Consider the following 53,770-nt stretch of genomic DNA (forward strand, 5'->3'; position numbering starts at 1 on the left):
CACAGCGAAGGCGTCACCGCCCTCGTCGCCACCCACGACCCCCAGCTCCTCGCCCTCGCCGACCGCGTCCTGGAACTCCGCGACGGCCACATCACCCCCACCGACTGACCCACGCCTTCCACGGGGCGGGGCGCGACCGACGAGTTGGCCGCCTGGTACTGCGCCGCCGCCCATCGCGGCGAACCGGCCTGGTACATCGCAGCGTTCAGGCACAGGATCACCGTGAGCCGTTGGACGCGGCGCCGCCGTCCGACTCGGGTTCACGGTTGGTCAGCCGCGGACGCTCCCCCAACGAACCGGGCCACCATCTCGGTGCGTTCACCGAAGAACGGTCCGTGCACCGCCGCCTCTTTCACCGCCCGGCTTCAGTCGATGCCCTGCTCGAGCGTCCCGGCCTCGGGGACACGCTCCGGGTCCTCACTCCGTACAGGTGGCAGATCACGCTAGGCGGGGAATGCGAAGAGGCGGTACTGCGATACCTCGACGAAACCGAATCGCCGGTACAGCGGCTCGCCGGCCGGGCTCGCGGCGAGTGCGGCCAGCCCCATACCGCGATCTCGGCCCACACGGAGCGCCGCCGCCGTCAAGGCTGTGCCGATGCCGTGTCGTCGGTGCGTGTCCGCGACATGGACGAGGAAGATCCCGGCCACGTCGTGGGCTGCGATCACCACGGTCGTCCCGACGACACGGTCATGGAGAACCGCCGCCAGGCGGACGATGTCCGCGTCGTCCCGACGCTGCGACTCGATCCGCACGATGTCGGGTTCGAGGCTCGGTGCGACGCCCATGGAAGCGCTGTAGGTGCGTACCAGCTCTGCCAGCTGACCGTGATCGGTCGCTTCTTCGATCCGCAGGCCTGCCGGTGGCTCCATCGGATCGACCGACTGGTCGAGCGGTCTGACCATCACGGGGATTGTCGTGAACTCCTTCGCCCCACGCTCGGCGAGGGCGGACGACGTGCCTGCGGGGCTGTCCGGGCCGACCCACCACCACCAGGGCACTCCCGCGAGCCGGTCCCGCGCGATGGCGGTGGACTGCTCCACCGCATCCAGGGAGCGGACACGGACCACTCCGTTGAACTGTGGCTGAGCCAGCCCACTGCGGAAGTACTCGAGATCACCGTCAGTGCGGTCCGCCATGCCCCATCCGGTCAGGTATTGCCGGAAGTTGGCGGTCACGCAGGCCATGCTCCCGGGGTGCCACAGGTCTTGCGGGACCCTGCCCGGAGATGTGCCCGCCGCAAGCGGTTCGTCAGCTCTGCTTGATACGTCCGTCATGGGTGTTACCTCTGTCCGAAAGCCTCGGACCTGAACGGCCCGAGGGTATCTCGTGGCTTGTCCGCCCGGCTTCACATCAGTGCGTTGCCGACCGCGTGATCCAGCCGTGGGGTCGTTGTCTCGCGCCCGGCGTTGCCGGTAGCCATCGACGGTGCCGGCGGCTGCGCCGAGTGATTCGTGACCGCCAACACCGCTCAGGCTCCGGCAGTGCGGTGCGCAACCTGTCCGGCACAGCCATTCATCGATCTTGCATGTCAGGGCACCACGATTCGGTAGTCCGAGACGGGCCGGTATCCGATGCGCTGGTAGACGCTGTTGCTCGTCGGGTTGGCGAGGTCGGTGAAGAGAAGTACGTGTTCCGCACCGGCGTCGCGTGCTGCTTGGGAAACGGCTGCGGTGACGGCGGAGCCGTAGCCCCGGCCGCGCTGTTCGGGCGGGGTGTAGACGGGGGTGAGGCGAGCCGTGCCGGCCAGTACCGACGTCATGGCGGCCATGGCCACTGGTTCGTCCCCGACCGTCCACAACCGCCAGCCGCCCCGGCTCATCCGCTCGTCGATGAATGCGTCGAGATCCGTTCCGAGCGAGCCGGCTTCCGTGACGAAACGAGTGCACCACTCGCGGAGAAGAGCCAGGTCACCGCTGGTCGCCGTCCGCGGTGCCCCCGGCGGTGCGACGCCAGGGCGCACAAGCCGGCCAAGACGATAGAGGCGAAGATGCGGTCCGCTCTTCGGTGCGGAGCCGGTGGTCGTCCGCCACGCTTCGGAGAAGGCACGGACCGATGAGTCGTCGGCCAGGAGCTGTGCAAACGGCTGGGTTTGGGTGGACAGGAGTCCGGCCAGGTGCGTTGCCGCGGCCTGGGAGAGACGGCTCGCGGTCAGCATGTGCGGTGGCATCCACACGAACGCGGCCGTCGTCGCTGTTTCATCCGCTTCCCGCCACCAGCCCAGCACCGTGGACGGCTGTTTGCCCCCGGACCGTAGCTGCTCGATCGTGTCGAGTCCGGACAGCAGCATGGTGTGCAGGTCGGGGCGTGCGGCGAGGAATGCTCCCGCCTCGGAACGAAACACTTCGGGCTTGTCCGTGATGAACCAGGTCACGAGATCGCACCTCCTGCTTGCCCGGCCTGCGGCAATGCGCGGAGCCGTGGGGAAACGGTTGGGGCCCGCCGGCCGCAGCAGACGCGACTGGCGGGCGGTAAGGGCGGCCGGCTCAGGGCAGGCTGAGTTCGTGCCTGATGAGCTCGGCGAGCGCGGAGGGCTGCGACAGGAAGGGCGAGTGCGAACTGTTCAGCCGCAGAGTCCTGTCGGCGCGCTTCGCGAAGAGTTCCTGGACGAAGGGCGGGATGGCGCCGTCTGCTTCGCAGATGATGTAGGTGCTCGGAATCGTCCGCCAGGCGACCGCGGTCAGCTTCTGGGTGGTGGCGGCGTAGGACTGGTAACCCAGGGCTGCCGCCGCCTTCTCGGCAACGCTCCTGTCAACGTCGCCGTAGAACACGTCGACCGGGTTCGCAACGGTCAGGAAGTCGCCGACGCCCTCCTGCCGGTGGACCTCCCACCAGAGCGCCGGGTCGCCGCCCGCGCTCGACAGCAGGGAGTCCCCGGCGTCGAGCTGGAACGCGGCGAGGTAGACGATGCTCTTGACGTTGGGCGCATCGGCGAGCGCCTGGGTGGCGGGGACGCCGCCGTAGGAGTGCGCGACGACGACCACGGGCCCGCCGATCGCCTCGACCGCGGCCCTGATGGCTGCCGCGTCGGAGTACATGTCGCCCAGTGCCCTGGGATCGTCGCCACACGAGGTGAGGGCCACGGTGCGGACATCGATGCCGGGCAGGGCATCGACGAGGAATTGCAGATGCTCGGGCTTGTGCCACGCTCCGGGCACCAGCAACAGCGACGGCAGGGTCATTCGAACCTCATAGGGCAGGTGATGCGTTGGGCATGATGTGCGGGCCCATCATGTAGGCCCTCACTGCGCAGCGTCCACGTGATAGATGTCACTAATGATCTATAAGTCTGGATCCAGGTCCGAGGTCTGCCCACCACCCGCACACGAGGCCAGGACCGACCCACCGGAAGAACCGGCGGCCCGTCACAAAAGCCCGCGGCGAGGCTGTTGGGCTTCATGCAGGGCCCGCCCGGGCCGGGCTTGAGGGGCGCACTACACGGTCCAGCGTCCGGAGCCCTTTTGCTCGGCGGCGTCGGCAACGCGGGGGGCCCTCACCAACCGGCAGCTACAGACGGCCGGATTCTGGGCACTCCTGCACGCTTTAGATTAAGCTCACCATCTAACATGTGACATCTACTGAAGAAGGAGGACGACCATGTCCACACAGAAGCCCGGGACAGCGCTCGTTACCGGCGCGACCGCAGGTCTGGGTGCCGCCTACGCCGAGGAGCTGGCGGCGCGGGGGCACGACCTGCTCCTCGTCGCTCGTGACCAGGCGCGGTTGGAGTCTTCCGCGGCGAACCTTGCGGAGCGTTTCGGCATCGGGGTTTCGGTGCTGAGCGCCGACCTGGCCACACCGAAGGGCATGCGGAGCGTGGAGGACCGCCTGGCGGCCGACCTCTCGATCGACATGCTGGTGAACAACGCCGGCAGCGCCCTGTTCGGCCCCCTGTCTGCGGCGGACCCGGACCGGTTGGAGTGGCTGATCACGCTCAACCTGACCTCCGCCACCAGGCTTGCGGCTGCCGCCGCGCGGGCGTTCTCCAGCCGGGGCTCGGGCACGATCGTCAATGTGTCGTCCGCCCTCGCCCTCAACATCCTGCCGGTGGGTGCGGCGTACAGCGGGACCAAGGCATATGTGATCGCGTTCAGCCAGGCCCTGGCGCAGGAGTTCGCCGGTTCCGGTGTCCGGGTGCAGGTGGTGGTGCCGGGAGCACTGGAGACGGCGATCTGGGACGGCTCGGGCATCGAACTGGACCAGTTGCCCAAGGAGGCCGTCATGGCACCCCGCGACGCCGCGCGGGCCGCGCTCGCCGGTCTCGACGCCGGCGAGCTGGTCACGATCCCCTCGCTGCCGGAGTACGCCAGGTGGGAGGAGTACGAGAACGCCCGCCGGGAACTCATCCCGGGCCTGTCCCTCACGCGCCCCGCCGGACGCTACGCCGGCTGACACCCGGAGCAAGCACGCTCTTCGCCAGGGCCGGGGGCCAACCGCCCCCGGCCCGCTGCCTCTTCGCCCCCTGCGCCTTGGGGTGGGAGCCGACATGACGGCCGGCTGTTCGCCGTACAGCACCTCGGCGAAGAGTTCCTTCCGCTTCCCGACCCGGCGCGGTGGGACCCGGTCAACGAACTGCCACCACGCCCCCGTGGGGCCCGGTCTCGCCCCTCCGAGCGGGCAGCGTCGTGCGGAGGTCCGTGGGGTCCGGTGGCGGAGCCGGCGCTGTGGATGTCAGTGGTCCCTTGGAGACTGTCGTCCGTGATCCACCCAGATGATGTCGATTGGACGACCGGCCACCTGCCCGGCCAGGTATGTGGGGTCCCGGGCCATCTCGGGAACATGCTCTCACCGGACCCCGCGGTACGGACCAAGGCGTTTGAGGAGTTCTGTGCGGAGGCCCATGACCAAGGAGCCGTCGACCCGTGCACCGCAGCGAGCTTGCCGTTCCTGTTCGACATGGCCGATGACCCGGCCAGCCCCGAGCGGGCAAGGATCGTCGGGCTGCTCCTCAGCATTGGGCACGAAGCTCAGGGCCGTGACCCTGAGGGCAGCTACTTCACGGTGAACGGAGTCGAGTCGACTGCTCACGTCGACATCACTGCCGAGATGGCCGAGCGGGCGGATGCCTTCGTCCGTTACGCGGCGGACCCGGATCCGTTGGTGCGCCGCTCGGCTATCGAAGCCGTCGGTCTCTTCCTCGCCGACGGCGGGCGTGCCGCCCGCATCCTGGTCGAGCGTCTGCCGGCCGAGGACGGGATCGTGGAGCGGTTGCTGGTCGTCCGCACGCTCGCGCGTCTGGCCGTCCGGCTGCCGGAGACGAGGACGACCGTGGCAACCTGGCTGGACGAGCTGATCGACGGCCCCGAACGGCCCCCCACCGACGCCCCTGTCCGGCTCTCAGCCCTCACCCACCGGGCCCTGATCGACTCGGACCGGGACACCGCCGACCTCGCCCCTCGCGCGATCACCCTTCTGCGGGAAAGCACGGTGGCCTCGACCGCCCTGAAGCTGTGCGACGGATGCCGGGACTGCCAAGCGTCGTCGCACGTCCGCGGCCGCGATGTCGCCCCCACGGTGCGCCCCGCTCATCTGGCCGCCGACTGGTTCGATCCCGACCACCTCTGGGAGGAACACTCACCGGTCAGCAGCGTCCTGCGCACCCTGCACACCGCCTTGGGCGACCGGGTCGCGGATCGTACGGCCCTCCTCGTCGCACAGTTGACCAGTCCCGACGCCGCCACCCGATACGACGCCATCGACATGGCGAAGGACCTCCCAGGACCCCTGCCCCGTCTGGTGCTGACATCTCTGCTCGACCTGCTCCCGGACGACTGGGCCGCGGCCCGCATCATCCAAGGCGGATTCAGCAAGAGGTGGGGTGGCCGCCTCAGGATCGCCCCCGAGGACACCGAACTCCTCCTCGACACCCTCTACGACCACATGGCCACCCTGCGCACCGCCTACGGTCCGGACGTCTGGGCAACCGACAACGCCCTCATCCGCAAGGCCTACCAAGAGGCGGTCATGACCCTGGCCGACCATCGCGACCCCCGTGCCATCCCCGATCTGATCCGCTCCCTCGAAACCCGTGTCGACGACTGGCGGGTCCTCTACGGCGTCGGCGGCTACCCACAGGCCGCGGACCGGCTCGTCCCTCTCCTCGCCAACGGCCTGCGATTCATCGATCCCGACCACCCGCACGCGCCCATCCCCGCCGGCCTGTACCTGTCGCGCCTGGCCGAGTTGAAGGACCCCATCGCCATACCCGTGATCACGGACACCCTCAAGTGGGCCGTCCAGCACCAAAGCTGGGCCGTGGTGACCAGCGCCCTCGACGCCCTCGCCACCTTCGGACGCGACGCGCAACCCGCCCACACCCTCATCCGCCCCTTGACCAACGCCCCTGACGACGCGGTGCGCGCCGCGGCCCGAGCCACGCTCGACGCGCTGACCGACCGACAAGCACCCCGCCCCGCCCGGTCGAAGCCCCCGCAGGAACCGCCCTACTGAACCCGCTCGACGCGACTCGCAGTGAACTTGAGGTCGTAGGCGTGGAGTCGTCGGGGTGAGGCCGGTTTCGGTGAGGCCGCCGTCGATGAGGTCGCTGCGGTACTGGATCTTGCGGAGGCCGTGGCGGAGTGCTCGGATGAGGTGGTCGGGGTCGGTGGAAGCGGTGTTGGCCTGGCCGCTGCGTCGCGACAGTGACCAGATGCCCTCGACCGGGTTCAGGTCGGGTGCGCAGGGCGGCAGGTAGTGCGCGGTGAGCCAGTCCTGGCTGTCGATGAAGGCGCGCCTCCAGGCGTCGTTGTGCACGTTCAGGTGTCACCACGTCAGCCGTCCACTGGGCTGCACGCACTGCCGGCCGCGGGGCCGCCAGGCCGGCGGCGACGGAACCACGTCACGGCCGGGAACAGCCGGGGAGGGGGTCATCCACTCGCCACCAGTGGCGATGACGGCCAAGCGCGGGCCCGCCGGGTCAGGGGCGGCGGGACAGGCCACGAGCTCAGGACGCCGTGCCGCGGGGCGTCAAGCGGTTCAGGACACTGGGATGGCGTGCACGTCAGCCGGTGGCCGGCTCGCCACTGTCGGCGGCCCTCGCCACCGCTGCATGTGCCGCCTGCAGGATCTGCTCCGACAAGGGCGTGCCTGCGGTGGCACGGGCAAGAAGTATGCCGCCGACGAGCGTGGCATAGGCGGCCAGGCCGGCGTCACCAGGCGCGATCCACCCCGCGAGCTCCTGGACGCCCCTGGCGTAGGTGTCCCTGTGCTCGGGCTCGCGCGCGATGTCGCCCGCGAAACCAGCTGCGGGGCAACCGGTGCCAGGGTTGTCGCGATGCTCGACAGAGAAGTAGGACTCGAGCAGCGACTGCCACGCCGCCTGATGCCCCCCAGCCTCGTGGTCCAGAGTCACAAGGTCTTGCAGGTTGTCGGCGAACGCCTTGGCGGTCGCCTCGTCGACCAGCGCGGCTTTGGAGGCGAACTGCTTGTAGAAGCCGCCTTGAGTGAGCCCGATCGTCTTCATCACATCCGCGATGCCGACCTTGGCGACACCGTCCTCACGGAACAGCCGAGAAGCCGCGGCCACCGTTCGCTCCCGGTTGGCCTTCGCTTCCGCTTGCGATACGCGACTCATGTACCACCCTCCGTAATACCGACTGGTCATCTGCCCCGCCGCAGGCTGCTACGACGACCAGCGGGCTGACACCCCGACTCTAAGATTATGCCTGCTGTCTATCGCCTGCCACAGTCGCCCGTCGGCCACAATCCCGCCGGACGGCGGCATGCATGTAAGATGGTGACTACCATCTAACATCTGCGTTGCCGCCCTGGGCGACCGAGGTGGGCACCCACCCGCTCAAGCACCCTTGCGTCACGGCAACCGGAAGGCGAGGAAGACGGCGACAAACGCGGAGCCCCGGAGGCCTCCCGCGGCCACTACGGCGAACAGCCCTCACCCGCGGGTCGTTCCGTCATCGTGCCCACGGCGACGGGAACTTCGTCACCGGAGGCACGGAAACGACGTTCTCACCGTAGCCGCCGGGGGGCGGTCTCCCGCGCCATGCGTTCCGGCCCGCACGACACCGAAGGCTGTGGCCCGCAGGTGCCGTCGAGGGTCCTTCCCGTCGCCGTCAGCGGCCGGCCAACCCGAGTCGCATGCGGAACCGCCATGGCCACATCGACCCTCAAGGCCGCGCGACCCAACCCGTCACCCAAACCGCTTCAAACTCCCGACAGTGAAGCGTGAAGGGGTGCCACGTCGCACCTGCTGCGCCGGGCCGGACGAGAGAGAACCAGCTCGCTTGACGCGCCGAACCGCACGTCGCACAGTTGAATCGCATATCGGTAAACCACTTCCATCATACGGAAAAGCAAAGGACGGCGGAACTGTGATCCAGCCAGAGCCGCACGTATACCGAAGGCGTCACAGCACCGGCGCGGCCGGACGATCACCGGTCTAACCGCAGCCCCGCCAAAAAGGACCGTGCGCCGGGGGCGCACCGCCGGCCGACTCATTGGGCCACAACTCACCCCTCCACGCCGCGATGGCACGAAAGCCGCGCCATGTTGATACGACGCAGCCCTTCCTGGAAAATCAGGTCACTCCCCCGACTCGTGATGCACATCTCCCCGCGCGTTCCCGTCACCAAGCGCGCGGCCGACGACGGGACCCGCTCGCTCCCGGCATCCGGCCCCGAAGTCCCCCAGCGGCCGAAAGCCCATGGCCGGGGCACCGGGCCCTTGGGCATGCGCGGCCACGCAGTGCCTCCGCTCCTGCTGATCGCGGCCATCACCTCGGGTGCGTCGTTCGCCCCCCTTGCGGTTCACCTGTCCCCACTGCTCGTGGCGGCCCCCACGTGCACGGGAACCTTCGCACGAACACGCTTCACGGCCGTCGTCGCGCTCATGGCGGCCGCGGCAGTGCTCCTCGTGGACCGCCACGACGGCCTGCTCCACTCACCACTGCTGCCCATTCACATCGGGGCGGTGCTCATAGTCTCCGCGTTCGTCATCGCCTCCCGGGCCCTGCATGACCGCGACTTGCGGGAACTGGCCCAGGTACGTGCCGTCTCCGAAGCAGCGCAACGAGTGCTGCTACGGCCGATCCCCCCGGAGCTGGGCCCCTTCCACGTCGCCTCGATGTACCGCGCCGCAACGGCACACGCGCTGGTGGGCGGTGATCTGTACGCCGCCGCCCGCACCGGCCACACCACACGCGTCCTCATCGGAGACGTCCGCGGAAAAGGCCTTCCGGCCATCGACGACGCCTCCGCCGTCCTGGGCGCATTCCGTGAGGCAGCCCAGCAGCACCGCACACTCCCGGAACTTGCGGCCTCCTTGGAACGCAGCGTCCGCAGGCACCTGGGCGAGCTGACCCGTATCGCCCCCGACAGCAGCGAGCGGTTCATCACCGCGCTGCTGATCGAGCTCCCCGACGACGAAGACGTTGCCAGAGTGGTCAGCTGCGGGCACCCGCCGCCTCTGCTGCGCCAGGGCGACCAGGTCACCTTGCTGCCCGTGACCCGGCCCGCCCCGCCGCTGGGGCTTGCAGCAGACACGCCCAACGCCTTCTGCCTCGACACTGTCGCCTTCGGTCCCGGAGACACCCTGCTTCTCTACACCGACGGCCTGGCCGAGGCCCGCGACTCCGGCGGAGAGTTCTTCCCCGTCCTCGACCGTGCCGATACCTGGACGTGGGACTGCCCCAGCCGCCTCGTACAGCACGTCAGCCTCGATGTGGACCGACACGCGGGCAGGAACCTCCAGGACGACCTGGCCCTTGTCGCTGTGCATCATCCAACGCATCCCGTCCACGCCGGACAGGCGCCACCGTGAACGTCGACAGCCCGAAGACCCGTACGCCGCGCAAAGACCCCGACCCTCGCGCCACAAGCATGCGCACCGTCTCGCAGGCACTGCGCACCACATCAGAAGGGACGGTGACGAGGATGGCCGCGCCCAGACTCCTCCTGCTCCGGCACCCGAGCGCACTGCTCGCCGTCTATCTCGCCGCGACCTGCGCACTGCAACTGGATTCCTCTGCAGTGGGCTTGGTCCGCTGGTCGGACTACTCGGTCCTGGCACCGCTGATGGCGGCAGCCCTGCTACCCCTCAGGCACACCTTGATCGTCGGAGCTTCCACGCTGGCAGCCAGTGTGGCCATCTACGGTTTCGCGATTCCAGGCGTGTCGGAGGGAGGCCGGACGGTTGTCATCTCCGCAGCCCTCCTGTCCCTGGGCATGAGCCTGATCATCTGCCGAGTCCGGCTCCGCGAGAAGGCCGGGTGCGTCTTCACTGTGCGCCCCGGGGGCGGTGTGGAGACGGGCTGCGTCGTCTCCGCACCACGTCAGGTCGCCGGCGATCCATGCGCCTCCCTGCCGGCGGGTGGACTGCCGCCCGGGCACTTGCCGCAACCCGCCGCAGTGGAACTCGCATACTGTCGGGCTGATGACAGAAGGCCACCGCAGGCTCATTGGCTGGACGCGATCCCACTGTCCGGAGCCCGGGTGGCGCTGGTCGCCGGCAGCGTGGCCGAGGACGGAGACCCAGCCCCCACCCTGGTCCCCGAACTTCGCGCCGCGGTACGGACGCTGGCGGACATCGACGTGCAACCGGACGAGGTGCTCACCCATCTCCACGACGTCATACGTCGGTTGCGGCCGGACGAGGGTGCTCGTGACGTCACGGCGAGCTGCCTGTACGCCGTCTACGACCCCGTCACCGCAGAGTGCACCCTCGCTTGCGCCGGGCATCCTGCGCCCTCCGTCATCGCCCCCGATGGTGTGATCACTGCCGTCGACCTTCCTGCTGGAGTACCGCTTGGTCGCACCCGAGCGAAGGTCGGGACCGCCGAAATCCGGCTCCGGAAAGGCAGCGTGCTCCTGCTGCACACGCACTCCGTCGAGCCACCCGACTCCGAGACGAAGACCGATGGGCTCAAGGTGCCCGAACGCATCGTCGAGCCGGAGTCCTCGCTCACAGACACCTGTCGTACTGCTTTGGAGGCCCTTGTGGCAGCGGGAGCGCCACGCCAGTTGCGCGTGCTCGCCGCCCGTACCCGCACGCTCGACGGCACCACCGTGGCAACCTGGAACCTCCCGGCCGACCCGGCGGCCGTCTCTGCCGCACGAAAACATGTCACGGCCAAAATGAGGACATGGGGCTTGGACGGTGCCACCCCCACCACTGTCCTCATCGCCAGCGAGCTGGTCACCAACGCCATCCGCCATGCCCAGCCACCGGTACGTCTCCGGCTGATCCGCTGCGCCACAGGCCTGACCTGCGAGGTCACCGACGGCAGCACCACATCCCCGCACCTTCGACGCGCCCGCACCTTCGACGAAAGCGGCCGGGGACTGTTCATCGTTGCCCAGCTCACCCAGCGCTGGGGAACCCGCCATCACCCGCAAGGCAAGACCATCTGGGCCGAGCATTCCTACCAGGCTGACGAACCCGTAGGGGAGGAAGAGCAGGCCCTGCAGGCCGGGCTCGCGTGATGACCCCCACCCACGCAGCACCCTCGTCGGGCCCGCCGGGACCTCGGGGACCGGACAGACGGGTCCGGCCCCTGGCCCCGACACCGTTCCGGTCCTGAGGGGCGACCTCGTCAGCCGGGCACGATGTTGTGGTTGACCCGGAACATGTTGGCCGGGTCGTATGCCTTCTTCGCAGCCGTCAGACGCCGGTAGCGCTCCGCCCCGTAGACCTCGCTCAACCGCTCGGGGTCGGTGGCCTCTTCGACGGAGAGGAAGTTGACCATCCTGCGCATGTCCGCCCAGGGCTCCATCGCGTTCATCACCTCTTCGAGTTTGCCGCTCAGGAACTCGGCCCGGTCCGGGGCGCCCACGCCGAATCCGAAAAGGACGAAGGGAAGCCCTCGGCTGGAGACGGCGTTGGGTACCGCGGGCTCACGGTCGAGCGCACCGCCGAGCATGCGGATCTCCACGCTCACCAGCGGGGAGTCCGACCCGGGGCCGAGCAGTTCGACCAGCTTGTCGGCCGCTTCGGCGGGGAACGCGCGCAACATCGTCGTGCGGTCGTAGTAGGGCATCGGCGCCGGCGGGTCCATGTGGATGGCGCCCATGGCGGTGTAGGGCATCTCCCCCACCGTGTCGATGAGCGCCGGGGCGGCCGCGCGCAGGGGTGCGACCAACCGCTCGCCCTCGGACACCGGACCGAGGTGGGCGATGCGTACGTGCACCACGAACGCCCCCCGGAGGGGTTCCGGCAACTCGGGAAGCGGAGGGAGTCGTTGCACGGCCACTGAGGAGGACATCTCCTCCGGCATGTCCGACTGCCAGGTGCGCCAGCTGTGCAGCACATCGGCGAGTCGTTCGCCGGGGAAGTAGATGCCGCCGCCGTAGAAATGGGTCAGCGGGAACAGGTCGAACTCCAAGGCGGTCACGACGCCGAAATTGCCCTTGCCTCCGAGCAGGGACCAGAAGAGTTCGGGATCACTGTGCGCCGTGACATGCCGCAACTCGCCGTCGGCGGTCACCACCTCCAGCGAGCGGACGTGGTCCGCCGCGTATCCCCGGCTCCGGCCGAAGACCGGACTGAGTCCACCCCCGAGGGTGTAGCCGGCCACGCCCACCAGCGGAGCCGAGCCGCTCATCGGGGCCAGGCCGACGGCGGCGGCCTGGTCGATGACCTCCTGCCAGATCACTCCGGCCTCGACCCGTGCGCTTCGCCGGCCGGCGTCGACGGCGATGCCCTTCATGCGCCGGGTACTGATCAGAACCCCGCCCCGGGCAGGGTGGACCTGTTGGTGCCCCGTGGTCTTCACCGTCACAGGCCGGCCCTCGCGGGCAGCGAAGCGGATCGCCGCCTGTACGTCGGCCGCGTTGGCGGCACCGACCACGAGCGCGGGCTCCAGGGGGACGTTCAGGTTGTAGATCTGGCACTCGGCGTCGTAACCCTCGTCGCCGGGCAGCAGAACCGGACCGCTCACCAGCGATGCGAGTTCGGCCGCCTCCGCGGACGAGACCCGCGCGAACGGAGCGTCAAAAGTCATGGGATCCCTTGTGAAATGGTGCCGCAAGGTGAGCGGGCAACTGCCCGCGGGGTCATCCCGCGCGTGCGGACCGGAGCTGCACGGGGGCGAGGAAGGGACCATGTTCCTGGCGGCGGACAACACTTTTACATTATATATAGCATCTAAGTTGCTTGATGCAGGCACCGAGGACCCGGCCCTCCGCACCTGGCCCGACCGGCCCGTCGGCCGGGCCCCGTCTCGCCGGGTGTGCGCGCGACGCCCGTCCACCACTTCAGCAGGGCGGACCGGAGACGGGGCACTCGGACAGCGGCTGATCAGGCGTCGGCGCGCAGCGGCTGCAGGGCCTTCGACCAGCTGACGACCTGGTCGAGCATGGCCTCCACGGTCGGCTGGTGGTGCGGGCCCGGCTTGAAGACGCTGTAGTTCTCGAAGTCGGCCAGGAGGGACAGCGCGACCTGCGCACGCACCGTGGCGATCTGCAGCTCACTCGCGATGAGGCGGAGGTGCTCCACCGCGCGGGTGCCACCGCCGGAGCCGTAGCCCACAAAGCCCGCGGCCTTGTTGTTCCACTCCGCGTACAGGTAGTCGAGCGCGTTCTTCAGGGCGCCCGTGATGGAGTGGTTGTACTCGGGGGTGATGAACACGAAGCCGTCGAACTCGGCGATCCTCGACGCCCACGCCTTGGTGTGGTCGTTCTGGTACTGCCCGAACGACGGGGGCAGCGCCTCGTCGAGGAGCGGCAGCGGATGGTCCGCCAGGTCCACGAGCTCGAACTCCGCATCGGAACGCTGCTTGGCGATACCGAGAACCCAGTCCGCCACGGCGGCTCCGTTGCGCCCCGGGCGGGTACTTCCGAGAATGATCGCGATCTTGGTCATGTCGTGCCTTTCGTCGGTACGGCGCACGTCAGGCACGGAAGTTGTGCCCGGCACCGGGATGTGACGCGCGTCGCAAGCCCCGGCGCGGTTCCGGTGTGGAGTCCACCGAGAGGTGACCGGGAGCCGGGTGAACCTGCTCCCCACCGAGGAAAGCGCACGCGATGTGACCCTCACGGGGCATCCCCCTCGTCGCGTAGCTCGCAGGCTCGGCGCCAACGACGTCGTCGGCGGGGACAGTAGGGCGAAGCAAACGAGAAGGGCAACCGGGATGAAATGCCCGATGTATCCAGCGATGGGCGCAAGTTGCGGGCCGGCGCACTGCGAGAGTCAGGCGCTGGTGAGCCGCCCGCCGGTCGCCTTCATCCGCCGTATTCGCCCTCCGACGGGGGTACGTGGTGTCAGCAGCACGTCATACGGCTGGGGCGCCGGCACTCAGGCGGCCGACTCCTCGAGGCCAGGCCTCGGACCCGAATCCTTGCAGGACAAGGCAAGCCGGCAGACGGATCCGTGCACAACAAGGCAAGACGATGACCAGTGTGCCGCTTACCTTGGCAACACCGAAGAACGTGCGCTCTGGTCACCCGACGGCAATTCCGAAACGCTTTGTCTTCGCGCACGAGATGGCAGGCGGGTGGCCGGGACGCGCTGGGTCGTCATCGACGCCCCACCGCTCGACCGGCGCGTTCAGCGCCTCGTCTCGTACCTGGTCAGGACCACGCCGCCGGGAAACGTCCGTGTCTCCACCAGGTTCAGGTTCGCCCAGCTGTCCAGCGCGGTGAAGAACGGTGTGCCGCTGCCCACCAGGACCGGATGCGTGACGATCGCGTACTCGTCGATCAGCCCGGCCCGCATCGCCGCCCCCGCGAGCGCTGCGCCACCGACCCTCATCGGCCCACCGTCCTCGGTCTTGAGCCGAGTGATCTCCGCGACCGCGTCGCCGGTGACCAGGTGAGTGTTCCAGTCGACCTTGTCGACCGTCGAGGAGAGCACCACCTTCGGCGTGTCCCGCCAGTTCCGCGCGAACTCGATCTGCGCTGGGGTTGCGCCCGGCTGCTGGTCGCCGGTCGGCCAGTAGCCGCTCATGGTCTCCCACAGCCTGCGCCCGTACAGCAACAGGCTGATCGCCCGCTCCTGGTCGAGCCACCACTGGAACAGCTCGTCGCTCGGCGCGCTCCAACTGAGGTCGTCGCCGGGCGCGGCGACATAGCCGTCCAGGGACAGGTTCATGCCGTAGAGCAGTCTCCGCATGGCGCCAGCCTTCCGTCAGTCGGTCTCGGAAGTCTAGACGCGCCTTGACCCCGAATCCTGGACACGGGTCATGCGGCCTGTGTGAGCGTAGTTGGTGCCTTGCACACCCCGATGTAGGCCGTGGGCCCCGGCGACGGTCAGGGCGATCCGGGCTTCAAGCGGGGCCGTGCTGTTGCCGGGGGAAGTCCGTTCAGTCTGCCGCTTGTCCCGATCGCCACTCGCGGGGGCTCATGCCGTACGCCGCTTTGAATACGCGACTGAAATGGGGTGCGCTGGCGAACCCCCACCGGTGAGCGATCGCCTCGACCGTCATGAATCGATGCACGGGCGATGCCAGTTCCCTCTTGCACTCTTCGAGGCGCTGGGTCCTTATCCAGTCGCCCAGTACGATTCCCGCCCGGGACAGGGTCAGGTAGAGCTGACGTACGGAAACGTGATGCTCGGCGGCGATACGTGCGGCAGTCAGGTCGGATTCCGCCAGATGGAGACGGACGTATTCCTTGACGCGCTGAAGAAGTGTGTTGTGCAGGGGCCCTCTGGCCAGGTCGTCACGGTCGAGGCTCGTAGTGGCCACCGCCCTGATCAGGTCGACGCAGGGCTGCGCGAGCAAGGCGGCCTCAGCCTCGCCGACAGCGACCTGGTCACGGGCCAACCGAGCGAAGAACGCTGCTGCGGCACCTACGAGCGGGCGCTCCGAGCCGATTCGCGCACCTGCGACCTGACCGAGCAGGGACGATCGGAGCCCCAGGATGTGCGTGGGAACGCGAACGACGACCGCACGCACGGTGCCGCCGAAGAATATCTCATAGGGCTTCGCATTCTCGATCACCGTGAGCTCGCCCGCCCGGATCACTCCCTGCTTGCCTCCCTGCTCCAAGCGGGTGACCCCCGTTTGCTGTAGAACGACGAAGACATGCGGCACCATGTCCTCTTTCACAGAAATGGTTGCCCGCCGGAGGCCGGCCACGTTCCAGTCGATTCCCGAGACTTCCACCGCACCGACCGTGTTGATGTTCGCAACTGCCCTCAGGCGCATCGGGTCCGAAGGAAGGTCCACCTCTATTCTGCCGTTCACCGACCGCGAGAGTTCACGGATGGCATCCACGCGATCACCGGGAGCCAGCGAATTCACGTCAAACCGGATTGCCATGCGAGCTCTCTCCCAAACCGACCGCGGACAGGCGTTGCCAGGTAGGTCTCCCACGGTACAGCGGCCAGTGGCCTACGCCGCGATGTGCGTCATATTGTGCACGATTGAATTCGCGTGGCCTTGCTGTATGCCTGCGGACAGGGAGGACCGGATGGGCCCCAGCGATGAGTGCCGCGGATCGGCGGTCAGAAGGGAGGTTGCCAGTCACCCCCAATGCGTCTTGTAGCCGGGCGGGGCCAAAATTGCGCTTGCCCTGGAGAGGGCCATTGGCGGCCCACCCATTCACACTCCGGGATCGCGCCTTCCCAGTCGTCGGTGCACCGCTCGGCCCAGGTCCGGCCCACCATGACCGGCCGGGTCACCGTGCCCCGGGCACGTCCTGTACCCGCACCACCAGACCGAGCCCGTTGACTCCCGGGTTCCCCCGCGGACCGTAGGACAGATCCAGAACCCGGCACCGGTCGGCGTGCAGGAGGAACCGTTCCACATCGGCGGGGGCGCAGGCGGTCAACTCCCGGCCCCAGAGCGTCACCTGGAGCCCGCGGACCGCGTCGACCGACGCAGAACAACCGGCCGTCGACCGCGACGGACGGATTCGCCAGTGGCGGGGCTCCGGTCCCGTCGACTGTGGTCCTGGCACCGGAGCCCCTCGCGTCATGGGTACTGCTCCCGAATCAGATGCTGTACCCGCCGTCGACGGTCAACCGTGCGCCCGTGATGTAGGCGGCGTTCTCACTGGCGAGGAAGACGGCCGCCTTGGCGATGTCCTCGGTGGTGCCCATGCGCCCCAGGGGTGTCATGGCCACCTGCGGGGCGGCGTTCGGCCCGTCCGCGGGGTTCATGTCCGTGTCGGTCGCTCCGGGCTGTATGACGTTGACGGTGATGCCGCGCGGGCCGAAGTCGCGCGCCCACCCGCGGCCGAGCTGGTCGATCGCTGCCTTGCTTGCCGCGTATTCGGCGACGCCAGGGACAGGAACGCGGTGGGCGACGATACTTCCCACCAGGATGACGCGCCCGCCGTCGGGCAGATAGCGCGATGCGGAATGCGTGGTGACGACGGTGCCCATCACATTGGTGGCCATCATCTGCTGGACCCCTTCGAGGAGGTCCAGGTCCAACTGGTCGACGGTGCCCATGACGGCTACTCCGGCAGAGTTCACCAGCACGTCGATCTGGCCGCCCAGGAACTCCGCAGCCTGTTCGACAGCGGTCGACGCCTCGTGAGGAACGGACTGGTCCGCCTGCACGGCAAGCGCCTTCGCCCCAAGAGCGGCCAGCTCGGCGACGACCTCTTCCGCCTGCTCGCGCGACTTCCGGTAGGTGATGACGACGTTCGCACCCTCGCGCGCCAGTTCACGAGCGATCCCCGCACCGATTCCTCGCGACCCTCCGGTCACGAGCGCAGTCCGTCCTGTCAGAGCCTTGGGCATGGCGATGTCTCCTTGCGCCGTTCAGTTGGCTTTCAGCTACTGAACCGACGCTAAAGGTTGACATTAGTGTGAACGTCAAGCCGAGGCGCCGTGACGCCCGCCACTCGTGCTTGCGCCCATGAGGTGCGCATCCGCACTGATGGCAGCGCTGTCGCGCGACGCGACTGCTCGAGCCTGACCGCGCGGACGGGGCCGTTCAGTGGTCTCGGTTCGACGCTGCGCCTGCCGGCGATCACCGGGACATTCGGATTCGACACTGCCCCAGATTTCAAGTTGTCCAATTCTTTGATCCTCGCCGCTCGGGCCGTAATTGTTGCACGGGGATGCCCCGTCGAGAGAATCCGAAGCGGGGCATCTTTTCCAAATTCGGCTCGATTGAATGAATTAATTTTATCCTGCCCCGCAACGATTTCTCGACGTTGAGAGCTCGTTCCGGATTCACTCCAAGGTGTATCAACATGGAGCCCGGGAAATCGCGCACAGCGGGACGACATGGGGCCTGAGCTCGGGAAACGCCAAGGTTGCGGCCTCCCGAGCGCCGTCGCCCATTTCTCGGTGATGCCCTGTTTGGCCGACCTTCACCGCGACGCGTGAATGACTTCCGGGTGGGCATCGGCTAGCTTCGGTTTCGCATCGGAAAATTCCTATCTCCAAGGGAGGAATGCAGTGAAAGGTCTTGCTCGAGCCGCGGCTACGGTGGCATTGGCGGTATCGGCTATGGGGGTTCCCCTGGCCGGTACGGCGCTGGCCACTTCCGCGACCTGTTCGGGGAATAGCTGGGACAACGGCTACGGTGGCCGGGGCCACGACCGCGGAGACCACGGCCGTGGAGGCTACGGCCACGGAGGGTACGACCGCGGGAACTACGACCGCGGGAACTACGGCCGCGGAGGGTACGGCCGTGGAAACTACGGCCGCGGAGGGTACGGCCATGGAGGCTACGACCGCGGAGGGTACGGCGGTTGGGGCGAGGACTTCGGCTCCTTCAGGTTCACCAACAAGTCGCTCAAGTCGGCGCACGTGAAGGCCCGTAACGAATCGCTGTCGGCCAACGTCGCCTCCCCGGCGGCAGTCGCGCAGTCCGAGGCGGTCCAGGCCATCAACATCCGTCAGTAGCGCCCGAAGCCGACCGTCGCCCTGGACAAACCTGCCATGTCAGGGCCCGGTCACATTCGAAGGGGGCGACGGGCGAAGGCCTGACCGCGACCGTTCCTGGCGGGTCGGTCGCGGTCAGGCTCGCCTCGTCATGGCCGGCCATGCTGTGCGTTGATGCACCCGGCCAACGGTATCGGTGAGCCGGACCGGTCGGCGTGCGTCCAGGGGCCCACGACCAGGGCGGCCGGGTGCCCCGTGGCCCGTGCCGCGAGGTGGTTGTCGAGACTGCCCTGCAGGAACGCGTCGTACCACCCGGTCGCGGTGAACGTAGGGACGTCCACGGGGATGACCCCCGCAGCATGGGCCCGCCCGGCCGGCCGGGGACGGGGAGCCGGCGCAGGACGGGCGGGTGCCAGTCGGCGGCCCCGGATGTGTCCGGGGCGGCGAGCGCGGCACCCGCTTCGGCCGCGGCCGGCCCGCGCGTACCCCCTTCGCGCCTGCGGAGCACCTCGGCCCCGGACCCGGGCGTCCACTGCGTGAGCAGGCCGGTCTTGCGGACACCGCCCAGAGCGACCGGACGACGGCACACGCGTCATCCTGCTGTCCCCGGACCGCGTTGCGCGCCGCGTGATGGGCCGCAACATGACGGACGACACGCGTCGGCCGGCTGCCGCCCGCACAGGCCACGCCCAGGCCAGCGCCCTGGCCCCTTCGGTGGCGGACGTCTGGCAGGGGTGACGCGGGACAAGGGCGCACGCTGCCCAACTTCTTTGGCCGCCTGAGTTGCGTCAGATCCCCTACCGGCGCGCCTTGTTGTCACACATCGGCGGGCTGTCCGGTCTCAGTAGGCGCAGGCCGCATGACAGGGCAGCCTGCGCCAGCACGGGTTGATCAACGTGCTGTGCGGTGGCCATCGGCCCGGCGTGAAACGGGCCCGGCGCACCCGAAGCGCCCGTCCCAGCGGTGGAGGCGGGCGCTTTGCGCGAAGCGACGGCCGGCCAAACGGCCTTCGGGGCGCCGACGCCGGTGCGCCCAACAAGGCACGGATCCCTGCACGTGTTGCCCTCACCTGACCCTTCCAGCATGTCGAGACCTGCCGAAGGGAAGGCGCCCGAGACGCCTGCACACGGCCAGGTCCCCCGTGAACATCGTGGGGGACCTGGCATCGCGCGGAAGGTTTTCCGGAAGGCAGCTGTGCTGTGGCCGTGTGGCCACCGCCAAGCCCTCACCAGGGTCGAGCTCTGCGGCACGGCCGAGCCGTGGCGGCGCCGGCCTCCGGATCCCCAGCCTCCCGGCGTCCTACGTCAGCCGGTGATCTCCACCCGACCATTGGGCGCCTCAGGGTGTACAGGCTCCGCGGATCCGCGCTTGGTGATGCCCTTGAGCAGTTCGGCGAGGTCGACTCCCGTGGTGGAGCTGAGCAGTTCCATGCCCTGCGCCACGTTGTCCGCGACCGTACGGGACAGCTGGCTGGCGCCGTCGGTCGAGATCACGGTCATCTTGTCCACCGCAGACAGCGGCTCGGACGCCTTGGCGACGACCTGAGGCAGCACCTCGACCAGCATCTGCAGCACCGCCGCCTCGCCGTACTGGGCGAACGCGTCGGCCTTCTTCCGCATGGCCTCCGCCTCGGCCGACCCCTTCGCCGCGATGGCCGCGGCCTGCGCCTCGCCCTCGATCCGTACGGCATCGGCGAGTGCGGCGCGGTGTGCCTTCTCGCCCTCACCGGTCAGCCGGGAACGCTGGGCGTCCGCCTCCGCCTCCTTGACCAGGGCGATGCGGCGGGCCTCGGCCTCCTGCTCGGCCTGGTACCGCGCGGCGTCGGCGGGCTTGCGGACCTTGGTGTCCAGTTCACGGTCGGTCAGTGCGGCCTGCCGGGCGGCGACCTTCTCCTGCTCGGCGAGGACTTCCTGACTGCGGGCGGCCTCGGCGAGCGGGCCCGCGGCAGCGGCGCGGGCAGCGGCCTCGTCCGTCTCGGCCTTGATCTCGGCCTGCTTGAGCGCGAACGTCCGCTGCGCGATCGCGATCTCCTCCTCGGCCTTGAGCCGGGCCTGCTCCGACGCCTGCCGCGCCACCGCCTCGGCGATGTCCGCCTCCTGCTTGGCGCGGGCGGCCTCCGGGCGACCCAGGTCCTCCAGGTAGGAGCCCTCGGTGGTGATGTCCTGGATCTGGAAGGCGTCCAGCACCAGGCCCTGCCCGGACAGACTGGCCTCCGCCTCCTCCGCCACCTGACCGGCGAACGCCGCACGGTCGCGGATGATGTCCTCCACGGACATCCGCCCGACGATCGAGCGAAGAGCGCCGGACAGGACTTCCTGGGTGAAGCCCACGATGCCGTCCTGCTGCATCAAGAAGCGCTGGGCCGCCGCCCGGATGGAGTCCTCGGTGCCGCCGACCTTGACGATCGCGACACCCTCCAGGTGGGCCTTCACCCCTCGCAGCGTGACCGCGCCGCGCACGGCGACGGGGATGTGCCGGCTGGACAGGTCCAGGGTGAACTTCTGCTGGACGAAGGGCACGACGAACACGCCACCGCCGACCACGACCTTCTGACCGCTGTTGTCGGTGAAGATCCGGCCGGTCTCCGGGTCGGTGGACTTCTTGCCCCGCCGGCCGGTGACGATGAACGCCTCGCTGGGACCCGCGACCTTGTAGCGGGTGATGACGACGAGGGCGAGCAGTACGACGAGTACGACGATGCCCACCACAGCGGTGAGTACAGGGCTCATGCCGGAATCCCTTGATCAGAACAGCAATGACAAAGACGAGGTGCCGAACGCCTCGGGCGTTCAGTGATCGACGGGACGCACCGCGACCGACGTGGTGGACAGGGCCTCCTCGACCCACACCCTGGTGCCCCGCGGCAGCGCGACCGTGCTCCTGGCGGCGAGCTTCACCGGTTGGCCGGCCAGGTACGTCAGCACCTCGCCGTAGCCGTCCGCCGGAATCGCGGTGACCACCGTGCCCGAGCCGCCGATGAGGTCGTCGCCACGCGGCGCCGACGAAGTCCCCCCGCGCATCAAGGCCTGGCTGAACCTCCACGTCAGCCATCCCGCCACGCCGCCGGCAGCCACCCCCGCCCCGGCGGCGAACACCGTGCCGAGCCCGGTGGTGCCCACGACGATCGCGCCGGTGAAGCCGAGCATCGACACGAATCCCGCGATCACGGGCAGGGACAGCAAGCCGTCCAGGCCGCCGAGCCCGTCAAAGAGCCCATCCAGCACGCCGTCGAAGACGAGCGCCAGCGCCAGCACCACCAGACCGGCGATGCCGAGACCGAGAAACCACCCCATCCTGCCCCCACCCCCCCCCAGCACGCCGATCGCCCGAAGGCATCGCGATGGTGTCATGAAGCACAGCGCCGTGACATTGCCGGATCCCGGCAATCTTTACGCGTTCTTTACGCCCCGCTGACGGCGCAGTTACTGCCAGCGGGTGCGGTGCTCAGCGGTGCCGTAGGCGCGGACCACGCTCGCGACGGCGTCGGTGACCGCTCTGCCATGGAACGGAAGTTCATCCGCCGGGCGTTCGGCGACGGCATGACGGTACGGCCGCCGGCCGGACTTTTCCGGCGGCGCACCCGCGGCACCCCCGGTTGGTCGGTCAAAACACAGCGATATTTAATTTCCCGGCATCTTCTCCTTACCGGAAGCCGGGACATGTCGGGAATGCCGATCCAGAAATGTGTTCTTGCGCCACCGGATCAGCCTCGGATAACTTGTCGTCCCATCAACAGGCGGAGGCACAGCCGGAGATGAGCCTCCGGCCTTCCGGAATGCCGGGCACTTCGTCGCGCAGAGCGTCAGCCTCGGGCAGGGGATTCTCAAACCGAACCCTTGCCCCCTTTCGTGTCGAGGAGTTCTCGTGCGCAGCATTAGGTCGGCGAGAAAGATTCCCGCTGGAACGTCCGCCAGTACTCGGCCTCCCAACCGTCTCCGTCTCGGCGCCGTCGCGACCGCGCTCGGCGCGACGCTGGTCTTGGCCTTCCCTGCTGAGGCGAACGCCGCGGTCCTGCAGCTGCTGCCCCAGAACGCCGATGGCCTGGAGCAGTCCTTCTCCCCGGCTTACGACTACGACAAGGACGGCTGCTACACCACGGCCGCCATCGGCGCCGACGGCACGCTCAATCCCGGCTTGAAGCTGGGTGGGGACGTCAACGGGCACTGCCACGACTACGCCCAGCTGGCCAACGCCAACACGTACTCGCGCGAGAAGTGCAACAACGACTGGTGCGCCGTCGTCTACGCCAGTTACTTCGAAAAGGACCAGGCCACGCTCGGCCCCGCGGCCATCGGCCACACCCACGACTGGGAGCACGTCGTGGTCTGGATCCACAACAACCAGGTCGAGTACGTCTCGGCGTCCCAGCACTCCGGCTACCAGATCGCCGCCCGCTCCGCGATCCGTTTCGACGGCACCCACCCCAAGATCGTGTACCACAAGGACGGTGCCTCGACACACTGCTTCCGCTTCGCCAACACCAACGACGAGCCGCCGGAGAACGCCACCGGAGGCTGGTTCTACCCCCGCCTCGTCGGCTGGGAGGGCTACCCGGCGGGCTACCGGGACAAGCTCATGAACGCGGACTTCGGCTCGGCCACCATCAAGATCAACGACGCCCGCTTCAACTCCACCCTCGCCAACTCCAAGCCCTCCGGCATCCCCTTCGATCCCAACGCCTGAGCCGTGCGCGGACGGCGATCCGTCGGATTGCCGTCCGCGCGGGGCGTGTTCTCGGCGCCGCGGCCGCCTTTGCCAGGTGGGCTCAGCCGTCTCCTGGCTCCGTGCCGGGTTACTCGGACCGCGGCCGTGCCGGGCCCTTGACCCTCACGTGGCGTCAGGCTGCATAGTCGGGTGCCGTGGAGGACCACTGGACCGTGGGACGCGTGGCCGATCTGGCCGGCGTGAGCGTCCGCACGCTGCATCACTATGACGAGATCGGCCTCGTCCAGCCGTCGGGGCGGACCGCAGCCGGATACCGGGCCTATTCGGCGGGCGACGTGGAGCGGCTACGGGAAGTGCTGGCCTACCGGCGGTTGGGCTTCGGGTTGCGGGAGGTCGCGGAACTCGTCGGCGACCCGTCCACCGACGCGGTCGCGCACCTGCGCCGACTGCGCGGCCTGCTGCTGGAGCGGCGTGATCGCGCTGCCGCCATGGTGACGGCCATCGACAGGGAACTCGAGGCACGGGCGAAGGGCCTGAAGGTGACGCCGGAGGAACAACTCGAGATGCTCGGCGCACGGCTGTACGACGCGATCGGCGGCGCCTACACCGCGACACGGCGTACCGAGCCGCGGATCGCCGCGCAGATCCGGGACGCGCTCGGGGACGCGCAGACGGTGCTGAACGTCGGGGCCGGCACCGGCTCCTACGAGCCTGCTGATCGCGACGTGACCGCGGTGGAGCCGTCGGCGGTGATGCGGGGGCAGCGGCCTGCCGGCGCGGCGCCTTGCGTGGCCGCTGCCGCGGAGAGCCTGCCGTTCGGGGACCGGTCCTTCGACGCCGCGATGGCCGTCTCCACCGTTCACCACTGGGGGGATCCGATAGCGGGGCTGCGCGAGATGCGGCGCGTGGCGCGCCGCGTGGTGGTGCTCACGTTCGACACCGACGAGCCCGGGTGGCAGGACCGGTTCTGGCTCACCCGCGACTACCTGCCCGAGTTCGCCGCAGTCCTCGCGGATTTTCCCTCGCTGGCCGCGATGGCCGACGCGATCGGCGCCCGCGCTGAGCCGGTGCCCATCCCGTGGGACTGCGCTGACGGCCTGTTCGAGGCGTACTGGCGCCGGCCGGAGGCGTATCTGGAGGACCGCGTGCGCCGTGCGATGTCGGTGTGGACGAGGGTCGGACCGGAGGCCGAGCAGCGGGCGGTGCGAAGCCTCAGCGACGACCTGGGCTCCGGCCGGTGGGCTGAGCGCAACGGCGACCTCGCCGGCCTCGACGCGGCAGATCTCGGCCTCCGCCTGCTCATCGCGTGAGCTGGTCGCAGCGTCGGCGTCGGCTCCCGGGCGGCCCGCCGGTCTTGTGCGGCGGTGAGCGGGCACAACGCTGTCCGGACCCCGTGGTGATTGCCGCGGGGCACGACGCGGGTCCGGCCACGGCGGGCGGCACCGCGCTCGGGCGGCTCGGCGCGGCTCAGCCAACTGCGTGTCACAACGATGTGATGCTACGTCAGTGCGTGGAGCCGGTGGACGCAGGCCGTCTACCGGCGGCTCGACAAGCCGTTCCGGTACGGACTCACGCGGGGCGGTTGGGGCGGCTGCTCACCTCGCAGCTGCCGGGCTGCCCCGTAACCCCCACGGCATCGGCGGCGGACAACCCGGGGCGGTCATCTCGACGACCCGCGACGACGAGGAGGAACCGGCCCCATGACTGGAGCAAGCGGCAGGGTGGTGTTGGTGACGGGCGCCAGCAGCGGGATCGGTGCGGCCACCGCGCGCCTCCTCGGCGCACGCGGGATGCGCGTGGTGGTCAACTACCTCCGCAGCGGCAAGGCGGCTGAGGAGGTCGTGGCGGACATCGCCGCCGCAGGCGGCCAGGCCATGGCCGTGCAGGCAGACGTGCGCGAGGTCGCGGCCGTCGAGGGCATGGTGGAGCAGGTCCGGACGGCATGGGGCGGCATCGACGTGCTCGTGCACAACGCGCTCATCCCGTACGTGGTCACGTCGTTCCAGGACATGACCTGGGAGGAGCTGGGCGGCAAGCTCGACGCCGAGATGCACGCCGCCTTCACGGTCACGAAGGCGGTCCTGCCCAGCATGACCGAGCAGGGCTGGGGACGCATCGTATACCTCGGCACCGGCCTCAGCCGCCGGCCCCGGGCGGGCATGATCGCGCTCGGCACGGCCAAGGCCGCGCTGGAACAGTTCGCCCGCTACCTCGCCCAGGAACTCGGACCGCAGGGCATCACGGTCAACGTCGTCGCGCCCGGCCCCGTGGAGGACACCCGCGTGTCGGCGGACGTACTCGACGACGCGGTCAAGGAACGGCAGGTGGCCGCCACCCCTCTCGGCCGCCTCGCACGCCCGGCCGACGTCGCCCGGGCGGTCGCCTTCTACGCCGCCGAGGACAACGCCTTCATGACCGGCACCACCGCCGCGGTCAACGGCGGGCTGTCCATGGACTGACGCGCCGCCGGCGGCCGCACGACCTGAGGAAGGGCGCTCGCGCACACGTCGGAACCGGACGGCTATGCGACCGTGCCGAGATCGGCGGTGAGCCAGCGTTCCGGCCGCATACGGACCACGATGTGATCGGCGAGTTCCACCTCCGCCATGGCCACGAATCTGTCGAGTGCCTCACCCGAGAGATAACGGCGGGCCATCTCGCGATGGAGCGCGCTCGTCCCCGTGGTCACTTCGGCAACCGGCCCCTCGACCGAGACGTACCGGGGCGTCGGCTCCGTGCGCTGGACCAGCAGGCTGAAGCGGCCCGCCGCCCTGATCAGCGTCATCTTCCGAGAGCCCGCGCCGGTGAGGATCCAGGGCAGGCCGCCGGGCTCGTAGGCGTACCAAATCGGAACCATCAACGGTCCGCGGTCGTCGCCGGCGGCGACGCCCAGCGCGGCTACATGCGACTCAGCCAGAAAGCTTTCACGTGCCTCGCGGGAAAGTTCCATGCCTCGACTGTAGGCCCCGCCACTGACGGCGCCTCCGCGCGACCGGGCAGGCAGAGGGCCCCGGGATCGGAAACACGCGCTGCGTTCGCGATGCTCCGGGATGGCGCCTTCCACGAACCGCGGCCTGTCCGGGCGGTCGCTCGGCAGACCTAGACCATGCAGGAGGTGATCCGCGGGGCCGTAGTAGATCTTCCAGTCGGCATGGACCCCCACGGCGCCGTCCTTCTGGCACCGCAGCCCAACCGTCACCCAGCGGACGGACCCGTCGTCGGCGAGCGAGAACGCGACTGCCGTCTCGAACTCCTCGCTGTCCGCAACGAACGCGCGCCCGCCGCACCCACCGCAGACGGAAGAAGCGATCTTCACCGGACGGTCGTCGGCAGCGTTCCGGACAAGCACCGCGAGGTCCGCGGAGACACCCTCGGCGACCTGATCATCAGCATGCGCAGGAGCATCGTTCTTCACCTTCACCCATGGCATGGGGCCCCCGCTGCGGCCGTCAGGACCGCTCCGACCCGCACACAGCGCTCCCCCGGCCCTGAACAGCCGCCCGGGCAACCGCTGTCGATAACCTGACCGGGTGACGACCGACCTGACTCTCCTGTCGCGCGTGGCCTACCGCGGCCAGGAGATCACCGCGCCCCGGCTGCGCGGGCTGCTCGCGCTGCTCGCAAGCGAGCTGCGCTCCGGTTGCAGCACCAGCCGGCTGGTGGACGGGCTGTGGCAGGACGAGCTGCCGGCCAACCCCGCCAACGCGCTGCGGATCCTGGTCTCCCGGGCCCGCTCCCTGCTCGGCGCCGGCGTCGTCGTCAGCACCCCCACCGGCTACCGGCTGGCGCTGACCGAGGAGCAGGTCGACGCTTCGGCGGCGGTCCGGTGTGCAGAGGCCAGCGCCCGCCACACCCGGGCCGGGGATCACGCCGCCGCCCTGGCCAGTGCCGAGGAGGGCCTCGCCTTCTGGGACTCCGCCCCGGACCCCGACGCCGCGCCCGTTGACCCCGTCGAGGAGCTGCGCGCCGAGCGGGCGCCGCTCTACGACTCCCTCGTACGCTCCCGCGCGCTCGCCCTCGCCCGGCTGGGACGACGGGCCGAGGCCCTGGCGCCGCTCACCGAGGTCTTCGCCCGGACCCCGCGCGACGAGGAGGTACTGGCCGAACTGCTGCGCGCCGAGGCGGACACGGCCGGGCCGTCGGCGGCGCTCACCCGCTACGACACGTACCGGCGCGAACTCCGCGACGGCCTCGGCAGCGACCCGGGCCCCGGCCTCAAGGCCGTGCACCAGCAGCTGCTGCAGGTGGAGGCACCCACGGTCCGGTACGGGGTGCCGCACGATCCGAATCCGCTCCTGGGTCGGGACGAGGATCTCGCCGCCGTGGCCGGGCTGCTGCACTCCTCGCGGCTGGCCTCGATCGTCGGCCCCGGCGGGCTGGGCAAGACACGCCTCGCGCACGCCGTCAGCCGCCAGGCGGAACAGCGGACGGTGCACTTCATCTCGCTCGCCGGAGTCAGCACGGACCACGACGTGGCCGGCGAGGTGGCGTCGGCGCTCGGTGGCGGGTCGGACGCGCCCGCCAAAATCGTCGCCGCACTGGGCACCGACCCCACGCTGCTCGTGCTGGACAACTGCGAGCAGGTCGTCCAGGGCACCGCCGACCTGGTGCGCGAGCTGGTGGCCTTGTCCAAGGACCTGCGGGTGCTGGTCACCAGCAGGGCACCGCTCGGGCTGAGCTCCGAAGCGGTGTACCAGCTGCCGCAACTGAGCCTGGCAACCTCCATCGAGCTCTTCGAACAGCGGGCCCGGGCCGCACGCCACCACGTCGAACTCCCGCCCTCCGCCGTGGCGGAACTGTGCCGCCACCTGGACGGGCTGCCGCTCGCCGTAGAGCTGGCCGCGGCACGGGTGCGGGTATTGACCGTCCCCGAAATAGCCCGCCGCCTCGGCGACCGGTTCGCGCTGCTGCGCGGCGGGAGCCGGGACGCACCCGAACGGCACCGCACCCTGCACGCCGTCGTCGAGTGGAGCTGGAACCTCCTGGAGGAAGACGCCCGGGCGGCACTGCGGGCACTGTCCGTCTTCCCCGGCGGCTTCACCGAAGAAGCGGCGGAACACCTGCTCGGTGACGACGGCGACGCGCCGTACCTGCTGGAGCAACTGGTCGACCAGTCGCTGCTGAAAGCCGCTGACACCGCGGCCGGAATCCGCTTCCACATGCTGGAGACGGTGCGGGAGTTCAGCGCCGCCCGACGCGCGACGGCCGGGGAGGAACAGGCGGTCACCGGCCGGTTCCTGGACTGGGCACGGAACTTCGGACTCACCAACCACGAGGCCTTGTTCAGCCTCGAGCCGCTACGGCACTGGGCACGGCTGCGCACCGAACAGGACAACCTCGTGCTCGCCCTGCGCCTCGCCCTCGCCCGCGAGGACCACGCCACCACCGCGGCGGCCGGTGCCGTACTGGCCGGCGTCTGGCTCACCGACTCCGCGAGCTTCCACCGGGTCCTCACCCTGGCCACCGACACCGCGGCGCCCCTGTCGCACTACCGCCCCGACGCCCGGCACACCGACGTCACCCGCACCCTCTGCGCCATCTGCACCGCCGCCCCCTTCATCGGATACGGCCCGCCCAGGACACGCCACCTCGTCACCCTGCGCCGACTGCCGCCCGCGAAGCCCGACACCCTGCTGCGCGCACTCGCCGTCGTGCTGAGCGCCGTCCCGGACATGAAGCCGCCCGGCTACGAGGCCCTGCAGGAACTGTGCGCGAGCGACGCACCCCTGCTCGCGGGCATCGCCGAATGCGTGGCCAGCTACCTCTGGGAGCACGAACACGAGCCGGAACGCGCGCTGTCCTCGGCCCGCCGCATGCTCGCCATGGTCGACGCCGTACCCAACCCGACCCTCAAACTGCTCGGCCACTCCCGCAGCAGCGAACTGTGCGCCGACGCCGGCCTCGGCGACGAGGCCTACCGGCACCTCCTCGCCGCGCTGGACACCCTGACCCACCTCAGCGACCAATCCCCCACCACGGGCCTGCGCCGCGGTCTCGTCCTCGCCTGTCTGCAACGCGGCAAGCCGGACGAAGCCGAGCAGTGGCTACGGCGCGTCGAGCAGAGCCAGCCGGACGAGCACACCTCGGACTTCACCACCGACCAGGCCGCCTGGGCCGAGATCGCGCTCGCCCGCGGCCTCACCGAACTCGGCCTCAAGCAATGGCGGACAGCCGTCGAGCGGATGCGCGCAAGCGATTCACCCCCCGCCGACCCCTCCGTGGACGCCTGGGCACAGGCGATCGAAGCCCATGCGGTGGCCGCCCACGCGTACGCCGGACGGCTGGAACCAGTCGCCGGCCTCGTGGCCGAACTGGAGAACCGGCTGCTCACGCTGCTCGCCGACGGCTCCCGCCCGCCCGGGGAGGTCCTGACCTACGGCACCCGCGTCCTGGCCCTCGGCCTGGCCCGGCTCACCAAGGGCGACCCGTCCGCGGTACGCCTGCTGGCCCTGGCGGAACGACTGCACGTCTCACAGGTCTTCCAGCCCACGATGTCCCTCGACCGCGCCCGGCAGGCCGCCGAAGACGCCGACGGGGCGGCGTACGCCGACGCGGTGTCGGAGTACGCCGCCCTGAAGCGGGACGGGCTGCGGGAGGCGGCCCGCACACTCATTTCGGATCGCGGTTGAACTGCGCCATCGACCAGCGGTAGCCCAGTACCGTCAGACCGACGCACCACGCGACCGCGATCCACCCGTTGCTGCCGATCTCCGTGCCGAGCAGCAGGCCGCGCAGGGTCTCGATCGCCGGGGTGAACGGCTGGCACTCGGCGATCGGCTGGAACCAGCCCGGCATCGTGTCCGCCGGGATGAACGCGCTCGAGATGAGCGGGAGGAGGATCAACGGCTGCGCACTGTTGGCGGCCGCCTCGGCGTTCGGGCTCGCCATGCCGATACCGACCGCGATCCACGTGAACGCCAGCGAGAACATCACCAGCAGCCCGACCGCCGCCAGCCATTCCAAGGCCGAGGCGTCCGTGGACCGGAAGCCGATGGCCACGGCGATGACGCCGACCAGGACCACGCTGGCGATGCACTGCAGCACGCTGCCCACCACGTGCCCGATGATCACGGAGCCGCGGTGGATCGCCATCGTACGGAAGCGGGCGATGAGGCCCTCGCTCATGTCCATGGAGATGTACACCGCCGCCCCGATGACGGTGCTGCCGATCGTCATCATCACGATGCCCGGCACGATGTAGGCGATGTACTCGGAGCGATCGGCGCCGCCGCCACCGATGCCCGCGCTCATCACGTCGCCGAAGATGTACACGAACAACAGCAGCAGCATGATCGGCGCGAGCAGCAGGTTCAGGGTGGCGGACGGGTAGCGCCGCGCGTGCAGCAGATTGCGGCGCAGCATCGTGTTCGAGTCGCGGACCGCGAGGGAAAAGGCGCTCATCGGACGTTCTCCTTGGACTGGTTGGGGACGGTGGCCGGGGCGGTGAGGGCGAAGAACACGTCGTCGAGGTCCGGGGTGTGCACGGTCAGCTCGTCCGCCTCGACGCCGGCCGTGTCCAGCCAGTCGAGGATGGAGCGCAGCTCGCGCTGGCTGCCGCCGCTGGCGATCTGCAGGGTCAGCGCCTCGTCGTCCCGGGTGACCTCGCGCAGCTGGCCGGCGGCGGACCGGTACGCGTCCGGGTCGGTGAAGCGGAGCCGCACGTGCCCGCCCGGGATGAGCCGCTTCAGCTCCTCCGCGGTGCCCTCGGCGGCGATCTTCCCGTCGTTCAGCACCGCGATCCGGTCGGCGAGCTCGTCGGCCTCCTCCAGGTACTGGGTGGTGAGGAGGACGGTGACGCCGCTGGAGACCAGTTCGCGGATGATCTGCCACATGGTGTGGCGGCTGCGTGGGTCGAGGCCGGTCGTCGGCTCGTCGAGGAAGATGATCCGCGGGTTCCCGACCAGGGTCATGGCGATGTCCAGGCGCCGCTTCATGCCACCGGAGTAGGTGGCGGCGGGCTTCTTCGCGGCCTCGACCAGGTCGAACCGCTCCAGCAACTCGGCTGCGACCCGCCGCCCTTCACGCTTGGACAGGTGGTGCAGGTCCGCCATCAGGAGCATGTTCTCCTCGCCGGTGATCAGACCGTCGACGGCGGAGAACTGCCCCGTGACGCCGATCCCGGCACGTACCGCCTGCGGGTCGGCGGCGATGTCCTGCCCACCGACACGGACCTCACCGGCGTCGGCGGTGATGAGGGTGGAGAGGATCTTGACGACGGTGGTCTTGCCGGCGCCGTTCGGGCCCAGGAGGGCGAAGACCGTGCCCGCGGGCACGTGCAGATCGATGCCGTCGAGGACCAGCTTGTCCCCGAAGGACTTCCGCAGCCCCGTGGCTGCGATGGCGGATGCGTCGGTCGTTGTCATCATGCGACGGAGTCTGCGGGGCGCCGCGTTCAACGACCTTTCAGCGCGGTTTCAGCAGCCCCCTCCGACCGGCAACGCGGTGAAATGCGCTGGTCAGCGCAGCGACTGCGTCAGGTGCGAGCCCCGCCGGGGAGCCCCGACGGCTCGGGACAGCGCACCGGCGCAAGAGCGGGGCGGGAACGCCTCGTAGGACGGCGTACGGGCCCCCGTCGGCATCGATGGGGGCCCGTACGCGACCGGTGCCCGTCAGGAGTTCCGGTGAACTCGTCCAGCCGGGTCACGCTCCCGCGTCGAACGCGGCCCGCATCCCGCCGCCGCCGGCGGTTCGCGACCGCGGGACACGCTGCGCGAACACGGACAGGCGCAGCACGCGATAGCGGCCGATCCCGACGAGCGCGGTGGCCGACAGGTACACCGCCTGCTGCAGGACGAGCCCGGCGCCGGGGCGGAGCGCGGTCAGTGCGCCGACTGCGGCCGACGTGACCAGCCAGCCGACGGCGACGGTGGCCGCGCTCTTCACGTGGCCTGCCAGGCCGGGCCGTCCGTGGCCGAACGAGACCCGGGCGTGCAGTTCGGTGGCGACCACGGTCGAGGCGACGGTGGTCAGTACGTTCGCCGCCATCCACGGGATCCACTGCGAGAGCAGGACCAAGGCCGCCGAGGCCGCCAGGGTGACCCCGCAGCCCAGCCCTGCGAAGCGCGCGAACGCCGCTGCGTGACGGCGGATCAGTCGCAGGCCGTTCATGGTGGTCCCCTCCCTGGTCGCTACCCCTCGCGGGGCCGTCGTCGTCATGCCGCAGAGCGTGACCGACCCGCCGTTCACCGCCGTTTCACGGCGTTTTCAGGGATGCGGACGGCAGTGAAACCGGTACGGCGACATGCGGCCCGTCGCGGCGGCAGACAGTGAGTCGCCATGCCCGGCGATGCGCAACGGGCACCGTTGGGGGCAGGGCCGCGTCGGGTTCCAGGTGCCGGATATATTCGCACGGCCGTTCGCGGGCTACGACGAGGCGGTCAAGGCGCGCAAGGCACTCGGCCTCGCCACGTCGGAGGCGTCGGACGCGTCGCACACGTCGGGGAACACCGAGGCATGATCAGCCCAGGCTCGTAGGCGAGGGCCGGGGGGACCGCGGCCGGCCCCTTCGACGCCAGGAGGCGGTGCCTCCCTCCCATGCACAGCGGCGGAATCCGGCCAGTTGTTCGAAACGGATTGCCCGCACGGGCCCCAGCTGTCACCGTCGTGCGCGGCCGCCCGGCGGCCACTCGACCCGGTCCCTCGTCAGATGATCCGTCGAAGGAGTCCTCCGCCGTCATGAGAAGCGTCTTACCCCTCCCTGCCCCGGGCGCCAGACCCGGCTGGCGCGTCCGGATCGTGAGCCTCGCGGCCACCGCGGCGATCCTCGTGGCGGCCACCCTGATGGGCGCCGGCCCGGCGATGGCCGCGCCGGCGCCCGTCAAGCTCACCTCGGCCTCCTGCCCGACCGATATCGTCCAGGGCCAGGTGAGCGGCTGCGTCACCGAACTGCAGAACCTGCTCAACGCCCACGGAGCGGGCCTCACGGTGGACGGCGACTTCGGGCCGAACACGCTCTACGCGGTGCGTGAGTTCCAGGCCGCCACCGCCATCGCCGTGGACGGGCGCGTGGGCCCCCAGACCAAGAGCAAGCTGTACGCCACCGGGGGCACGGCGCCCGCACCGGTCAACCTCACGTCCTCCTCGTGCCCGGCGAACATCGTGCAGGGCAGCAAGAGCGGCTGCGTCACCGAACTCCAGCGCCTGCTCCGCCACTTCGGCTACGCGGTGAGCGTGGACGGCGACTTCGGGCCGGAGACGTACAGCGCGGTCCGCAGCTTCCAGTCCTCGCACGGCCTGTCGGTCGACGGCGAGGTCGGCCCGAACACCAAGCGGGAACTGTACGACACCGACGAGGCGCCCTCGACCGGCCTGGACCTGCGGTCCTCCTCGTGCCCGGCGAACATCGTGGAGGGCCAGACCGGCGGCTGCGTCGCGACCCTGCAGGCGCTGCTCAACGGCAAGGGCCAGCACCTCGACGTCGACGGTGAGTTCGGTCCCCTGACCCTGACGGCCGTGAGGTCCTTCCAGTCCTCGCACGGCCTGTCGGTCGACGGCGAGGTCGGCCCGAACACCAAGAACGCCCTGTACTCCAACATCGGCGGTGGCGGCGGCAGCGGCGCCCCCGCGCCGATCAACCTGAACTCCGCCGCGTGCCCGACCGACATCGTCAAAGGCCAGCGCAGCGGCTGCGTCACCGAGCTGCAGAGCCTCCTCAACCACCACGGCGCCGATCTCGCCGTCGACGGCGACTTCGGACCGATGACCGACAGCGCGGTGCGGGACTTCCAGTCCGAGAAGGGGCTCGCGGTCGACGGCAGGGTGGGCCCGAACACCAAGGCCGCCCTGTACGGCGCGGTCACCCCGCCCACGTCGCCGCCGCCCGGCGGCGGCTACGCCAAACTCCTCGACGTCGCCGCCGCCGAGGTCGGCACGGTCGAGGGCAGCGCCCGCGCGAACAGCTACGGCGTGGCCGTGGGGCTCTCCCTGTCCACCAACAACTACGCCTGGTGCGCGACGTTCGTCAGCTGGGTGGCCAAGCAGACGGGCGCCACCTCCTACCGCAACAGCTACGTCTCCGGCTGGGTGAAGCAGGCCCGGGCCGGCAACTACCACCTGTCGGTGACGACCAACCCGCAGCCCGGCGACATCGTGGCCTTCGACTGGAACGGCGGGAGCAACTTCAACGACGGCCAGGAGCACATCGGCATCGTGCGGACGGTGAGCGGCGGTTCCTCCTTCACCACCGTCGAGGGCAACACCGGCAACCCCAACGGCGGCAAGGACGGCGTCTACGTCAAGAACCGCGGCACGAACCTGGGGTACGACGTGGTCTTCATCCGGGTCCGCTGACCCAGGGCACGCACGGAAGCGGTGCCGCACCCGCGACCCCGACCCCGGGTGCGGCACCGCTCCGCGTCGAGGTCGCGCTCGGCCCCGGTGGCGGGCCGTCCGGTCCGGTCAGGTCTGCGCATGAGAAAGACACCTGCCGCAGGGATGACCTCACGTGCTCCGAATGCCACAGTCACTTCCCGTGCGGAACTCCGATCCCTTCTGACTGGAGGTCATCTGAGTACTCCCCGCACGGGTACTGACTGCTGCCCCGTTGGTCCTGGCGATTCTCTCCCTGTCCGGCTGCTCTTCACTCTGGGGCTGCACCGACACGACGGCGGAGCGCGGTGAGGCCGGTGTCAGGGTGCAGGTCATCGACACGTCAGGGCGGCCTATCGGCGCGGCCCTGCGGTGGACGCCTGCGCGGTGGACAAGAAGCGCGTGGCATTGATCTGTCAAAGCGTCTACTCCTCTGAGGCGTTCGGTCCGGGTGGGGACCACACGGGCGACGAATGGCTCGCCGTCGAGCACCCTGAACAGGTGGCCGGAGTGCTCCTGATTGCCAATGACCAGTCCTACGACAGGCGAACATGCGAGCAGGACGTCAAGGACGGGGGCGGCGTGCACCCTCCAGAACCGGCCGGCACGGGGGACCAGCTGTAAGACGTCATTGCCCAGGTGTCGGGATGACTCGGTGCCCTTGCGGGCGAGGTGGTGCCGGATGCCGCGGGACGACACCCAGCGCCGCAGATGCCGTAGCGGTATCCCTTGTGCCCGTGCAATGTGCCGGGCCTGCGGCGTCGTGGGCCGCGGCCTGAGCGGATGCGTGGGGTGCCGCAGACCAGCGGGATCAGGGCCTGGCTGTCGTGGAGGTTCGCCCCGGAGATGCCGCTCGACGACAGAGGCAGACCACGGCGGTCCACGATGAAGTGGATTATCAAACCCTTCTTGCCGCTGTCAGTCGGATTCGGTCCGGTCAGCCGCCCCCTTCGAGGGCCCGGACGCTGACGGAGTCGATCGCGCACCGGTACCAGTCCTGACCACCCCGGAAGCCCATTTCGTCCAGGACCAGGCGGTGGAGCTTGGCCCACACGCGGGCCACGCTCCATTCGGTGAACCGGCGGGAAGCGGTCGCGCCCGACAGCGCGAAGCCCGGCGGCAGTTGGTCCCACCTGCGTCCGAGCCGGCCACGTCGGTTTGCAGCCTGTCTTCCAAACTGAGGCCCCGGCGAACCTCGCGACCGCCGCTAGAGGTAGCCTTCCCGTCCGTTCGAAGCCACTGGAGGACCTTGTGCATACCGCCGTTTTCCTGCTGCGGGACACGTTGGGCCTCGGTGGCGGGCTGGTGATCACGTGGGAACTGACCCGCCAGGCTTCCGGACCGGGCTGGAGAAAGCCGCGGCTCTTCTCCGCAATGGCGGCTTCGTTGCTCGCCGCGCTACTGGCCATCTAAACGAGCAGCACGGCCGAGTCCGTGCCCGTGGCGTGCCCGATCAGGCGGGGATATCCGGGGGAAGAACAGCGCCATCGTGCACGTAGAAGCGGTGCCCCCGGGTCTGGGGGCACCCCTTCTGTCCGGCACCTTCGCCGACCATTGCGGCGAGTGTGGGATACGAACCCACGGTGACGTCGCTGGCACGACGGTTTTCAAGTCCCATCCGCCTCTGTGCTGCGGCAGGCGCAACACTCCGGGCCTGTCGGTCGTGCCTGGCAGAATACGGCTCCGTGAGCCTCCACTACGAAGTCGTCTTCGCCTGCCTCCTCCGCGACGACACGCCTGATGCGGTCCTGGACGCTCTGCGATGGCACCTCGGCCTGACCTCCGAACGCCCGGCAGGACTCGACGGGGAGGAGCACACATATCCGCTGCTCTCCTCAGATCCGGACAGCCGGCTGCCCGGAGGTGATTTCGCGTCCCTACGGCGGCAGTCCTGGGGCTTCACGGCAAGCGGTGAGCGCCACGTCTGGGGGCTGTTCAGCCGCAACCTCTGGCTCGACGACATGATGGCTGACCTCGTCCCCATCCTGGACCTGCTCGCACCTCACGTCGAAGAACCTGGCTACGGCGGGCACTTCCGCGAGGAGTTCGACGTCGAACCGACCGTCTTCACCTTCCACGCAGGCACCCACGGGCCGCTGAAGCTCTGACGCCACCCCCATCGGACAAGCAGCGCCGCTGACGCCCTGTTCGCAGTTGTGCGCTGTTGTCGGCATACAGGTTGGCGCACGCCTTGGCCCCGCACCCTGACATGGATCGGCGTGCAGCACTGAAGTACGGCATCCACCGCAACCAATCTCGTCCGTTAACGTCCTCCTAGGGCCGTAGCACGGCCGGAGTGACCGTCCGCGGCCGATCTACATTGAGCTACGGATCAGAGGGGCGTCGTTGCAGCTACGAGTCGTGTCGGCGGGCAGGAGTGCGAGTGATGAGCCAGTAGGCGAGGGCCGCCGGTCGAACAGCATCCCCCCACTGGTCTTCGTCGTTCTCCGCGGGCAGCCGGGCGTCCAGGACACGCATGGCCACCGCATCCTCCGGCCGGGCGCCGGCCTCCACACCGACGCCTATCGCCAGCATCAGCAAGCCTTGAGTATCACCTCGACGTCAGCTGCGACTTGGACCAGGCGCGCGTCGTCTCGGAGCTCTTCGGGAAGCTGAGCATGCTGCTCCGAAGAGGTGATCATCGTCGGGCATCCAGGAGCCAGAATCACCGCATCGGACCGGCGGGCGCACTGCACCAGCAAATCGAGAACGAGCCCGGTCGAAAATCGACTGATCACGAAGCCACTGAAGTCCGAGGTGCTGGTGTCGGCGTAGACCTGAGCCTCGCCCCCGTCGGGGGCATGGATGGTCCACAGATGAAACTCCGGCTCCTCGCTGTGCACGTGGGGGCCGAACAGAGTGTGGAGCGCCTCCGGGCTCATGAGGGCCGCCTGCCCGTCTCGGAAGCGCTGAACAAACATGTCAAAGCTCACAGCAGCCGAGCGTAGCCGCATTCCATACCGGCGACAGTCGCCCCCAGCAAGCCGAGGCAAGGGGGGCGCGCGGTCTGACCTTCTCTGCTTCATCAAGGCACCCGGCGTCGCTCACGCTCCTGCCTCCGTCCCGCTCGGAGAAGCCGTATTCCACACTGAGCAGGGGATAGCCTCGCAGTGGCACAGGCCGGAGTAGGCGAGGTAGACGGCAACGAGTTCGGTGGCGGACGGGCTGCCCGCAAGGAGGCACGATGAACATCGAAACGCTGACTGACAAGCTCGGCGCCTCGGGGCTGCTCGTCCTTGATGGCGAACCATTGTTGACGACCTGCCCGCCCGAGGCCGCGTCGCAGGCAAGTGCCTGCGGTCCAGAGCACGGGCGGGTCGATGAGGTCATCGACCTCAAGCGACGCGATGGTCTGCGGGATGTCAACGCCGCATGGTACAGGCTGGCCACACGTTTCGGACTGTTCGGTGAGCGGGGAGAGTTTCTGACCTTCGTCAATCTGGGCGAGGACGACGAGATCGATTTCCGCTGGCTCCAGGTGAAGCTTCAGGAGTGCTGGAACATGGCTGGATCCACCGAAGGCACCATCAACGGTCCTTCGCTCGACGGACTACTGACTATGTCGCCGCACGGTGACGTCATAATTGAAGGGACCACTTATCAGGGCGGTATGGCGGCAGTGCTGGCGGTCCCGAATCCCCATCGTGCTCTCCCAATTCGTCGCCTTGCGGAGAGCATCATGAGAAGTGGGAAGCTCCCCCCTGGCGAGGCTGCGAGCATCGGGGCTTGGCTCGACCGAGGCTGAGGATCGGCGCCGGCATCGCCGTCCACCACGTAGGCCAGCGCCTCCGCGAAGGTCGACCCCAGGGGCCAGAGGACGCCCGGCCAGACGGCAACGACGCGCCCGCTGGTCGCAATGTACGACCTGTACTGGACCGACCACATGCCCAGAGGGCTGTAGTTCTCTGCGTATCGGTGCCTCAGCCTGGACGCTTCCGCGGCGGCGTCAACGCAGGCGTCAACGGGCTCTATGTACAGTGACGAGGCAGGGACGCGAGGGGGGCAGCTGTTGATCGTCAGCTCGCCGAACTCGGCCCAGACCCCGACCGCCGTGTCATTGAGCTCGAACCCAGCAGCTGTCAGTTGCTGGGTCCAGTCCCTGGTGGCGATCTTACGACCTGCTGTCCACCCAGCAACGCCCAGCGCGTCCGGCACCGACGGACCACGGCCCGTCAACGACTCACCGATGTGTTCTATGCGCCCTCCCCAGCCTCTCGGGTGTCTGTTGCCCGAACTCTGCCGCAAATCCGGACCAGCAGACAGGGCTACTGGCCACGGAAGGTACGGAGATCGCTTACGGGACAAGTTTTAGGCACAACGCTCCCATCAGTCGTGGCCGCGCACCTCAAGATCCAGGCCGTGGCGCACCACGAGGGCGCGAGCGAACCGGTGTTAGTGCGCGACGTTCGCCATGCTGAGGTCGTTGCCGTATCGAAGCAAGTGCTGCTGTGCTGTGGAGGTGGCCCGGTCTGCCTCGCCCCGCAGGAGGTGCAGTGTCGGGATCAGGAGATTCGCCCGCTCGGGATTGCCCACGTGGCCGCCTTCCTCGAACGCGGCCAGCAGCCCGTCTGGACTTGCGTAGCGGCGCGAGTGCGGAAGCCCATACCGGTGGACCAGGTCCAGGAGCTCTTCAGCTGCGGGTCCAGCGTCTTCGGGAGTCGCGATCTCCAGTTGAAGGAAACTGTTGTACGGGGGTGAGGTAACCGAATGGCCTGGCCAGGGTGGCCCTTCCCGGGATGGGTGTCTCGCCGAGCAGTTCAGCCAGAAGTCGTTCCAGCGGCACGTACGCGAGGCCGGCAACCGGATTGACCTGGAGCGGGTGATACCTCGTGGCTGTGTCAGCCCGACCCAGGCCTCGAAGCCCTCGCCGAGGTCCAGCGTGTAGATGCCCCCGCGGCGGCGGACGGTGGGCATCGGACGCGGTTACCCACCCACCTGGGCACTCCCCATCTGCCCTGTGGCCTGCGCGTCTTCCAGAAGTCCACCACCAGTTCTACACGGCAGACGTTCCTGACGCGCGAGCGCCCTCCCACGCCGTCGTGGGGCCGTGGAAGGGCGCTCAATGATGACCAACGCTGACACGCGTCAACGGTTCAGCCGCAGGTCAGGACGCCAATCTTTTGGGCAGCCGCAGAACGCGGCCGCCTGTGGTCAGTCGCGGCTGTGCAGATCACGTGGCGTTGAGCTGAGCGGCCAGGAAGACCGCTGCCACCGAGGGGCGGACAGCGTACGTTGCACCCGCGCTCCCCTCAGGAGCCTCCCACCAGTAGAACGGAAGCCGCCGCTCGCTGTTGCTGTGTCCCTTGCTCATCCCGGACAGCACACCTGCCACGCGCCGCGCCGGATCACTCTCGTTGGGGCCGCCCAGGGCCTTGTCCACCAACTCCGTGCAGTGGATCCTCCGGCCTGGGTTGCACAGCAGGTGCTGGAACACCCGCCGGGCCTGCGGCGCGAGTTCGGCCAGGAACATCGCGGCGCGCTCCAAGTCCTCCGGACCCCATTCCGAGGCTCCGTAGTGCCCCGCTTCACCGGAGTGCTTAGCCCATCGTGGATCAGTCTCAGTCAGATACGCCGTCATGCCCGCCCCCAACAGTTCGCCCCTAACGTGTGTCGTTCGCACCGTACAGATCCGTCAGGACACTGCGTGTCGAATCCGTGTCGAAGTTCTACCGGCAAGCGGCGCAGCTGAGGAAGAGCCACAGGTCAAGAGGAGAAGGGGACGCGGCCCCAGAGCCCCCTCTCAACACCTGCTCCACCGGCCCAGGAAGGCCGACACTACGGTGTCGGAGGCCGGCAGTAGTCTCCGCGCATGGCAACCAGACCGTCCACGACATGGCGTGACGAGGTCGCGCGGAGCGACTCCACGGAGCTCTACTCCCCCGGCATGCTGCAGGCCACCGATGCCGCGCTGGCCTCGTTTGAGGAAGAGGCGCGTGCTCTCCGCAGCGCATCCGACGAGCCCGTGCTTGCCGCCGTCGAGCGCGTCGTGCAGCAACTGAATGTCATCGATGAGAAGTACGGGGCGTACTGCACCATAGAGCGAGAGGACCTCTGCGAGTACATCGATGACGTCCTCGTCGAGCAAGGCGTCGACGTCTCGGCGCTCCTGGCCCGCCAGGACATGGAGGAGTTGACCGAACGGTGGCGTGACTGGTGAGTCAGGCGACGGTGCACCTTGGGTACCAGCGTGTACCACAACCGTGCCACATCGGACGGTCAGCCACGGTCAATGACGGTACACCGCAGTCTTGATGACCCGCTGAGCTGGGATCCCTCCAAACAGGCGCCCCAAGGTCCAACGTCACCCGAAGAATCCCGAGGGGATGTACGGCTCCTGTGGCCGCATTCCGCGCAGGCAGACCCAGCCGAACGTGCTGAGTTCCAGTCCGGCGGTCAGCCCCACATCCACGGCCCACTGCTGTTCGGCCGTCACATTGGTGACCTGTGCCGGGGTGCCCTCGGGCAGGCTCAGTAGTGCGGCCGTGAGCAGCCGGGTCGCCAGGCGACGGGAGGTGGCGGCGAGCAGCCGTACGTTCCCGTATTGGTCGATGTAGCAGTAGCCGCTGCCGGCCACGTCGTCGACGATCAGCAGGTCACTCTCGGTGAGCAGTTGGTCGTGGTCAGGGCCGTGGGCCCCGCCCCGGGTGCGCCGGTCGACGGAGTCCATCAGGTCGCGGTGCTTGGCCGAGCCCTCGTGCACCGCCCGTCCGGCGCGGGCAGGTCGCCCTTGCGGACAGCGCCTTCCAGGCGCATCGCCGGGTGCAGCGCGAAGCCCGCCCGGCGGTAGGTCGCCGCCGCCCGCGGGTCGGGGGAACTGCAGATGATGCCGCGCAGGCAGCCACGCCCGTAGGCAAGGGCGGCGGCCAGCAGTTCGCGCCCGACCCCCTGCCGCTGCGCGGAGGGCAGCACGGCAAGGAGCGACAGCCCCCACGTCCCCTCGCGGCGCGTCGACAGGGCGACCCCGAGCGGCATGCCGGAGGTCTCGTCCACGGCCAGCCAGCAACCACCTGGGTCGGTACGCGCGACGTACCGATTGCGCCGCCGCAGCAGAGCGGCCAGCTCGGGAGGCATCTCCTCGGGAGGGCCGCCACCGGGCAGGGCATCGGAGGCGCCGAACGCGGCGGAGGCCACGACCGCTATCGCGTCGGCGTCATCGTCGATGTCGCGCAAGGGGCGAAGGATCATGCGCCCATCCTGCCCCTACGGCAGGGCGAGCATCCGCTCCAGCGCCAGCTTCGCGAAGTGTTCGTTCTCCCAGTCGACTTACACGCGGCTGACGACCTTGCCGAAGTGCCGAAAATGCCTCGTCTCCCTGTGGCCATGCCTGCCCTTGGCAAGCCCAACAGCCTCGAACGTACGACAGCGACCAGTCAAAGCGCGAACGAGCAATTGTCAATACCTGTGGATCAGCTGACCTCGGTCCGGGTCGCGAAGCCGGTGGTGGGTAGGTCGGAGCCTGCGGCGAGCGGGGCAACTTCCCCCTCAGTCGACGTCTGGCGCGGAATCGGTTGAGGCCGCCGCAGAGTTCCACGACGCCCCCGACAAGAGGCACACTGTCGGTCTACGCGCACGAGTTGGTGCGGCCGTGCGTGGTGCGGAAGGTTGAGTTGCATGGCCATTGCGAAAAGGGGCACGCGGGTAATCATTGTCGACGGGGAACGCTATCGCTGGGTAGTCGCGCCCAATGATGAGCCCGGTCTGGCAATCGTTGTCCTGCACGAGGAAAATGGTGGACAGCGCATGGCGACGTGGGTTGAGCACGGTGTGGTGATCGCACCTGGGTTGGTTGCGGGAGTCATACGAGATGCGTTGCTTCACCACGGCTGGACACCTCGGCAACGTCGCAAGCAGCTCACCTTGCGATGCCTGGACAGAAATCCGGATTCGGCGAATCTCAGGTTGGTCAGTTGGCCGCCTGCGGTTTGAATGGGTGGCTCGTCAATCAGTTGAACACAGTGTCAGGCAACAGCAGGGGCGGGCCGCTCGACCAGCTGGCCGCGTTCGAAGCGGGCGCCGGAACGGACGAGCGGGACGAGATGGGAGCCGTTGATGACCGGCCAGCGGGCCTGGGCGGATTCGACCAGCTTGAAGACCATCGCCAGTCCTGCCGCGCGGCTGCCGGCGCCCTTGGTGACCTTGGTGCGGAGGCAGACGGTGGCGAAGGTCGACTCGATGGGGTTCGTGGTGCGCAGGTGGATCCAGTGCTCGGCCGGGAAGTGGTAGAACTCCAGCAGCACGTCCTGGTCATCGGTGATCTTCCGGACCGCCTTGGGGAACTTCGCGCCGTGGAGCTTCGCGAACGTCGTGATGGCCTGCTCGGCACGCTCGCGATCTTCGGCGTTGTAGATGTCCTGGAGGGCCTTCTTCGCCGCCGATTGCGCGGACTTGGGCATGGCGTCCAGCACGTTGGCGGTCTTGTGAACCCAGCGCCCTTTGCTCGCGGGTGGTGGGGAAGACCTCGCGCAGGGCCTTCCAGAAGCCAAGCGCGCCGTCGCCGACCGCGAGCACCGGGGCCCGCATGCCGCGGCGCGCGCAGTCACGCAGGAGGGCGGCCCAGGCTTCGGACGATCCGCGGTAGCCGTCAGTCATGGCCACCAGCTCTTTGGTGCCGTCGGCGCGGACGCCGATCACGACCAGAACGGCGGCCTTGGCCTCTTCCAGGCGGATCCGCAGGTGGATGCCGTCGACCCAGACGTACACGTAGTCGGTGCCGGACAGATCGCGGTCCTGGAATGCGGCGTGGTCTGCTTGCCATTGGGCGGTCAGCCGGGTGACGGTCGCCGGCGACAGGCCGCCGTGGAGCCGAGGAACTGCTCCAGCGCGGGCACGAAGTCCCCGGTGGACAGGCCGTGCAGATAGAGCAGCGGCAGCACCTCCGCGATCTTCGGAGACCTGCGGCACCAGGGCGGCAGGATCCCCGAGGAGAACCGCTTGCGCTCCCCACTGGTTGCGTCCACCCGCTTGTCGTTGACCCGCGGCGCCCGCACCTCGACCGATCCGGCCGCGGTGGTGACCTTCCTTGGCTGGTGGTAGCTGTTGCGCACCACCAGACGGCGACCGCTCTCGTCCCGCTGGTCGGCTAACTCGGCTATGTAGGAGTTGACCTCGGCCTCCAGCGCGGCGGCCTGCATCCGGCGCGCGCCCTCCCGGACAATCTCGTCCAGCAGCGATAACCCGCCACTGGTGGTGCCGTCGGCGTTGACTACGGTGAGCACGGACGTGCCTTCCCGACCGACGCGCCAACGTCGGCCTTGCTCGATGGCCTATCGATCGATCACCAGGGAAGGTACGTCCTCCCCGGCCCGATCCACAGGTTCCGAGCATTGCTCAGCGCGAACGGTCAAACCTCGCTGAGACGAGTCAGCCACGACAGTGCTGTACAGCAACGAAGTACAGCAACCTCTGCGCCGATACCCGACCGCCACCCCTCCCGGACGGCCGGCTGGCGTGCCCAGCAGACCTCAGCGACCGTCGTGCCCATAGTTCGCATTGAGGGGATCGGGCGTGCCACAGCCGTGCCACGTGAGGCGGTGCCGAACGGGGACTCACGGGGAACAGCGTTGACGCCGCTGCTGCCGCCTTCGCCCTTGCCGAACGCGTCGCCGGCTACGAGGAGACCACCCGCTTCATCATGGGCTTCACGCAGACAGCCAACGACTGTCCAGGTCTCCCAAGGGGACACGGTCAATTCGCCAATCCTGACAGCAGAAGGTGACGGCAACAGAGCCGTACGTACACGTACGGGGACTCTGGCGGTAACAGGAAACCTGCCCAAGCCCTTTCGTAATGGCAACGCGGCGGACCGCGTGTAGCTATGAACGAACACCTGAAGCGGGTGTCGCCCGGCAAGATGAGCAGCGTCGCTGGGCCGGCTCTGGGCCGCGGGAGGGCGCAGTCCGTCGACGGCGAAATCACCAGTCGCTTGCGATGCCCTGACCTTGACCAGGCTCGATGGCAAACGATCGCTCTCGGTGGGTGCCTCTCTTGTCCCGATTCAAGTGATTTGCTCCGACGCCGCGGCTGTGGCCTGGGGCGACCAGAACGGGTGAGCCGCCTGGGTGCCCGAAAATTTCAGTTGATCAGGACCCTGGCGCATGAATACTGGCTGTCGTCTCCGTTGATCTGGCCTGCCGGTGGCGCTTCGCATTGGACTGGGGAAAGGGCTTGCGAGAATGACCATGCACGATGACCAAGTGGACGTGACCACCGACATCGTTGCGGCCCTGATCCAGGAGCAGTTCCCTCAGTGGAGCGGCAAGGCGATCCGACTCCAGTCGTCGACCGGGACGGTCAACGCCATCTTCCGCATCGGGGATGACCTCTCCGCGCGTTTCCCGCTGCGTCTGACCGACGCTGCTGAGGCACTGGCGGTTCTGGAACGGGAAGCCCAGGCGAGCGCGGAGCTGGCACAGGTGTCGCGGTTCCCCGTTCCGCAACCCGTCGCCCTGGGAAAGCCTGGAGCGGGTTGCCCCATGCCGTGGTCAGTCCAGACATGGCTGCCGGGAACAGTCGCCTTCGATGCCGACCCGAGTGGGTCGGACGCTTTCGCCGAGGACCTCGCGGCCTTCATCGCAGCCCTGCGGGACGCCGAGACGCACGGGCGGCATTTCAGCGGCGAGAACCGTGGCGGCGTTCTCGCTCACCACGACGACTGGATGGCGAAGTGCTTCGAGGAGAGCGAGGGGCTCCTCGACGTGCCCCGGCTGCGCCAAGTGTGGAGCCACCTGAGGGAGTTGCCACGCACGGCTGCCGATGTGATGAGCCATGGTGACCTGATTCCCGGCAACGTACTGGTCGCGGGAGACCGGCTCAGCGGCGTACTCGACACCGGGGGCTTCGGCCCGGCCGACCCGGCGCTGGATCTGGTCAGCGCCTGGCACCTGTTGCAACCGGGCCCACGGGAAGTGCTCCGGCGGACACTGGCCTGCGACGATCTGGAGTGGGAACGCGGCAAGGCCTGGGCCTTCGAACAGGCGATGGGGCTTGTCTGGTATTACGTCGAGACCAATCCGACGATGAGCAGAATGGGGCGCCGGACACTCGACCGCATTCTGGAGTCGACAATGTGATGTCGCCCCGATCGTAGGCCGTGCAAGGTGGCCCCGAGCGCCCCGAGGCTCCCCTTAACCCCTGTCGAAGGCGATTCGACGCTTGCGCCGTCCACTACTCCGCCCGCGTGCTTCATGGTTAGGGGCCCTGGAACGCCGCAGCGCGGGATCTCTTCTGAGCGCCAGCTCGGTCGAGGATGACATCAACGCCGGGGGACAGCGACGTAACGTGGCAACCGAAGGCAGGGCGGGGGCTGCCTGTCGCGGTGTCTCCCGGCAGGCCGACTCGAGTCTGGCCCGAACTTATAAGTGCAGGTGTCGGGGGCTGGTGTCCGGCTGCACCGTTGGTTCGCCACGTGGGTTCGCGCGCGCAGCAGGGCTGGGGTTCTAGGGCCTGTCGCCAAATTCCCGCCTGCCCCGCGCCGCCTGGCACGGCACCTCGCTGCGTTGTCGAATCGTCCGAGTAGCCCACTACGAGGACGACTCTCCGCCTTGCGATGCACCGCACCAGACACCGCGGGGCCCGCCCTCCGGGCGGCCGACGTCAATTTGACGACAGGCCCTAGTGTCCTGAGTCTTTGATTCGGTTCAGATATCCAGTGAGGCGTTCGAAGATCTCGTCAGCGGTCCTTGTCCAGACGAAGGGCCTGGGGTTGTCGTTCCAGTCTGCGATCCAGGCCCGGATGTCTTTCTCCAGGGCTTGGACGTTCCTGTGGACGCCGCGCCGTATCTGCTTGTCCGTCAACAGTGCCAACCAGCGCTCTACTTGGTTGAGCCAGGACGAGCTGGTGGGGGTGAAGTGCATGTGGAACCGAGGATGGGCCAATAGCCACTTCTGGATGGCGGGTGTCTTGTGGGTGGCGTAGTTGTCGCAGATCAGGTGGACCTCGAGGTGGTCGGGGACCTCCTTGTCCAGCTTGGCCAGGAACTTCTTGAACTCCACCGCGCGGTGCCGGCGGTGCAGCGAGCTGATGACCTCGCCGGTGGCTGCGTTCAGGGCGGCGAACAGGGTCGTCACGCCGCCGCGCAGGTAGTCGTGGGTGCGGCGCTCGGGCATGCCCGGCATCATCGGCAGCACCGGTGCCGACCGGTCCAGCGCCTGGATCTGCGACTTCTCGTCCACGCAGAGGACGATGGCCCGCTCGGGCGGGTCCAGGTAGAGGCCGACGACGTCGCGGACCTTCTCGATGAACTGCGGATCCTTCGACAGCTTGAAAGTGTCCACCAGATGCGGTTTGAGGCCGAAGGTCCGCCAGATCCGCGAGACAGTGGACTGGCTCAGGCCGCTGGCCGCGGCCATTTCCCGTGTCGACCAGTGCGTGGCGTTCTTCGGAGTGGTCTCCAGGGTCCGCACGACCACCTCCTCGACCTTCTCGTCGCTCACCGTGCGGGGCGGGCCGGGCCGCGGCTCGTCGGACAGACCCTGAAGCCGCTCGGCCGCGAACCGCTTGCGCCACTTGGCCACCGTGACCGGGTGCACCCCAAGCTCCGCTCCCACAGCGGTGTTCGAACCGCCACCAGCACACGCAAGCACGATCCGGCACCGCAACGCCAGAGCCTGCGAAGACGTTGCCCGCCGCGACCAGCGCAGCAGCGTCTCGCGCTCGTCATCCGCCAGGACCACCTCGACCGTCGGCCGACCCATACGCGCCATGAGCACAGCCTACTTCTATAGCGAATCAAAGACTCAGGACACTAGAAGACTGGTGAAGATCTTGGTGTGGGGCTGTTCGGTCGTGTGCTGGGCAGCCCCTGTTTGCTAGGTGGTGGCTGGGTTGAGGTGCCAGGTTTGGCCGGTGTGGGTGAGTCCGAGGTTGATGAGTCGGCGGAGGTTGAGGGCGGCGACTCGGGTGTGGAGCCAGGTGTCGTCGGCGATGGTGCCGCGGTAGCGGAGTTTGCGGTTGCCGTGCTGGACGAGCCAGGCGACGGCGCGTTCGACCGGTGGTCGCCAGCGGCGGTAGTCGGCCTGCCATGTGGGGTCGGTGGCGGCCTGGAGGCGGGCAGCGGCCTGCAGGTCGTGGTGGGGGCGGATGGTCAGGATGCGGCCGGCCTTGGCCTTGGTGCATCGCTGACGCAGTGGGCAGCCGGTGCACCGGTCCTTGAAGGCGGCCTTGCGCTGCTGGTGTCGTCCGCCGGGGTCGGACAGGGCGACGGTGTGTTCGGCGGGGCAGGTCACGGTGCCGTGGGTGGTGTCGATGGTGAAGTCGTCGAGGGTGAAGCCGCCAAGGACCGCGGGCCGGAGCGGGGCGGGCTTGAGGAACAGCCTGTGACCTGCTTGTTCCAGGGCCTGGCGGGCCTGGCCGGTGGAGTAGGCGGTGTCACCGAAGGCGTCCACCGGTCCGTCTTCTTCGGCGAGCAGATCCAGGCCGACGGTGGCTTCGTGGTGCTCGGGGCCGGCGCCGGGCGTGAGGGTGACGGCGGTGTATAACCCGGTCTCGGGCTCGACGGCGAGGTGGGCTCTGTATCCGTCCTGCTGGTGGGTGCGGGTCTTGTGCACGTGCCGGGACTGCGGGTCGACGGTGGAGACCATTCGGCCTGGTGCGGTCCCTTGGGTGATGCGCCAGCGTCCGTCGCGTCCGTCGGAGTCCTGGGCGGGTTCGACGTCCTGCCCGGCGACCAGGGCCAGGATGCCGACGGCGTTGGCGGCTCTCTCGCCCAGTTCCCGCTCGGGTAGATGCCCCAGCAGTCGCAGCGCGTCGCCGACCAGGGCGTCCACGAGATCAGCGCGGGCCTGTTGATCGTTCCAGGCGATCCGTGGTTTGCCCGGGTCGGTGTAGTCGTGCGCGGTGCACTGCACCGCCGCGACCTGGTCGGCGCCGGGAACCTCGCGGATCACCGTGCGGATCGCGGCGATGAGCTGGGTGACGGTGTCCTGGGTGGCGACCGCGTCGTCCAGCACGGTGGAGTCCAGTGCCCGCCGGTGCTTGCCCTGAAGGACCCCGGTGGCTTTCACCACCTCGCGCACGGCCTCAAAGACCCGGTTCGGCCGCACCGAGCGCGCCAGACGGCGGCGGAAGTAGGCCAGCAGCGACGGATCGAAGGCCATATCGTGCAGACCGAGCCCGCAGGCGGCCTTCCACCGCAGGTCACAGCGCAGTTCCTGGACGGTCTCGAAGTCCGACAGCCCGTGCAGGGCCTGCACCGTGATCGCCGCGGCCAGGATCTGCGGCGGCATGGACGGCCGTCCGTTCGCCGAGGGATACATGTCCGCGAACATCTCCGCCGGGAACAACGCTCCGCGATGCTCGGCCAGGAACGCGAACACACTTCCCGCCGGAATCAACTCCCGGCAGGTCTCCCACACATCCGGCCCGACTGTCTCCCCGGCCCATTCCCCCATCACCACGAAAACGAGTCTGGCCCCACCACTCACACGGCGGGACCAGAACCCAAGATCTTCATGACTCTTCTAGGAGCCGGCCCAGCCCGCGGTGTTGGAGTAGGACTCATAGGAGTAGCGCGTCCGGCGTCCCCACTCCTCGCCGGTGATGTGCTCATACGCCTGATCTGGAACGTACAGCAGGTCTTCGGCCCAGACGCCACCAGTGGCGAACGGCACGAACGCCGCCGGATCCCGAAGGACCCGGTCGTACGTCTCTCGGCCAGCGGCAACCACAGCGGCCCGGGTGTACAGAAAGGCATCGCCCGACAGGCTGTTCCCGTACTCTCTGCGATCCAGCCGGTACAGCGCCCACGACAGCTGTTCTGCGAACTGTTTGACCGTACTCAAAGGGCCCGCGACCAGGCGCGACGTCAGAGCGGTCACGAGTTGCTCCGCATCCGGGTCAGGCGTCACTGGCTTGCAGTCCTCGATCAACTGCCAGAAGGCGTTCTCATCCACGATCCAGAGCATGACGGATGGGTCCGACAGGAGGGCGGCGTGCCACAGCCGTGCCACATCAGGCGGTCAGCCGCGGACAACGGTGGTTCGTCGCGGTCGAGATCGCTGACTGAGCTGGGGGCTCTTCAACGCCGCTCTGACCTGCGCACCCTCGATGACCCCGACCACCAGGCTTACAAGGCAGCTGTCGGCGGTTCGAAACCGTCCACGCCCACCAGCCGTAAGACTCCGGGTGCCTGGGCCTTGATCTTTTGCCTTCAGTGAGGGCCGCCAGACAAGGAGCCAGCCCGATTCGCGGCCAGCCTACGGGCCCCGCATCTCGCCTCATGGCAGCTCCCACCCAGAGCCGCTACGCCAACCTCACGCGGCCTCGTAGTCCAGAGTGCCTGCTGGAACGGGACCGAGCCAGCCCAGGACAAGGGTCGTGGGAACGTACCCGAGTCTGTTTCAACCTGGCAGTCAGATCGCAGTGGGGATGTAGGTCGATGCTGCGACCTGCGCCATCGTCCGAAGTTTCGTGAAGTAGCAGGCGCAGTACTCCTCGTTGATCAGGGGCACGATCTTGTCCAGGTCGGCGATGCAGCCCCAGAGAGAGGCAATGCCCCTGTCGTCAAGTCCGCCGTTCAGTTCTCTATGCACGAGGCCGGCGACGTCGGCGTCCAGGAGGACCAGGTCCACACCGTCGAAGTCCACGCCGCGGAAGCCGTCGGGGAACAGTGCGCGCAGGTGGTCCTTCCACAGCCGCGCGAGTCCGCCAACGGGCTGTGCTCCGCCCACCGGGGCGGCCGTCGCCTCTGCTGCGGACGGTGGGCGAAGGAGCGGGGCGACGGCATAGAAGACGGCACGCACCATTGCGACCGCTTGGGCCTGTCCGATGGCGGCACTTGACACGGCGCCCTGCGTGAGCCGGTCGCGCAGTAGTCGGCTGCGCTCGAGTTCGGCGGCGAGTCCGGCCGTGATGAGCCCCGCGTTGGTGGCCCGCTGGATCAGGGCGTGGAGCGGGTCGTTCGAGCCTAGACGCTCGGCGAGGACGTGCTCCAGGGCGAACAGGGAATGCGTGACGGCCACGGTGGCGAACTCGTACCGGTAGTAGGAGTGCCGGAGAAGCTCACGGGAGGTTTCCATCGCGCTCATGACATACACGGTGGCCATCGGGGCGGTGTCGACGCGGACGAGACCTCTGGCCCGCCCCCGGCGCCGATGCGGCGACTCGGAGGTCCTCCATTCGGTGGTCCGAGCGCGGGTAGCTCCAGCCGCGGTCGGGCGGGCCGTCCGCAAGGTATCGGAAGGCTGTGAGACGCGGGCGGCTGATCCGGGGCGTGAGGGCGTTCTGGTTCAATGGTGACGATATGACTGATCTGATCTTGAGCGGGGCGCCGCTGGACTTCGAGCTGGTGCGGGCCGCTCAGTCGGGCGATGCGGGGTCCCTGGGGCTGCTGCTCGCCAGGCATCGGGCGACCATGCACGGAGTCGCCCTCGCCATGCTGGGCCACAGCCCGGACGTAGAGGACGCGGTGCAGGAGGCGGCGCTCATCGCGTTGCGGCGCATCGGGGACCTGCGGGATCCGGACGCCGTCGGACCGTGGCTGCGCATGGTGGTCCGCAACGTCTGCCGCGCCCAGCTGCGCAAGAAGTCGGCGGTGCCCGTGGCCGAGCTCGAGGGGGTCGTCGCCATGGACCGCTCGGGCGGCCCGCCCGACCCGGCGGACGTGCTGGACGAGCACGTGCTGCAGGACTGGATCTGGAGTGCGCTGGAGACGTTGTCACCGGCGCTGCGGTTGGTGACCATGCTGCGCTACTTCACCGACGTCACCTCCTACGAGGAGATCGCGCTGCTGTGCGGCACCCCCGTCGGCACCGTGCGCAGCAGGCTCAGCCAGGCGCGTACGAAGCTGGCCGGTGCACTGGTGAGCATGGGCGACCAGGTCCACGACGACGCCGTCTCCCGCACCGCGCGCCACCGCCGCCTGGCCGAGGTGACCATGCTGGCGGGCCATCGCGGCGAGCTCGCCTCGGCGTGGGCGGAGTGGCGGTCGTCTCGGCTGGAGGTGACCTGGCCGACCGGCAAGCGCTCGGACCTCGACTATCTGGAGTTCTCCTTCCGCCGTGACGTCTCCGACGGCGTCCGCCAGAAGCTGACGAACGTGGTGGCCAGTCGCGAGGTGGTCATCTGGGAGGCGGCCATCATCAGCCCGCCGGAGGATCCGTTCCACTGCCCGCCCAGTGTGGTCTGGGTGCATCACCTGGACCGGAACCGTGAGGACAGGCTGCGCCTGTACCACCCGCGCCGCCGCCGGGCCGGCCTCGCAAACAATCTTGAAGGCTGATCGAACCTTTCCGGGGCCCACCGCATCGTGTGGGTATGAAAGCTATCCATCACGAGGCGGAGCACGGCGAGCGTGCTGCCGAGGTGCGCACCGTCATGGTCGACGGCGTGCGCCAGGTCTACCGGGTCGCGGGGGACGGGCCGGTGTGCCTCGTGCACTCCGGAGGCCCCGGTGTGCACCCTGAGTACCTGCGCGTACCCGCACTGGAGCCGCATCTGACCATGGTCCACCTCGACCCCGTCGGGTCGGGCGACAGTGGCCTGCTGCCGGACGGGGACTACTCCGCGTCCCGCTACGCGCGCTTCGCCGCAGCCGTGCTCGATGATCTCGGGGCGCAGTCCGCCTACGTCCTCGGCCACTCGCACGGCGGTTTCGTCGCGCTGCAGTTCGGCCTCGACCACCCTGACCGCCTCGACGGGCTGATCCTCTACGACACCGCGCCCGTGTACGGGCCGGAACTGATGGAGGCGGCCTCCAAGGAGATGGCCGTGTTCGTCCAGCGCTGGCCTGACCGGCCCGAGGCGACCGAGGCGGGGTGGGTGTGGGAGGCCCGGATGTCGGGGGCGCTGGAGGTCGTCGACGACGCGTCGAAGGAGCGCTACCTCGGCGCCCTCCTGCCCGCCTACTTCGCCGACTACCGCGCAACGGTCGCGCAGTTCGGCACGCCCACGCTGCGGGCCACCCATGACCCGAATCGGCTCCCGGCCGACTGGGACGTACGGGACCGGCTCGGCACGATCGCGGCGCCGGCGCTGGTGATCGTCGGCACCTACGACTTCATCTGCCCTCCCCGCTTCGCCTACGAGATCCACGCCGGCATGCCGGACGCACGGCTGTGCGAGCTGACCGGGAGCGGCCACTTCGGGCACATCGAGGAGACCGGGAGGTTCGTCGCCGCCGTGCTCGACTTCGTCACCACCACCGACAAGGGGAACCAAGCGTGAGCACCACCGTGCCGACCGGCCTGGCCGAAGAGACCGAGATCAAGGCGTACACAGACTTCGTGACCGGCGCGCCTGCGGAGGTGCTCAGCACCCTGGGCGTCGGCGCGCAGCAGTTCGGCTCGGCGCGGGCGCTGGCCGTTCGCGAGGACCCGAGCCGCTTCTTCAACCGGGCCGGGGGATTCGGGCCCGCCGGGCCGATCACGGCGGACGTCGTGGAGCAGGTGTGCGACTTCTACCGCGCTCAGGGCGTGCCGCAGGGCTCGTTCATGATCGCGCCGTCCCTGCTGCCGTCGGACTGGGCCTCGACCGCGCAGAAGTGGAACCTCACCGAGGGCACCCGTTTCGCCAAGCTCGGCTGCGACGTCCCGACCGTACTGGCCGGGGCCGACGGGGTCGCCGCGCTCGACCCGGACCTGCGGGTCGGCCTCGTCGAGCGTGACCAGGCACGCGAGTGGGCGACCGTGATGATGACGACCTTCGGCTTCAGCACGCCGGCCATGATCGACATGGCCGCGGCATGCGTGGGCAGGCCGGACTGGCGGCAGTACGCCGTCTGGGAGGGCGAACGGATCGTCGCGGTCGGCAGCATCTTCGTGAACGGTGACTGTGCCGACATGTTCGGCGGGGCGACCCTGCCGGAGTGGCGCGGCCGCGGCGCCCAGTCGGCGCTGCTCACGGCCCGGGCCCGGGCGGCCCACGACGCAGGCTGCCGATGGTTCGTCGCCGAGACCGGGGCGGAAGGCCCCGGCGACCACAACACGTCCCTGCACAACATGATGCGCGCCGGGTTCGGGCTGCTCTACGAGCGCGTCACCTGGGTGTGGGGCGGGTAGCCGGACCGGAAAGGCCGAAGGCGCCCGCGGTCCCCCCCCCCGCCAGTCCCCCGGCGCCCTCGCCGCCCGC

The 53,770-nt window shown here is 68.9% G+C and carries 41 protein-coding genes and 7 pseudogenes; 21 read left to right on the forward strand and 27 right to left on the reverse strand.

What is annotated here, in order from left to right:
- Window positions 1-108, forward strand: a pseudogene (locus tag ABZ312_RS36665) (ABC transporter ATP-binding protein); the annotation flags it as partial.
- A gap of 335 nt (window positions 109-443) precedes the next feature.
- Here ABZ312_RS36665 and ABZ312_RS36670 read toward each other — a convergent pair.
- The 3 genes from ABZ312_RS36670 to ABZ312_RS36680 all read right to left on the reverse strand — a co-directional run bounded on the left by ABZ312_RS36670 (window position 444) and on the right by ABZ312_RS36680 (window position 3,182).
- Window positions 444-1,187 carry a GNAT family N-acetyltransferase gene (locus ABZ312_RS36670; protein ID WP_500331758.1) on the reverse strand — a complete coding sequence of 248 codons (744 nt, stop codon included), beginning with the start codon at window positions 1,185-1,187 and terminating at the stop codon, window positions 444-446.
- Window positions 1,188-1,531: 344 nt separating this feature from the next.
- Window positions 1,532-2,374: a GNAT family N-acetyltransferase gene (locus ABZ312_RS36675; protein WP_500359492.1), complete on the reverse strand. Its 843-nt coding sequence runs from the start codon at window positions 2,372-2,374 to the stop codon at window positions 1,532-1,534.
- Window positions 2,375-2,486: 112 nt separating this feature from the next.
- On the reverse strand, window positions 2,487-3,182 hold the full coding sequence (locus ABZ312_RS36680) for an alpha/beta hydrolase (RefSeq protein WP_500359491.1): 696 nt from the start codon (window positions 3,180-3,182) through the stop codon (window positions 2,487-2,489).
- A 415-nt stretch (window positions 3,183-3,597) separates the two neighbouring features.
- Between ABZ312_RS36680 and ABZ312_RS36685 the strand changes: the two genes are divergently transcribed.
- Window positions 3,598-4,392: an SDR family NAD(P)-dependent oxidoreductase gene (locus tag ABZ312_RS36685; RefSeq protein ID WP_500331752.1), complete on the forward strand. Its 795-nt coding sequence runs from the start codon at window positions 3,598-3,600 to the stop codon at window positions 4,390-4,392.
- 504 nt (window positions 4,393-4,896) lie between these two features.
- The gene (locus ABZ312_RS36690; RefSeq protein WP_500439589.1) at window positions 4,897-6,450 is read left to right on the forward strand and encodes a hypothetical protein; all 1,554 of its coding nucleotides are present in this window, start codon (window positions 4,897-4,899) and stop codon (window positions 6,448-6,450) included.
- A 27-nt stretch (window positions 6,451-6,477) separates the two neighbouring features.
- Here the strand turns inward: ABZ312_RS36690 and ABZ312_RS36695 are convergent.
- Window positions 6,478-6,762: pseudogene (locus ABZ312_RS36695) on the reverse strand (transposase); the annotation flags it as partial.
- 238 nt (window positions 6,763-7,000) lie between these two features.
- On the reverse strand, window positions 7,001-7,573 hold the full coding sequence (locus ABZ312_RS36700; RefSeq protein WP_500331748.1) for a TetR/AcrR family transcriptional regulator: 573 nt from the start codon (window positions 7,571-7,573) through the stop codon (window positions 7,001-7,003).
- Between the two features lie 1,271 nt (window positions 7,574-8,844).
- On the opposite strand from ABZ312_RS36700, the gene ABZ312_RS36705 reads away from it, so the two are divergent.
- Together ABZ312_RS36705 and ABZ312_RS36710 are read left to right on the forward strand one after the other, a co-directional pair.
- Complete coding sequence (locus ABZ312_RS36705) at window positions 8,845-9,774, forward strand: PP2C family protein-serine/threonine phosphatase (protein ID WP_500331746.1); 930 nt, start codon at window positions 8,845-8,847, stop codon at window positions 9,772-9,774.
- Complete coding sequence (locus ABZ312_RS36710; RefSeq protein ID WP_500439590.1) at window positions 9,771-11,435, forward strand: SpoIIE family protein phosphatase; 1,665 nt, start codon at window positions 9,771-9,773, stop codon at window positions 11,433-11,435. Before ABZ312_RS36705 ends, ABZ312_RS36710 begins: the two co-directional genes overlap by 4 nt.
- A 110-nt stretch (window positions 11,436-11,545) precedes the next feature.
- Here ABZ312_RS36710 and ABZ312_RS36715 read toward each other — a convergent pair whose 3' ends face one another.
- The 5 genes from ABZ312_RS36715 to ABZ312_RS36735 all read right to left on the reverse strand — a co-directional run bounded on the left by ABZ312_RS36715 (window position 11,546) and on the right by ABZ312_RS36735 (window position 17,640).
- Window positions 11,546-12,952, reverse strand: a complete 1,407-nt coding sequence (locus ABZ312_RS36715) for an FAD-binding oxidoreductase (protein ID WP_500439591.1) — start codon at window positions 12,950-12,952, stop codon at window positions 11,546-11,548.
- A 296-nt stretch (window positions 12,953-13,248) separates the two neighbouring features.
- Window positions 13,249-13,812 (reverse strand): NADPH-dependent FMN reductase, encoded by a 564-nt coding sequence (locus tag ABZ312_RS36720; protein WP_500439604.1) that lies wholly within the window; start codon window positions 13,810-13,812, stop codon window positions 13,249-13,251.
- Between the two features lie 684 nt (window positions 13,813-14,496).
- The gene (locus tag ABZ312_RS36725; protein ID WP_500439592.1) at window positions 14,497-15,060 is read right to left on the reverse strand and encodes a dihydrofolate reductase family protein; all 564 of its coding nucleotides are present in this window, start codon (window positions 15,058-15,060) and stop codon (window positions 14,497-14,499) included.
- A 190-nt stretch (window positions 15,061-15,250) separates the two neighbouring features.
- Complete coding sequence (locus tag ABZ312_RS36730) at window positions 15,251-16,210, reverse strand: helix-turn-helix domain-containing protein (RefSeq protein WP_500439593.1); 960 nt, start codon at window positions 16,208-16,210, stop codon at window positions 15,251-15,253.
- A gap of 674 nt (window positions 16,211-16,884) precedes the next feature.
- Window positions 16,885-17,640: an SDR family NAD(P)-dependent oxidoreductase gene (locus ABZ312_RS36735; protein ID WP_500331735.1), complete on the reverse strand. Its 756-nt coding sequence runs from the start codon at window positions 17,638-17,640 to the stop codon at window positions 16,885-16,887.
- A gap of 717 nt (window positions 17,641-18,357) precedes the next feature.
- Here ABZ312_RS36735 and ABZ312_RS36740 point away from each other — a divergent pair.
- Complete coding sequence (locus ABZ312_RS36740) at window positions 18,358-18,756, forward strand: hypothetical protein (RefSeq protein WP_500439594.1); 399 nt, start codon at window positions 18,358-18,360, stop codon at window positions 18,754-18,756.
- 128 nt (window positions 18,757-18,884) lie between these two features.
- On the opposite strand, the gene ABZ312_RS36745 is transcribed toward ABZ312_RS36740, so the two are convergent.
- The 3 genes from ABZ312_RS36745 to ABZ312_RS36755 all read right to left on the reverse strand — a co-directional run bounded on the left by ABZ312_RS36745 (window position 18,885) and on the right by ABZ312_RS36755 (window position 22,028).
- Window positions 18,885-19,379, reverse strand: coding sequence for a CocE/NonD family hydrolase (locus tag ABZ312_RS36745; protein WP_500439595.1), 495 nt, complete (start codon window positions 19,377-19,379; stop codon window positions 18,885-18,887).
- A 660-nt stretch (window positions 19,380-20,039) separates the two neighbouring features.
- Window positions 20,040-21,464, reverse strand: coding sequence for a flotillin family protein (locus ABZ312_RS36750; RefSeq protein ID WP_500331729.1), 1,425 nt, complete (start codon window positions 21,462-21,464; stop codon window positions 20,040-20,042).
- 60 nt (window positions 21,465-21,524) lie between these two features.
- Window positions 21,525-22,028 (reverse strand): NfeD C-terminal domain-containing protein, encoded by a 504-nt coding sequence (locus ABZ312_RS36755; protein WP_500439596.1) that lies wholly within the window; start codon window positions 22,026-22,028, stop codon window positions 21,525-21,527.
- A gap of 598 nt (window positions 22,029-22,626) precedes the next feature.
- Here ABZ312_RS36755 and ABZ312_RS36760 point away from each other — a divergent pair.
- From ABZ312_RS36760 to ABZ312_RS36770, 3 genes are all read left to right on the forward strand, one after another.
- Entirely contained in the window at window positions 22,627-23,418 is a 792-nt protein-coding gene (locus ABZ312_RS36760; RefSeq protein WP_500439605.1) for an NPP1 family protein, read from the forward strand.
- A 194-nt stretch (window positions 23,419-23,612) separates the two neighbouring features.
- Window positions 23,613-24,710: a MerR family transcriptional regulator gene (locus ABZ312_RS36765; RefSeq protein ID WP_500331761.1), complete on the forward strand. Its 1,098-nt coding sequence runs from the start codon at window positions 23,613-23,615 to the stop codon at window positions 24,708-24,710.
- Window positions 24,711-25,100: 390 nt separating this feature from the next.
- Window positions 25,101-25,859, forward strand: coding sequence for an SDR family NAD(P)-dependent oxidoreductase (locus ABZ312_RS36770; protein WP_500360215.1), 759 nt, complete (start codon window positions 25,101-25,103; stop codon window positions 25,857-25,859).
- A 62-nt stretch (window positions 25,860-25,921) separates the two neighbouring features.
- Here the strand turns inward: ABZ312_RS36770 and ABZ312_RS36775 are convergent, their stop codons facing one another.
- Window positions 25,922-26,350: a pyridoxamine 5'-phosphate oxidase family protein gene (locus tag ABZ312_RS36775; RefSeq protein WP_500331760.1), complete on the reverse strand. Its 429-nt coding sequence runs from the start codon at window positions 26,348-26,350 to the stop codon at window positions 25,922-25,924.
- Between the two features lie 580 nt (window positions 26,351-26,930).
- Between ABZ312_RS36775 and ABZ312_RS36780 the strand changes: the two genes are divergently transcribed.
- Window positions 26,931-30,029 (forward strand): ATP-binding protein, encoded by a 3,099-nt coding sequence (locus ABZ312_RS36780; protein ID WP_500439597.1) that lies wholly within the window; start codon window positions 26,931-26,933, stop codon window positions 30,027-30,029.
- On the opposite strand, the gene ABZ312_RS36785 is transcribed toward ABZ312_RS36780, so the two are convergent.
- From ABZ312_RS36785 to ABZ312_RS36795, 3 genes are all read right to left on the reverse strand, one after another.
- Window positions 30,010-30,801: an ABC transporter permease gene (locus ABZ312_RS36785; protein ID WP_500439598.1), complete on the reverse strand. Its 792-nt coding sequence runs from the start codon at window positions 30,799-30,801 to the stop codon at window positions 30,010-30,012. The two genes, ABZ312_RS36780 and ABZ312_RS36785, sit on opposite strands and share 20 nt — an antisense overlap.
- Entirely contained in the window at window positions 30,798-31,766 is a 969-nt protein-coding gene (locus ABZ312_RS36790) for an ATP-binding cassette domain-containing protein (RefSeq protein ID WP_500439599.1), read from the reverse strand. The genes ABZ312_RS36785 and ABZ312_RS36790 overlap by 4 nt, the downstream gene beginning before the upstream one ends.
- 274 nt (window positions 31,767-32,040) lie before the next feature.
- Window positions 32,041-32,508 carry a hypothetical protein gene (locus ABZ312_RS36795; RefSeq protein ID WP_500439600.1) on the reverse strand — a complete coding sequence of 156 codons (468 nt, stop codon included), beginning with the start codon at window positions 32,506-32,508 and terminating at the stop codon, window positions 32,041-32,043.
- A gap of 178 nt (window positions 32,509-32,686) precedes the next feature.
- On the opposite strand from ABZ312_RS36795, the gene ABZ312_RS36800 reads away from it, so the two are divergent.
- From ABZ312_RS36800 to ABZ312_RS36810, 3 genes and pseudogenes are all read left to right on the forward strand, one after another.
- Window positions 32,687-32,857 (forward strand): hypothetical protein, encoded by a 171-nt coding sequence (locus ABZ312_RS36800; protein WP_500331717.1) that lies wholly within the window; start codon window positions 32,687-32,689, stop codon window positions 32,855-32,857.
- 218 nt (window positions 32,858-33,075) lie between these two features.
- On the forward strand, window positions 33,076-34,689 hold the full coding sequence (locus tag ABZ312_RS36805) for a peptidoglycan-binding protein (protein ID WP_500331715.1): 1,614 nt from the start codon (window positions 33,076-33,078) through the stop codon (window positions 34,687-34,689).
- Window positions 34,690-34,954: 265 nt separating this feature from the next.
- Window positions 34,955-35,331, forward strand: a pseudogene (locus ABZ312_RS36810) (hypothetical protein).
- Window positions 35,332-35,340: 9 nt separating this feature from the next.
- Here ABZ312_RS36810 and ABZ312_RS36815 read toward each other — a convergent pair.
- Window positions 35,341-35,848: pseudogene (locus tag ABZ312_RS36815) on the reverse strand (transposase family protein); the annotation flags it as partial.
- A 544-nt stretch (window positions 35,849-36,392) separates the two neighbouring features.
- On the opposite strand from ABZ312_RS36815, the gene ABZ312_RS36820 reads away from it, so the two are divergent.
- Window positions 36,393-36,815 carry a hypothetical protein gene (locus tag ABZ312_RS36820; RefSeq protein ID WP_500331713.1) on the forward strand — a complete coding sequence of 141 codons (423 nt, stop codon included), beginning with the start codon at window positions 36,393-36,395 and terminating at the stop codon, window positions 36,813-36,815.
- A gap of 426 nt (window positions 36,816-37,241) precedes the next feature.
- Here ABZ312_RS36820 and ABZ312_RS36825 read toward each other — a convergent pair whose 3' ends face one another.
- Complete coding sequence (locus tag ABZ312_RS36825) at window positions 37,242-37,640, reverse strand: hypothetical protein (protein ID WP_500331711.1); 399 nt, start codon at window positions 37,638-37,640, stop codon at window positions 37,242-37,244.
- 251 nt (window positions 37,641-37,891) lie between these two features.
- Here ABZ312_RS36825 and ABZ312_RS36830 point away from each other — a divergent pair, with 251 nt between their 5' ends.
- Complete coding sequence (locus tag ABZ312_RS36830; protein ID WP_500439607.1) at window positions 37,892-38,452, forward strand: hypothetical protein; 561 nt, start codon at window positions 37,892-37,894, stop codon at window positions 38,450-38,452.
- 29 nt (window positions 38,453-38,481) lie between these two features.
- Here ABZ312_RS36830 and ABZ312_RS36835 read toward each other — a convergent pair.
- Both ABZ312_RS36835 and ABZ312_RS36840 read right to left on the reverse strand, forming a co-directional pair.
- A pseudogene (locus ABZ312_RS36835) lies at window positions 38,482-38,862 on the reverse strand (SUKH-3 domain-containing protein); the annotation flags it as partial.
- 1,015 nt (window positions 38,863-39,877) lie between these two features.
- Window positions 39,878-40,192 carry a DUF6416 domain-containing protein gene (locus ABZ312_RS36840; RefSeq protein ID WP_500331707.1) on the reverse strand — a complete coding sequence of 105 codons (315 nt, stop codon included), beginning with the start codon at window positions 40,190-40,192 and terminating at the stop codon, window positions 39,878-39,880.
- Between the two features lie 324 nt (window positions 40,193-40,516).
- Between ABZ312_RS36840 and ABZ312_RS36845 the strand changes: the two genes are divergently transcribed.
- Window positions 40,517-40,864: a hypothetical protein gene (locus tag ABZ312_RS36845; RefSeq protein ID WP_500331705.1), complete on the forward strand. Its 348-nt coding sequence runs from the start codon at window positions 40,517-40,519 to the stop codon at window positions 40,862-40,864.
- Between the two features lie 144 nt (window positions 40,865-41,008).
- Here the strand turns inward: ABZ312_RS36845 and ABZ312_RS36850 are convergent.
- Window positions 41,009-41,892, reverse strand: a pseudogene (locus tag ABZ312_RS36850) (GNAT family N-acetyltransferase).
- A 426-nt stretch (window positions 41,893-42,318) separates the two neighbouring features.
- On the opposite strand from ABZ312_RS36850, the gene ABZ312_RS36855 reads away from it, so the two are divergent.
- A complete protein-coding gene (locus tag ABZ312_RS36855) occupies window positions 42,319-42,633 on the forward strand; it encodes a hypothetical protein (protein WP_500331702.1) in 315 nt (104 codons plus the stop codon).
- 32 nt (window positions 42,634-42,665) lie between these two features.
- On the opposite strand, the pseudogene ABZ312_RS36860 reads toward ABZ312_RS36855, so the two are convergent.
- Window positions 42,666-43,922, reverse strand: a pseudogene (locus ABZ312_RS36860) (IS256 family transposase).
- 957 nt (window positions 43,923-44,879) lie between these two features.
- Between ABZ312_RS36860 and ABZ312_RS36865 the strand changes: the two are divergent.
- The gene (locus ABZ312_RS36865) at window positions 44,880-45,776 is read left to right on the forward strand and encodes an aminoglycoside phosphotransferase family protein (protein ID WP_500331700.1); all 897 of its coding nucleotides are present in this window, start codon (window positions 44,880-44,882) and stop codon (window positions 45,774-45,776) included.
- Between the two features lie 541 nt (window positions 45,777-46,317).
- On the opposite strand, the gene ABZ312_RS36870 is transcribed toward ABZ312_RS36865, so the two are convergent.
- From ABZ312_RS36870 to ABZ312_RS36885, 4 genes are all read right to left on the reverse strand, one after another.
- Window positions 46,318-47,409 (reverse strand): IS630 family transposase, encoded by a 1,092-nt coding sequence (locus ABZ312_RS36870; RefSeq protein ID WP_500439601.1) that lies wholly within the window; start codon window positions 47,407-47,409, stop codon window positions 46,318-46,320.
- A gap of 105 nt (window positions 47,410-47,514) precedes the next feature.
- A complete protein-coding gene (locus ABZ312_RS36875) occupies window positions 47,515-49,095 on the reverse strand; it encodes an IS1182 family transposase (protein WP_500439606.1) in 1,581 nt (526 codons plus the stop codon).
- 69 nt (window positions 49,096-49,164) lie between these two features.
- Window positions 49,165-49,596: a DUF4240 domain-containing protein gene (locus tag ABZ312_RS36880; RefSeq protein WP_500358513.1), complete on the reverse strand. Its 432-nt coding sequence runs from the start codon at window positions 49,594-49,596 to the stop codon at window positions 49,165-49,167.
- A 459-nt stretch (window positions 49,597-50,055) separates the two neighbouring features.
- Window positions 50,056-50,730 carry a hypothetical protein gene (locus ABZ312_RS36885; RefSeq protein WP_500327180.1) on the reverse strand — a complete coding sequence of 225 codons (675 nt, stop codon included), beginning with the start codon at window positions 50,728-50,730 and terminating at the stop codon, window positions 50,056-50,058.
- Between the two features lie 215 nt (window positions 50,731-50,945).
- Between ABZ312_RS36885 and ABZ312_RS36890 the strand changes: the two genes are divergently transcribed.
- The 3 genes from ABZ312_RS36890 to ABZ312_RS36900 are packed head-to-tail and all read left to right on the forward strand — an operon-like array spanning window position 50,946 to window position 53,700.
- A complete protein-coding gene (locus ABZ312_RS36890) occupies window positions 50,946-51,923 on the forward strand; it encodes an RNA polymerase sigma factor (protein WP_500439602.1) in 978 nt (325 codons plus the stop codon).
- 35 nt (window positions 51,924-51,958) lie between these two features.
- Window positions 51,959-52,867, forward strand: a complete 909-nt coding sequence (locus ABZ312_RS36895; protein WP_500358516.1) for an alpha/beta fold hydrolase — start codon at window positions 51,959-51,961, stop codon at window positions 52,865-52,867.
- Window positions 52,864-53,700: a GNAT family N-acetyltransferase gene (locus tag ABZ312_RS36900; RefSeq protein WP_500439603.1), complete on the forward strand. Its 837-nt coding sequence runs from the start codon at window positions 52,864-52,866 to the stop codon at window positions 53,698-53,700. Before ABZ312_RS36895 ends, ABZ312_RS36900 begins: the two co-directional genes overlap by 4 nt.
- Window positions 53,701-53,770 lie beyond the last annotated feature (70 nt).

The sequence above is a fragment of the Streptomyces sp. NPDC006207 genome (assembly GCF_040613835.1).
Lineage (GTDB): Bacteria > Actinomycetota > Actinomycetes > Streptomycetales > Streptomycetaceae > Actinacidiphila.

What these genes read in the sequence shown, in the direction of transcription:
- ABZ312_RS36685 (WP_500331752.1), top strand. Translation starts at nt 3,598, where the DNA reads ATGTCCACACAGAAGCCCGGGACAGCGCTCGTTACCGGCGCGACCGCA.
- ABZ312_RS36735 (WP_500331735.1), bottom strand. Translation starts at nt 17,640, where the DNA reads ATGCCCAAGGCTCTGACAGGACGGACTGCGCTCGTGACCGGAGGGTCG.
- ABZ312_RS36755 (WP_500439596.1), bottom strand. Translation starts at nt 22,028, where the DNA reads ATGGGGTGGTTTCTCGGTCTCGGCATCGCCGGTCTGGTGGTGCTGGCG.
- ABZ312_RS36855 (WP_500331702.1), top strand. Translation starts at nt 42,319, where the DNA reads ATGGCCATTGCGAAAAGGGGCACGCGGGTAATCATTGTCGACGGGGAA.
- ABZ312_RS36830 (WP_500439607.1), top strand. Translation starts at nt 37,892, where the DNA reads ATGAACATCGAAACGCTGACTGACAAGCTCGGCGCCTCGGGGCTGCTC.
- ABZ312_RS36775 (WP_500331760.1), bottom strand. Translation starts at nt 26,350, where the DNA reads ATGGAACTTTCCCGCGAGGCACGTGAAAGCTTTCTGGCTGAGTCGCAT.
- ABZ312_RS36725 (WP_500439592.1), bottom strand. Translation starts at nt 15,060, where the DNA reads ATGCGGAGACTGCTCTACGGCATGAACCTGTCCCTGGACGGCTATGTC.
- ABZ312_RS36870 (WP_500439601.1), bottom strand. Translation starts at nt 47,409, where the DNA reads ATGGCGCGTATGGGTCGGCCGACGGTCGAGGTGGTCCTGGCGGATGAC.
- ABZ312_RS36885 (WP_500327180.1), bottom strand. Translation starts at nt 50,730, where the DNA reads ATGAGCGCGATGGAAACCTCCCGTGAGCTTCTCCGGCACTCCTACTAC.
- ABZ312_RS36805 (WP_500331715.1), top strand. Translation starts at nt 33,076, where the DNA reads ATGAGAAGCGTCTTACCCCTCCCTGCCCCGGGCGCCAGACCCGGCTGG.
- ABZ312_RS36875 (WP_500439606.1), bottom strand. Translation starts at nt 49,095, where the DNA reads ATGGGGGAATGGGCCGGGGAGACAGTCGGGCCGGATGTGTGGGAGACC.
- ABZ312_RS36770 (WP_500360215.1), top strand. Translation starts at nt 25,101, where the DNA reads ATGACTGGAGCAAGCGGCAGGGTGGTGTTGGTGACGGGCGCCAGCAGC.
- ABZ312_RS36865 (WP_500331700.1), top strand. Translation starts at nt 44,880, where the DNA reads ATGACCATGCACGATGACCAAGTGGACGTGACCACCGACATCGTTGCG.
- ABZ312_RS36715 (WP_500439591.1), bottom strand. Translation starts at nt 12,952, where the DNA reads ATGACTTTTGACGCTCCGTTCGCGCGGGTCTCGTCCGCGGAGGCGGCC.
- ABZ312_RS36745 (WP_500439595.1), bottom strand. Translation starts at nt 19,379, where the DNA reads ATGTTGCGGCCCATCACGCGGCGCGCAACGCGGTCCGGGGACAGCAGG.
- ABZ312_RS36730 (WP_500439593.1), bottom strand. Translation starts at nt 16,210, where the DNA reads ATGGCAATCCGGTTTGACGTGAATTCGCTGGCTCCCGGTGATCGCGTG.
- ABZ312_RS36750 (WP_500331729.1), bottom strand. Translation starts at nt 21,464, where the DNA reads ATGAGCCCTGTACTCACCGCTGTGGTGGGCATCGTCGTACTCGTCGTA.
- ABZ312_RS36790 (WP_500439599.1), bottom strand. Translation starts at nt 31,766, where the DNA reads ATGATGACAACGACCGACGCATCCGCCATCGCAGCCACGGGGCTGCGG.
- ABZ312_RS36690 (WP_500439589.1), top strand. Translation starts at nt 4,897, where the DNA reads ATGGCCGATGACCCGGCCAGCCCCGAGCGGGCAAGGATCGTCGGGCTG.
- ABZ312_RS36670 (WP_500331758.1), bottom strand. Translation starts at nt 1,187, where the DNA reads ATGGCCTGCGTGACCGCCAACTTCCGGCAATACCTGACCGGATGGGGC.
- ABZ312_RS36895 (WP_500358516.1), top strand. Translation starts at nt 51,959, where the DNA reads ATGAAAGCTATCCATCACGAGGCGGAGCACGGCGAGCGTGCTGCCGAG.
- ABZ312_RS36720 (WP_500439604.1), bottom strand. Translation starts at nt 13,812, where the DNA reads ATGACCAAGATCGCGATCATTCTCGGAAGTACCCGCCCGGGGCGCAAC.
- ABZ312_RS36890 (WP_500439602.1), top strand. Translation starts at nt 50,946, where the DNA reads ATGACTGATCTGATCTTGAGCGGGGCGCCGCTGGACTTCGAGCTGGTG.
- ABZ312_RS36800 (WP_500331717.1), top strand. Translation starts at nt 32,687, where the DNA reads ATGCGCAACGGGCACCGTTGGGGGCAGGGCCGCGTCGGGTTCCAGGTG.
- ABZ312_RS36785 (WP_500439598.1), bottom strand. Translation starts at nt 30,801, where the DNA reads ATGAGCGCCTTTTCCCTCGCGGTCCGCGACTCGAACACGATGCTGCGC.
- ABZ312_RS36705 (WP_500331746.1), top strand. Translation starts at nt 8,845, where the DNA reads ATGGCGGCCGCGGCAGTGCTCCTCGTGGACCGCCACGACGGCCTGCTC.
- ABZ312_RS36845 (WP_500331705.1), top strand. Translation starts at nt 40,517, where the DNA reads ATGGCAACCAGACCGTCCACGACATGGCGTGACGAGGTCGCGCGGAGC.
- ABZ312_RS36795 (WP_500439600.1), bottom strand. Translation starts at nt 32,508, where the DNA reads ATGAACGGCCTGCGACTGATCCGCCGTCACGCAGCGGCGTTCGCGCGC.
- ABZ312_RS36700 (WP_500331748.1), bottom strand. Translation starts at nt 7,573, where the DNA reads ATGAGTCGCGTATCGCAAGCGGAAGCGAAGGCCAACCGGGAGCGAACG.
- ABZ312_RS36680 (WP_500359491.1), bottom strand. Translation starts at nt 3,182, where the DNA reads ATGACCCTGCCGTCGCTGTTGCTGGTGCCCGGAGCGTGGCACAAGCCC.
- ABZ312_RS36740 (WP_500439594.1), top strand. Translation starts at nt 18,358, where the DNA reads ATGGGGGTTCCCCTGGCCGGTACGGCGCTGGCCACTTCCGCGACCTGT.